The organism is Parabacteroides sp. AM17-47 (assembly GCF_003434625.1).
GTDB classification, from domain to species: domain Bacteria; phylum Bacteroidota; class Bacteroidia; order Bacteroidales; family Tannerellaceae; genus Parabacteroides; species Parabacteroides distasonis.
On sequence record NZ_QTLI01000008.1, the window covers coordinates 147902 to 205572 of the forward strand.

At 42.4% G+C, this 57671-nt stretch carries 46 protein-coding genes and 1 pseudogene (1 of these 47 cut by a window edge); 7 read left to right on the forward strand and 40 right to left on the reverse strand.

The features are described from left to right. From DW205_RS22495 to DW205_RS08295, 17 genes and pseudogenes are all read right to left on the reverse strand, one after another. A pseudogene (locus DW205_RS22495) lies at positions 1 to 304 on the reverse strand (sugar phosphate nucleotidyltransferase); the annotation flags it as partial. Between the two features lie 108 nt (positions 305 to 412). Then, a complete protein-coding gene (locus DW205_RS08215; RefSeq protein WP_005865236.1) occupies positions 413 to 1276 on the reverse strand; it encodes an ATP-grasp fold amidoligase family protein in 864 nt (287 codons plus the stop codon). A 107-nt stretch (positions 1277 to 1383) separates the two neighbouring features. After that, entirely contained in the window at positions 1384 to 2874 is a 1491-nt protein-coding gene (locus tag DW205_RS08220) for a flippase (protein WP_227793695.1), read from the reverse strand. After that, positions 2849 to 4126 carry an O-antigen polymerase gene (locus DW205_RS08225; protein WP_005865232.1) on the reverse strand — a complete coding sequence of 426 codons (1278 nt, stop codon included), beginning with the start codon at positions 4124 to 4126 and terminating at the stop codon, positions 2849 to 2851. The genes DW205_RS08220 and DW205_RS08225 overlap by 26 nt, the downstream gene beginning before the upstream one ends. 14 nt (positions 4127 to 4140) lie before the next feature. Further along, positions 4141 to 5112 (reverse strand): hypothetical protein, encoded by a 972-nt coding sequence (locus tag DW205_RS08230; RefSeq protein ID WP_005865230.1) that lies wholly within the window; start codon positions 5110 to 5112, stop codon positions 4141 to 4143. Positions 5113 to 5121: 9 nt separating this feature from the next. Beyond that, complete coding sequence (locus tag DW205_RS08235) at positions 5122 to 6018, reverse strand: glycosyltransferase family 2 protein (protein WP_005865228.1); 897 nt, start codon at positions 6016 to 6018, stop codon at positions 5122 to 5124. A 20-nt stretch (positions 6019 to 6038) separates the two neighbouring features. Next, on the reverse strand, positions 6039 to 6626 hold the full coding sequence (locus tag DW205_RS08240; RefSeq protein ID WP_005865226.1) for a sugar transferase: 588 nt from the start codon (positions 6624 to 6626) through the stop codon (positions 6039 to 6041). Continuing rightward, on the reverse strand, positions 6627 to 7508 hold the full coding sequence (locus tag DW205_RS08245) for an NAD(P)-dependent oxidoreductase (RefSeq protein WP_005865224.1): 882 nt from the start codon (positions 7506 to 7508) through the stop codon (positions 6627 to 6629). A gap of 14 nt (positions 7509 to 7522) precedes the next feature. After that, complete coding sequence (locus tag DW205_RS08250; protein WP_008778521.1) at positions 7523 to 8632, reverse strand: acetyl-CoA carboxylase biotin carboxylase subunit family protein; 1110 nt, start codon at positions 8630 to 8632, stop codon at positions 7523 to 7525. Positions 8633 to 8647: 15 nt separating this feature from the next. Then, positions 8648 to 9847: a DegT/DnrJ/EryC1/StrS aminotransferase family protein gene (locus DW205_RS08255; RefSeq protein ID WP_005865220.1), complete on the reverse strand. Its 1200-nt coding sequence runs from the start codon at positions 9845 to 9847 to the stop codon at positions 8648 to 8650. Between the two features lie 21 nt (positions 9848 to 9868). Beyond that, a complete protein-coding gene (locus DW205_RS08260; RefSeq protein ID WP_005865218.1) occupies positions 9869 to 12316 on the reverse strand; it encodes a polysaccharide biosynthesis tyrosine autokinase in 2448 nt (815 codons plus the stop codon). Between the two features lie 30 nt (positions 12317 to 12346). Then, complete coding sequence (locus tag DW205_RS08265; protein WP_005855491.1) at positions 12347 to 13144, reverse strand: polysaccharide biosynthesis/export family protein; 798 nt, start codon at positions 13142 to 13144, stop codon at positions 12347 to 12349. 50 nt (positions 13145 to 13194) lie between these two features. After that, the gene (locus DW205_RS08270; RefSeq protein ID WP_005865215.1) at positions 13195 to 13623 is read right to left on the reverse strand and encodes a BT0820 family HAD-type phosphatase; all 429 of its coding nucleotides are present in this window, start codon (positions 13621 to 13623) and stop codon (positions 13195 to 13197) included. Positions 13624 to 13657: 34 nt separating this feature from the next. Continuing rightward, entirely contained in the window at positions 13658 to 15607 is a 1950-nt protein-coding gene (locus DW205_RS08275; RefSeq protein WP_005865213.1) for a nucleoside-diphosphate sugar epimerase/dehydratase, read from the reverse strand. Between the two features lie 238 nt (positions 15608 to 15845). Continuing rightward, a complete protein-coding gene (locus DW205_RS08280; RefSeq protein WP_005855475.1) occupies positions 15846 to 16283 on the reverse strand; it encodes a hypothetical protein in 438 nt (145 codons plus the stop codon). A 9-nt stretch (positions 16284 to 16292) separates the two neighbouring features. After that, positions 16293 to 16955, reverse strand: coding sequence for a transcription termination/antitermination NusG family protein (locus DW205_RS08285; RefSeq protein WP_005865210.1), 663 nt, complete (start codon positions 16953 to 16955; stop codon positions 16293 to 16295). Positions 16956 to 17374: 419 nt separating this feature from the next. Then, positions 17375 to 18307, reverse strand: a complete 933-nt coding sequence (locus DW205_RS08295) for a site-specific integrase (RefSeq protein WP_005865208.1) — start codon at positions 18305 to 18307, stop codon at positions 17375 to 17377. A gap of 905 nt (positions 18308 to 19212) precedes the next feature. Here DW205_RS08295 and DW205_RS08305 point away from each other — a divergent pair. Genes DW205_RS08305 through DW205_RS08315 form a run of 3 tightly spaced genes read left to right on the forward strand, consistent with a single transcriptional unit; the run spans position 19213 to position 25523 of the window. Further along, entirely contained in the window at positions 19213 to 22407 is a 3195-nt protein-coding gene (locus DW205_RS08305; protein WP_005865204.1) for a TonB-dependent receptor, read from the forward strand. Between the two features lie 13 nt (positions 22408 to 22420). After that, positions 22421 to 23932, forward strand: a complete 1512-nt coding sequence (locus DW205_RS08310; RefSeq protein WP_005865202.1) for a RagB/SusD family nutrient uptake outer membrane protein — start codon at positions 22421 to 22423, stop codon at positions 23930 to 23932. A 34-nt stretch (positions 23933 to 23966) separates the two neighbouring features. Then, complete coding sequence (locus tag DW205_RS08315) at positions 23967 to 25523, forward strand: M81 family metallopeptidase (protein WP_005865200.1); 1557 nt, start codon at positions 23967 to 23969, stop codon at positions 25521 to 25523. 119 nt (positions 25524 to 25642) lie between these two features. Here DW205_RS08315 and metH read toward each other — a convergent pair whose 3' ends face one another. From metH to DW205_RS08415, 19 genes are all read right to left on the reverse strand, one after another. Further along, a complete protein-coding gene (gene metH, locus DW205_RS08320; protein WP_005865197.1) occupies positions 25643 to 29335 on the reverse strand; it encodes a methionine synthase in 3693 nt (1230 codons plus the stop codon). Continuing rightward, positions 29328 to 30287, reverse strand: coding sequence for a nucleoside recognition domain-containing protein (locus tag DW205_RS08325; RefSeq protein ID WP_005865195.1), 960 nt, complete (start codon positions 30285 to 30287; stop codon positions 29328 to 29330). Before DW205_RS08325 ends, metH begins: the two co-directional genes overlap by 8 nt. A gap of 6 nt (positions 30288 to 30293) precedes the next feature. Beyond that, a complete protein-coding gene (gene smpB / locus DW205_RS08330) occupies positions 30294 to 30755 on the reverse strand; it encodes an SsrA-binding protein SmpB (RefSeq protein ID WP_005855460.1) in 462 nt (153 codons plus the stop codon). A gap of 14 nt (positions 30756 to 30769) precedes the next feature. After that, positions 30770 to 31336, reverse strand: a complete 567-nt coding sequence (locus DW205_RS08335) for a YIP1 family protein (protein ID WP_005865193.1) — start codon at positions 31334 to 31336, stop codon at positions 30770 to 30772. Positions 31337 to 31369: 33 nt separating this feature from the next. Further along, positions 31370 to 32119, reverse strand: a complete 750-nt coding sequence (locus DW205_RS08340; protein WP_008778525.1) for a hypothetical protein — start codon at positions 32117 to 32119, stop codon at positions 31370 to 31372. Positions 32120 to 32124: 5 nt separating this feature from the next. Then, positions 32125 to 32886, reverse strand: a complete 762-nt coding sequence (locus DW205_RS08345; protein WP_005865189.1) for a hypothetical protein — start codon at positions 32884 to 32886, stop codon at positions 32125 to 32127. A gap of 128 nt (positions 32887 to 33014) precedes the next feature. Then, positions 33015 to 33788: a hypothetical protein gene (locus tag DW205_RS08350; RefSeq protein ID WP_005865187.1), complete on the reverse strand. Its 774-nt coding sequence runs from the start codon at positions 33786 to 33788 to the stop codon at positions 33015 to 33017. A 55-nt stretch (positions 33789 to 33843) separates the two neighbouring features. Then, entirely contained in the window at positions 33844 to 35112 is a 1269-nt protein-coding gene (locus DW205_RS08355) for a porin family protein (protein ID WP_005865185.1), read from the reverse strand. Positions 35113 to 35118: 6 nt separating this feature from the next. After that, positions 35119 to 35646: an RNA polymerase sigma factor gene (locus DW205_RS08360; protein ID WP_005865183.1), complete on the reverse strand. Its 528-nt coding sequence runs from the start codon at positions 35644 to 35646 to the stop codon at positions 35119 to 35121. A gap of 168 nt (positions 35647 to 35814) precedes the next feature. Next, positions 35815 to 36165, reverse strand: a complete 351-nt coding sequence (locus tag DW205_RS08365) for a cation transporter (protein ID WP_005865181.1) — start codon at positions 36163 to 36165, stop codon at positions 35815 to 35817. Between the two features lie 140 nt (positions 36166 to 36305). Then, positions 36306 to 38543 carry a TonB-dependent siderophore receptor gene (locus DW205_RS08370; RefSeq protein WP_005865179.1) on the reverse strand — a complete coding sequence of 746 codons (2238 nt, stop codon included), beginning with the start codon at positions 38541 to 38543 and terminating at the stop codon, positions 36306 to 36308. 112 nt (positions 38544 to 38655) lie between these two features. After that, entirely contained in the window at positions 38656 to 39084 is a 429-nt protein-coding gene (locus tag DW205_RS08375) for a hypothetical protein (protein WP_005865177.1), read from the reverse strand. Positions 39085 to 39129: 45 nt separating this feature from the next. After that, on the reverse strand, positions 39130 to 40617 hold the full coding sequence (locus DW205_RS08380) for a glycoside hydrolase family 10 protein (RefSeq protein ID WP_005865175.1): 1488 nt from the start codon (positions 40615 to 40617) through the stop codon (positions 39130 to 39132). A 12-nt stretch (positions 40618 to 40629) separates the two neighbouring features. Next, positions 40630 to 41406 (reverse strand): glycerophosphodiester phosphodiesterase family protein, encoded by a 777-nt coding sequence (locus tag DW205_RS08385; RefSeq protein ID WP_005865173.1) that lies wholly within the window; start codon positions 41404 to 41406, stop codon positions 40630 to 40632. Positions 41407 to 41517: 111 nt separating this feature from the next. Then, positions 41518 to 42471, reverse strand: a complete 954-nt coding sequence (gene trxB, locus DW205_RS08395) for a thioredoxin-disulfide reductase (protein WP_005865171.1) — start codon at positions 42469 to 42471, stop codon at positions 41518 to 41520. Between the two features lie 37 nt (positions 42472 to 42508). Then, positions 42509 to 43183, reverse strand: coding sequence for a LolA-like putative outer membrane lipoprotein chaperone (locus DW205_RS08400; protein ID WP_005865168.1), 675 nt, complete (start codon positions 43181 to 43183; stop codon positions 42509 to 42511). Between the two features lie 2 nt (positions 43184 to 43185). After that, positions 43186 to 45705: a DNA translocase FtsK gene (locus DW205_RS08405; protein WP_005865166.1), complete on the reverse strand. Its 2520-nt coding sequence runs from the start codon at positions 45703 to 45705 to the stop codon at positions 43186 to 43188. Between the two features lie 156 nt (positions 45706 to 45861). Next, a complete protein-coding gene (locus DW205_RS08410) occupies positions 45862 to 47382 on the reverse strand; it encodes a 4Fe-4S binding protein (protein ID WP_005865161.1) in 1521 nt (506 codons plus the stop codon). A gap of 21 nt (positions 47383 to 47403) precedes the next feature. After that, positions 47404 to 48789, reverse strand: coding sequence for an aldo/keto reductase (locus DW205_RS08415; protein WP_005865158.1), 1386 nt, complete (start codon positions 48787 to 48789; stop codon positions 47404 to 47406). Positions 48790 to 49000: 211 nt separating this feature from the next. Between DW205_RS08415 and DW205_RS08420 the strand changes: the two genes are divergently transcribed. Genes DW205_RS08420 through DW205_RS08430 form a run of 3 tightly spaced genes read left to right on the forward strand, consistent with a single transcriptional unit; the run spans position 49001 to position 51312 of the window. Continuing rightward, positions 49001 to 49549, forward strand: a complete 549-nt coding sequence (locus DW205_RS08420) for a DUF5063 domain-containing protein (RefSeq protein ID WP_005865156.1) — start codon at positions 49001 to 49003, stop codon at positions 49547 to 49549. Beyond that, entirely contained in the window at positions 49546 to 50127 is a 582-nt protein-coding gene (locus DW205_RS08425; protein ID WP_005855416.1) for a 3'-5' exonuclease, read from the forward strand. Before DW205_RS08420 ends, DW205_RS08425 begins: the two co-directional genes overlap by 4 nt. Next, positions 50128 to 51312, forward strand: coding sequence for a class I SAM-dependent rRNA methyltransferase (locus DW205_RS08430; RefSeq protein ID WP_005865154.1), 1185 nt, complete (start codon positions 50128 to 50130; stop codon positions 51310 to 51312). It begins immediately after the preceding gene. Between the two features lie 41 nt (positions 51313 to 51353). On the opposite strand, the gene DW205_RS08435 is transcribed toward DW205_RS08430, so the two are convergent. The 4 genes from DW205_RS08435 to DW205_RS08450 form a co-directional block, all read right to left on the reverse strand. Then, positions 51354 to 51734 carry a DUF86 domain-containing protein gene (locus tag DW205_RS08435; protein ID WP_005865152.1) on the reverse strand — a complete coding sequence of 127 codons (381 nt, stop codon included), beginning with the start codon at positions 51732 to 51734 and terminating at the stop codon, positions 51354 to 51356. Further along, positions 51727 to 52020 (reverse strand): nucleotidyltransferase family protein, encoded by a 294-nt coding sequence (locus tag DW205_RS08440; protein ID WP_005865150.1) that lies wholly within the window; start codon positions 52018 to 52020, stop codon positions 51727 to 51729. The genes DW205_RS08435 and DW205_RS08440 overlap by 8 nt, the downstream gene beginning before the upstream one ends. 89 nt (positions 52021 to 52109) lie before the next feature. Next, positions 52110 to 53735, reverse strand: a complete 1626-nt coding sequence (locus DW205_RS08445; protein ID WP_005865148.1) for a RagB/SusD family nutrient uptake outer membrane protein — start codon at positions 53733 to 53735, stop codon at positions 52110 to 52112. Between the two features lie 12 nt (positions 53736 to 53747). After that, the gene (locus tag DW205_RS08450; protein WP_005865146.1) at positions 53748 to 56525 is read right to left on the reverse strand and encodes a SusC/RagA family TonB-linked outer membrane protein; all 2778 of its coding nucleotides are present in this window, start codon (positions 56523 to 56525) and stop codon (positions 53748 to 53750) included. Positions 56526 to 56797: 272 nt separating this feature from the next. On the opposite strand from DW205_RS08450, the gene mdh reads away from it, so the two are divergent. Beyond that, positions 56798 to 57671, forward strand: partial view of a malate dehydrogenase gene (gene mdh, locus DW205_RS08455; protein ID WP_005855409.1) — the 5' portion only. It continues 68 nt past the right edge of the window; 874 of the gene's 942 nt are visible here — the first part of the coding sequence; it begins with the start codon at positions 56798 to 56800; its stop codon lies off the right edge, out of view.

Here is a 57671-nt window from a genome sequence, read left to right on the forward strand (position 1 = left end):
TGCTGTCATCACCGATGAATTCTGCTCCAATGGTAAATGCCTGTGCCAATCCATCCGGAGAGGGCTGTTCTGCATACTCGAAACGCACCCCATAATCAGAGCCATCCCCAAGCAGACGCTTGAATCCCGGCAAATCATAGGGCGTTGATATAATCAAGATATCCCGGATGCCCGCCAGCATTAACACACTGATAGGATAATACACCATCGGCTTATCAAAAATAGGGAGCAACTGCTTGCTCACTCCCTTAGTGATTGGGTAGAATCGGGTACCCGAGCCACCGGCTAAAACAATTCCTTTCATAATTATGAATTTTCAATTATTAGTATTTAACTCAGAATACCTCACAAATAAAGATCCGGTAAAACAGGACAAATACATTTACAAAGAAAAATCATTCCAACACTTTCCCTAAAAGTCCAATTCCTTTATTTTCCATAAATCCCCCAACATCAAATCAGCTTCAATAGGGGAAATCTCCTCAAATCCACTACCATTAGTAAATGTCATTTCACCAAAATAAATTTTCCCATCAACATTATATAGATCTACTCGAACATGAGAAAAGCCTCGAGATAATTTTTTTACTATTTCAATCATTATATCGAAATTTTTCGGCTTATCTACTACACCTTTAAAATTACCATATGATCGTTGATTCCACGCTTGAATATTCCATTTCAAATCATAAACATTTCTAGTATGATTTGTAAATCTATCCATATCAACCCAACAATAGTAAGGCACTCCATCAAAACATAAAAACTTATAGTCAACCAAATCAGAGCCTCTAGAATCTATAAATTCTTCTGCGATAATTTTAGGCGAAATATCCTTATAATGCATTTCACAGTACCTACAACTATAATCCGTCTCTAAAGAGAATTTCAATTTCCTTTTCAACTCTATTTTTTTAGCAAGTGTTATCGCTTTTTTATTGCGAATAATCACCGCATCTCCAGAACCATGATTAGTTTTAAGAACAAATTGATTAGGTAATATATCGAGATTTACATCGTCATATTTATCCCATACCGCTAGTAATGGGACCAAATACTCACTTCCAACTTTATCTGCGACCCAATCTCTCACTTTATACTTATCTGAACACAATGTTTTTCGAGGATCTTTATCGAATAATTTCGCCCACTGCATTTTTTCAGTATAAGTTTTTAGGTTTTCCCAATCCAGTTCTTTACCTTGCCTATTTTTATAAAGACACGCATCATAAGCTTTAAGTTCCTCATCAGACATTCTCGAAACAGCCAAAGACATTTTTTGTTTCTTAAAAAATCTTTATAATATTTAATATAAGCAATCGATTGGTATATCAAAGGCAATTTAGCTTGAATAAAATGTTTCATAATATATATAATAAGCGACTAATATCTTACTACAAATTTTCTCAACAAAACCATCAACCGTGTTCTACTTTTTAACATAAGTAAAAACACACCAACAGCATAAATAAACATACCTACCAGAAGTTGAAGTATTAATGTAACAATATTTATATTCATTACATTTCCTATTTGAAAAACAAAAACAAACATTACTATCCCAATTAGTATAGGCGGAATCGTATTTAACAAATATTTTTTAATGAAAATTTTTTTTCTAACAAAATACGATTGATATATACAAACAATAATTTCAGCAAAAATAGTTCCTATAACAGCTCCTCTTGCAGCCATATATGGTATCAAAATTATATTCACAATCAAATTAACAGCAGCACCTAAAAACAAGGAAACAACAAATATTTTATCCTCTTTATAAGGTATTAAATATTGAGTTCTTATCACATTGGCAAAAGCCATAAACGGGACTGTCACAGCCAATCCCATTATAAGAATTCCACATTCTTCAAATTCATAACCAAAAAAGATGGGGGCTAACACAAATGAAATACCTGCCAATCCAAAAGAGATAGCTATTGCTAATAACATAACAGCTTCCATCGACATGTCAATTAACTTAAAAACCTCTCCTTTATCCTTACTCGTCACCATATTTGCAATTCGAGGCATAAGAACTACACCAAATGCCATTATCAAACTCATTGGCACATTAATTATTTTTTCAGCATTTTCATAAAACCCGACTTGAACATTCGAAGAAATGGATCCTAGCATAATTTTATCCATATACTTATAAAGACTCAATGCCAATATCGGCAAAAACAATACAAATAGGGGTCGAATATGTTGTTTCATATTAGCCCAAGAAGGCCTCCTCCATGAGACATATTGCTTTAAAGCAAACCAAACTACTGACTGCCCGACAAAAACAGAAAGGGCTAATATTAGCGCATAAATCCAAAGATCAGTTTGTGTCTTAACAAAAACTAAAACTAAAAATACAGACAAAATTTTCACAAGAGTATTTCTTCCTACTGTCAGCTTAAACTTCTCTATTCCAAAGAAAAACCAATTAATATCAAAGACTGCAGCAAAAACATAAATGCTCTGAATAAGAAATATGACCAGATTATCCTCTACAAAAAAAAACAAAAGCACTAAATAAACAAATATTACAATTATTGAAAAAATAATGTGAATTGATAGAATTTCAGAAAAGTTCCTATTCAATTCTTCTTTATTATTTCGAACCATAGCAATCGTTCGACTTCCATAATTTTTAATTCCAAGATTTGCAAACAAAACAAAATAGTTAGCAACTGCATATGTATAAGAGAAAAGTCCTATATTCTCAGCACCTAAAACTCTTGATACATAGGGGATCGTAAATAGAGGAATGAAAACTATCAACAATTCATACAAGAACTGATATACTATATTTCTCCTTAAACTTGGCAAATTTTTACAATTTATATTTTTAAACACCTCACAATCTAATTCTTTTATAAACAAAAAAAGCCATTAAAAAGCTTATGCCTTGAACGGGCTGTGTAAAATAGAATCTAACAAATGAGAAAATCAACTTTTGCAACAATAATAAATAAATTAGCGTATATTTATCATCTGTACCATTTTTCGCTTTTTTATAAAAATGCATAACAAAAAAACCAAACAATACCCCCCCAACAAAAACACCAAACATCCCACCATCTAAGTAAAATTGAAAAAAAGTAGTTACAAATGCATTCATTCTAGCACTCCCAAGTAACACCACATTTTCTAAGTTCATAAATGAAAGATCACGTATAGTAGTTAACCATATTGGATATTTCCAACCCGCAAGCGTTAAAATAAACATAAAAGGATAAAAAACACCATAAAACGAAGCCATACCATACCCATAAACATTAAAAAAAGAAGCATTCAATTCATTTATTCTATATTCTAAATGAGCAATTGGAACAACGAAATATTGATACATTTGAAAGAAAAAATCAACATTTTCACCTTTCCTTGATATCGTTGTAAAAATCAATGATATAATACAAGACAAAACAACCAGTACAATTTTTCTCCTATTTTCTTTTTTCAATTTTATCTTTACACCCTTCCACTTATATAAATATATAACATAAATAGCCATCCATAGAATAACAGATCGACCTCCAGAAGTAAGAACCCAAGCAATAATCATCAGAATAGTTGAAACAATAAAAATCTTATTTCTATTACCTTTAAACCATTCTATTGGGAGTATCGCTATAGCTAAATAGACAGTAGGTGTCGCTATAAAATTTTGTATAGCAACCATATAATTTGATTGTCTCAACAAATTTAGATCTGAAGAAGTAAACAACTCTCGAATTGCAGATAGGGTTAGGCCTGATTGCAATAATCCAATAACAATAACCGCTTGATAAGCTAAATATACAAATGTTATAGAGTATAGAACAATTACAATTTTAAAATTCAATACATATGAATATTTTACATCGCTTTCAAATTTTCTAAAAAAAATATTTTTTCTCCCAAACCATTTCTTTAAATCAACAGATACAAACCCAACAAAAAAAGAGAATAATCCTATAAATAACAACAAATACGTATCACTATTTGGTACAGGAACGCCAAACAACCCTAATCTTGAAAAAGCCAGCAACAGCATCCAAATCAAAAAAAATACAGTACTAGGATTATATAATTTACCATAAACAAACTTACTAAAACAAGCAGCAAAAACACACAACAAAAACGGTGCTATCATAAAACAAATATAAATTAAATTTTATTCAAATAACGATCTAATTTATCCACAAATAACACAGGCGAATATCTCCCATCATACCCATAATCCACCTTATCTACACATTTTAAAAAATCACTTAATAAAACAGATCCACAACTTAGCAAATAAATATTTTGTTCTCTATAAAATGGAGAACAAAGTATTTTCTCATTATCTGTTACTAATTTCCTATTATAACAAATTGCCTCTAAAGTACGCAACGTAATTCCTGCATTATTTTTATCCATTATTTCCACAATAAACTCAGAACTTAAAATCTCTTTCAACACTGATTTATATGGCAGCCAAGTATTATAAACAATTCCCTTCCTTCTTTTTTGCTTTTTCCTAGGTACTCCTGATATATAAAAAATTGGATTACATCCACAAAGTTCCAATTTATCATAAATACGGATCAATTTTTCCAGCCGATCTTTTGCAACCCCCACAAAAAAACATTTACGCTTTATCATTTCAACATCACCCACATCTACCATTGAATAAACAGTAGGATAATAAGAAAATCCAAATAACTTTGCCTCCTTTTCATCATATGTGTATATCAAATCAAAATTCTTCAACATAGGCTCAATAATACGTCTCATTCTATAAAATGAATTTATTAAGACAAGAACCATAGTCACATTAGATTTCCTCTTCAACTTCTCAAGAAAATTATTTCTATAATTACACAATGAAGGATCTGTAAACAGAATCACATATTCATTCGATTGATCAAAATCATAATGATCTAAAGAATAATATTTCTCCCAAAATCGTTTTAATGGCAATTCTATTTTCATATTCAATTTAAAGCTAAAATGAATACGAAAAAGCAGATCAATCAACACATTATTAACAAACAATGGTTTATTAATAAAATCCACATTATCGAGTTTTTCTAAATCTCTCCACATCAATCTACCATAATCCCGATTTGGATATACCAACAAATATTTTCGCATTACTCTTATTTATCTAAAAAGATGATTTTTCTGATAATCCAATAACTTGCTTATAGTTGATTTCATTCTCAGTGAGCTCAAGACAAAAAACACCAAGGCTTCCTTTGATTTCTTTATATAAAAACTATTTCTATAATATTCCATAGCCACTTTTTGATTAAAAAGAACCACTTCGTTTCCTAATCTAAACAAATATTTAGCATAAGTAGTCGGATTTTTTTGTATATCCTTTTTATATTTATTATATAATGATTCCCATGCATTTTTATTGGCCAAACTACTTTTTGATATACTATCTTTTTGTACAAAAGAGTCCACTAAACTTTCCCTCAAGTAACCTATGGAATAAATTCGAGCAGCTTGTAACGCAAAATCCCAGTCTTGAAAACGCTTTAATGTAACATCAAAACGTATTTTTTCAAAACATTCTCGCTTACATATAATCGTTTGAGTACCAACTCTATTTAAATAAAGAAGTTGATCAAAATAATCTTTATTATCATCCATATCTACATTTGGATAATAATATTTCCTATTGGGATCCTCCAACATAATCCGAGTCATGCCACAAAAGGAGAAATCCAAATTTCTATCAATCATAAATTGGTATTGCTTCTCCAATTTATCAAGATGCCATTTATCATCACTATCTTGAAAGGAGATAAACTCTCCTCTTGCAGATAATGCTCCTATATTTCTCGCATTACAGGCCCCAGATCTTTGCTCTAATCGCAAATAACGAATTCTATCATCTGCGATCTGAGTAACAACATCTTGGGTTCCATCCGTAGAAGCATCATCAACAATAATCAACTCAATATCTCGATATGTCTGGTTTAATACACTATCCACTGCCATACGTATTGTCTGAGCACGATTATATGTAGGTATAACAACTGATATCATTCCACTTATGTTTAAAATATTCAATTTTTGTACACATTTTCCCTACGAAGAACAGATTTTAATGTCATAATAATAATTCTACAATCTAAAAGAAATGAAACATGTTCCGCATAGTAAACATCATTTCTATACCGTTCCTCTAGTGTAGCACTGTTCCGTTTTAAGGCTTGATTATATCCAGTAATACCCGGTCTAACACCAAATTTTTTTCTTATAAAATCCGTATAAGTATTTTCATTACCCATCGGGCTAGGTCTTGGACCAACAAAACTCATATCTCCCAAAAGTACGTTAAATATTTGAGGAAGTTCATCGATACTTGTTTTTCTCAAAAATCCACCGATCTTGGTTAATCGAACATCTTTTTCAGAATTAAAAGTAGTACCATCAGCATTCCTTACATCAGGAGCATTCATTTTCATACTCCTAAACTTAAACATTTTAAATTTTTTCATATTACATCCATAGCGTTCTGCATTATAAAAAACATCACCATGATCTTCTAATTTTATAAACAAAGCCACCGGGATTATTAATATCAAAATAAAAGGAATCAACATCAAAGATATTATAATATCTATAAGACGCTTAATTACATTTTTATACATCTAATCTATTCGATTTTTCAATTCATACAAAGCTTCTTTCATTGTTTTAGGTTTAAAGCCTAAAAAACTAACATAGCGATGAGTATCCATAAAAGAGGAGTCAATATTTTCATCTATATCCTCTTGATAATCTATTGAATTAGTATTTTCAAATACTGAATTTACCGTATTTGCAATTGACAAATTTGTATAAGCCTCTTGCATACCAACATTCAAAATGATTGATTCCTCTTTCTGCTTGATTGCACACAAAACAAAAGTCTCAGCCAAATCATCAACATAAATAAATTGACGTTTAGCTACACTCTTACCTTTCACTATCAATTGTTTTCCTTGATATGCAAATTCGATGAAATTATTCATCATGCCTTTACGCTTTTCCTCTAATCCCAAAACTTGAGCAATTCTCAAAATAGTATATCGGAATTTAAACTTACGGGTATAAAAAGCACAGAGATATTCACAAGATGCCTTTGATATCCCATAAAGAGTTTTAGGAGAAAGACTGATATCCTCTTGCCACGGTATTTTTGTTGTATCTGAATAAACTGCAATAGAAGAAGCAAAAACCAGATGCTTAATATTCAATTCATTCATTGCCAATAAAATATTTTCAGTAACAATCTCATTCACATGATAATCGGAAATCAAGCCTTGTGTACCTCTTGTAGCCGCTAAATGAATAATCACATCTACATTCTTCAATACTTTATTTAATGAATCTACTGAATAATCGGTCTTTACCCATCTTACTTTATTATAGAGTGTTCTATCATTTTGAACTCTTGACAACGCAAGAATATCTATCTCATCATAATCAGCAAGTTTTTCCAATACTTTTGAGCCTATAAATCCACCTGCTCCCGTAATAGCAATTCTCATTACCAAAAACTCCTTTATAGACTATGGATAAAATACCCCACCTTGTCAAAACGTCCATTTACCGGACGTATATTATCACCTGTCGCATAATAGAAAAAACTGTCCTCCGAATCTTTGGGTATCAAGAAAGCAGATTGATCCATTATTGTTTTTGGCTTTTGGCAAAAGAAAACCAACTCCATCGGTTTAATATCCGAATTCAAACATTTTAGTTCTGAAATATCATCATATAGCAGATGCTCAAATACTAACTTCATCAAATTAACCCCTGTAGATCTAGCCAATAAATTCCACATATGACATCCATCCAAACGTGGTGTCATTTCTATGATGTACGGATGACCGTTCATTACTTTCATCTGGAAATAAACCGGACCATTCAATATTCCAATCCGATTACAAGCATCTTCTACGATTCTTTTTATTTTAGAATTAGCTGTATTACAAACGGCTTTACTTGGAACAATATGTTTATGTATCAACCCGGTATATTCCGGCCAAGTATCCCGATCCGAAACAATTAAGAATCGCATTACTCCGTTGACCATATAACCGTTAACTGAAACCTCTGGCCCTTCGATGTACTTTTCAACAATAACTTTTCCCTCTCTAGAATATTTAACCACATCTTGAAAATGAGACTCAAATTCAGATTGTGAACGAATTAAAAAAATACCTCTTTGCCCTTGCGCATCTGATGGTTTTAAAATAGCAGGATATTGAATTGCTATTTTATCTATAGAATCTAACACTTGAAAAGGTATATTTCCTTCACATTCCAATGTTAGTCTCTCACGCATCAAGTTCTTATGATTACAAACATTCGCTGCATAAGAAGAAACAAAATGAGGTAATCCAAGTCTCTCACTCAATCGACATGCTACAGGCATCGCTAAGTCTGATCCTGTTGAATAGACCACATCAATTTTATTATCAACTATAAAAGTTGCTAATTTCTCCTCATCTAATATATTAATCAAATTAAAATGATCTGATAAATCCGCAGCAGGTCCATCTTTAGCCATTGCACATGTGAATGTCTCACATCCCATTTTTTTTAATTGGCTAACTGCATCCATTTGTACTGCCGCAACTCCCAATATTAGAACTTTCTTTCCCATCATTTTTATTAGTAGATCTCATTTTAAACATTCCTTCACACACTCAATCACATAATCCACATCTTCATCAGACAAGCAGGTATGAAGCGGCAATGTCACAACATTTTTAAATTGCTTATAAGCATTTGGATAGTCCTCTATCTTGAACCCCAATTTCTTATAGCCTGTGTGCATAGGAAGCGGTTTATAATGTACATTGGTCGCAACTCCTAATCCGGCCATTTTCTCTATAAATTTGTTCCGTTGTTCGGCATCTTTGTCATTCAGATTTATAATATATAAATGTCCAGAAGAGACAATATCTGAAGTATAATGCGTTACCACCGTAATAGGTAGCCCCTTCAATCCTTTATTATAACGGTCTATAATTTCTTTTCGACGGGACAAAATCTCATCATACCTTTTTATTTGTCCTAGACCTATGCCCGCACAGACATCTGTCATATTACATTTATACCATGGCCCAATAATATCATACTCCCACGCTCCCAACTTCGTTTTTGCCAAAGCGTCTTTACTCTGACCATGAAGACTCAATAACATATATTGGTGATATAACTCATCATTATCTATCCCTTCAATATCTCTCCAAACAACCGCACCGCCTTCCGCTGTTGTTAGGTTTTTCACCGCATGAAATGAGAAATTCGTAAAATCGGCGACAGAACCTATTGGGAATTTTTTATATGAGGCTCCAAAAGAATGAGCACCATCAGCCATAACAATCACTCGATTCAAGGCTTTTTGAATCGGGTTATCATTTGGATGGAATAAATTCTTTTTCCGTTCTACTATATCGAAAATCGTATCATAGCCACAAGGAATACCAAACAAATCCACCGGGATTATAGCTTTTGTTCTCTCGGTTATCGCCGCTTCTAATTTCTCATAATCCATCGTGAACTTTCCATGCTCACAATCTATCATGACCAATCTTGCCCCCACATGCTCTACCACACTTGCGGTAGCTGTATAAGTATAGGCTGGAACAATAACCTCATCACCGATTCCTATACCTAATATACGCAAAGTTATCTCAGCACATGCCGTATTTGAATTCAAACAAACAGCTTTTGAGGTATGACAACGTTCTGCTACCAGCTGTTCTAATTTTTTAGTTTTAGGTCCGGTAGTTATCCAACCGGACTTCAAAGCATCAACAACTTCACTGATCTCTGCCTCTGTTATATCAGGGGGACTAAATAATACGTGTCTCATGACTCTTTATAAATTTCCTTATTATTTCTTTTTCTTATTCTCTGCCTCAAAACCATACCCATAGCCGTATCCATAACCATAATGTTTACCATAGCCATAACCATATTTCTTACCATAACCGTAACCATAGGTGTTCTTACGTTTGCTCAGGTCGATTCCATTGATCACTACCGCCAACTTGTCAAATTTATGCTCGTCCCTAAGAACATTAATGTAGCAGAAAGCGGCTTTCGGGGTCACGTCCGCACGGCTGACATAAACACACATGTCGGCCACACGGCTTATTATGGCCGTATCAGTTACCATACCGATCGGGGCTGTATCCAGCAACACGTAGTCATAACGGGATTTCAATTGCTCTATCGCCTTCTCCAAGGTATCACGGGCTACCAGTTCCGTCGGGTTCGGGGGAATCGTTCCTCCTAAAAGGATATCCAGGTTCGGACTGATGCCGGAAGGCTGCACAAGATCAAAAAGATCCTTATCCTCCGGATCCATCAGATAATTTGATATTCCTTCCTGCCTTTTCGATAAATCGAAGACCTTATTCAAGCCCGGCTTACGGATATCCATACCAACCACTACCACCTTCTTTCCCAAATAAGCCAAGCTGACAGCGAGATTTCCAGTCACGAAAGACTTACCTTCTCCGGGCTGCGTAGAAGAGAAAAGTATGACCTTTTGATCTTTCCGGAGCATAAAGAGCAGATTGGTCCGCAAACCTCGGAAGGTCTCCTCCATCATGTCGTTCTTATTCTCGCGCACCACGATCGCTCCCTTATCGGAGGATTTATGACCACACAAGGGCAATTCGCCCAAAATCGGAACATTCGTCAATTGCTCCACATCGCCACGATTCTCGATCTTATATTTCAATAATTCCACGACAAAGATAATTCCCACCGGAATAAACAGGCCCACCACAAACGCAGCCAATAAAAACACGAGCTTCTTGGGAGCCACAGGATCCTTCCCGGGTAATGGTTCCTCTACAATACGACCATTATTAGCCGTGGCTGCCAATGTGATCGCATTTTCCTCCCGCTTCTGCAACAGCATGATATATAAAGTCGCCTTGATTTCTTGCTGGCGAGAAATAGTCATGAACTCTTTCTCTTGCTTTGGAGCATCACTAATCCGGCTCTCAAATTTACTAGCCTGACGCTCAATATCTTTCTGGGCGATTTGTAGTCCTCGCAAGACACTATTCACGGTTGTCTCGACATTGCGTCTCATCGCCTCAACGCCGGTGTTCATGTTTATCACCGCCGGGTTATTTTCCGAAGAGGTACGTAATAAACGTTTACGCTCGATGATCATCGTGTTATATTGTTCAATCACCCTAGTGAGGTTTTGATCCTGTAACCCTACGTTTGCAGGAATTACCTCTTCCTTGTTGACCGGATCGTTGATATAGGTACGCAGAAATTGAACCAAGCTGATCTGTGTAGCGTTCTCCGTACGTTGCTGCTCATACTTGGAACTCTCTTGTAAGGCTAGACGGGCATCACTTGTCAAATCCGTCAGACCGGATCGTTGCTTGAAGTCCGCCAACTCGCTCTCCGCCGTACCCAACTCATGGTTAATTATACCGATACGCTCCTCTATGAACTCAGCGGTTTTCTGAGCTACCTCATTCTTCTCATCGTTTGCGTCTTGATTATAGAACGCAACCAAACGATTCACGAAATCCACGCCTCGCTCCTTTACTGTATTGTTCACGCTGATCTTCGCTATCGTCGTGGTCTGGGAAGAGGCGGTCACGCTCAAGTCTTTCATATAATCCTCGGCGGTCTCCGTCGGCGTATTTATGGTAACACGTAAAGCGATTTCCTCTTCTTCCATATACAAGGTATCGCCTCGCGTAAAGCTTAAAACACCCACAGGTGTTGGTAACACCGCCGGCAATTGATCAAATGCCTGTTCTATCTCTTGCTCTTCCTTATCTTGCACATATTCAGCCTTAACAGACAATTTTCCTGTTTTTGTAAATGTAAGATCCAGCTTAATCGGCTCCTCCAATTTATCGGCCTCTTCCGGTGTCATATAAATCCGCACCGGACTATTCTTATAAAGAGGCATCGCATAACCGAACGCTCGCTTTTCCGCTACACGAACATATAAATTCAGGTCGTTCACGACTTTTTTTATCAATGTACGGGATTTCAATATCTCCACCTCGTTATCAAAATTATTTGTCATGGAAAACATTCCCAAATCTTGAATGGCCGCCAACGGATTGTTGCCCGAACCGCTTCGCTTATCCTCCTCCTTTATCAACACGGAACTGGAAATGTTATATACAGGCGTTTGATAACGAAGAAACAGGTAAGTAGCGATGCAACATATCAATATACTAGCAACAAACCAACGCCAATAAAAAAGGTATTTGAATAAAAGAGCTACCAAATCAATCTCTTGTTCCTCGTTCTCTATCCCAGTGTTATTATTTATCCGTTCGTCTATCATCTCTCTTAATTTTCAATTCTCAATTTTCAATTACTTAAGTATGTTTACCAACAGGCCGGCAATAGATACCAGAATCGAGAGTGAGCTTACCCAAAGGGTCGTGCTGTTACCGATATCGGAGTTCTTAGCCTTCGTCTTGTTCGGGGTCACGTAAATAATATCGTTTTGCTTCAGGTAATAATACGGGGAAGTCACGACTTCGGCATTATTCAAATTCAAGTTAATGATCTCACGCTTACCGTTCACGTCCTCACGGATCAGCTTGACGTTATCACGGACACCGTAAATCGTCATATCGCCTGCCATCGCCAAAGCCTCCAGAACGTTCACCTTCTCGTTGCCGATCGTGAAGCTACCCGGACGGGCCACCTCACCCAACACGGAGATCTTGTAATTAGCCATACGGACCGTAACGATCGGGGATTCCTTCAAATAAGGTTTCAAACGCTCACGAATCAAGTCCTCCGCCTCGTTCTTGGTGAGACCACCCACTTCCAAGCGACCGATAACAGGGAAATCGATCTCTCCTTTATTATTCACCAAGTATTGCTGCATGGTCGGTTGCGTGGTCGTACTGATATTTGTCAAAGCCGCATTGATTGGAGTCTGTACCGTCAAGTTGAATGGGGTCGCAGCCTTCGGGTCTGTCGTATTGACCGTGATGCTCAACAAGTCTTTTGGCATGATCTTTGCGTCATACAATGGAAGGGTCTCCTCAAAATCGTTCACTGCCTCTGGGTTTTGGAGGTATGGTACGTTCTTGTAAGAAGTACAACTCGCTACCAATAGAGGTAAAGCTAATAAAAGTAGTAATCTTTTGATTTTCATATTATTTTGTTATCTTTTTTTTATTTCATTGAACACAGAATGATATGGATTTAGCGAAACAAACGAGAGAAAAGGCCTTTCGGTTTCTCCGGTTCGTATTCCGACTCGTATTTCCGCATTAAATCCTCATAGGAAAGTCTTTTACTCACCATCTCATAAATCATACCCCAGTCCGGGAGACCACCAAGATTACGGTCATCAATAAAAATGTCGGCCTTCAGCTTACGGGAGAAATGGTTATTCAGGCTTTTCTCTTCCTCCGGGTAATCTCGGTTCACGGCGTAAAACTCCAAGCCCCGCTCTCGGCAAAAGGTGACAGCCTCATCCAAAAGCTTACCCTCTCGCACACTCCATAAGATCAGCTTGTGGTGTTCTATTTGTAACTTTCTCAATGTCTCGAAAGCGAAAGGGATCTCCTTCCCTATCGCCGGATATTTATGCTCAACGATTGTTCCGTCAAAATCTACTGCGATAATCATTTATAATTCAGATTTATAACTACCGACTAAATTGCTAATTCACTCCGTCCAATCTCGTGAATTGAGAGTTTTGGCTCTTGAACTCGGGGACGAAGGATTTCATCTCTCTCACCATAGGAAGAATATGTACATGAAGGGATAATTCAGCTAATAGATCAATGTGCTCTACCACATCCTTGTAGGCGTACTCCCGGACTGCTGCCACACGAATCTTCTCATGAGGGGTTTCCTTCGTATTCTCCTTGTTGCTCAATAGTTCCTCATATAATTTCTCACCGGGACGAAGACCTGTGTATTTAATCTCTATGTCTTTATCCACCTGCAAACCAGAAAGCTCGATCATACGCTTCGCTAAGTCAGCGATCTTGACCGGCTCACCCATATCAAAGATGAATATCTCGCCGCCCTTGCCCATCGTACCGGCTTCCAACACCAAACGGCAGGCTTCGGGAATTGTCATGAAGTAGCGGATGATATCGGGATGGGTTACCGTAACTGGGCCTCCTTTGGCGATCTGATCGCGAAAACGAGGTATCACGGAACCATTACTTCCTAATACATTACCGAAACGGGTCGTGATAAATTTAGTGTTTCCCGCTAGAGCCCCCTTACTGATCGCCACACTCAAGCTCTGCACATATATCTCAGCGAGGCGCTTGCTACATCCCATGATATTCGTTGGATTAACGGCCTTATCCGTACTGATCATCACGAATTTCTCTACACCATAGCTTACGGCGGCATCCGCTATCACTCGGGTACCAAACACGTTGGTACGAACAGCCTCGCAAGGGTTCTCTTCCATCAAGGGGACGTGCTTATAAGCTGCCGCATGGAATACTACCTGGGGATGCCAATTGCGAAATACGTAATCTACACGGTCCGGATTCCGGACATCGCCTATGATAGGTACAAAATCCAGTTCCTTATACTTCTCCTCCAATTCCAGGCGTAAGTCATGCATCGGAGTCTCGGCGGCATCAAGGCAGATCAGTTTCTTGATCGGGAAATGCGCCAGCTGGCGGCAGATCTCGCTACCAATGCTACCGGCCGCTCCCGTAACAAGGATCGTCTTATCTTTCAATAAGAGACCGATCTCGCCCAGATTTATACTGATCTCCTCACGACCCAGCAAGTCCTCAATACGGATCTCACGGACTGAACGCTTCATTCCGCCCTCATGGACCTCCTCCATATCAGGAACCACGAGAGGCTTCAAGGAGGCCTGCTCGCAATAATGAATCAAACGATCACGTTCTCGTCGGACGGTCTTTATATTCGGGAAAAGGATACCATCCAAGTTATTTCTGGGGATCAGACGCAACAAGTCATCAATGTCCTCGATCTGGTAAACGGGAAGTTCCGCTATGCGAAGGTTCTTTTTAGCGCTACCAAACGTCAAGAAGCCGATGATGCTATAATTTTGCATGAATACTTGCCGGTTGGGTGATGTGGCTATCATCACGCTATCCTCATCCATACCGAACACCAGTACACGCTTGCGCTTTTTTCCAAGTTGGGACAACACGCTATTATATACATTAATCACGAATACACGTAAGGTGATCAGCAGAACAATCGTCAACATACAATCGGTTATCCCTCCCACCCAATATATAGAGGAATTGAAATCCGCCTTCAAAAGATGAAGCAGTATGAACATGAGGATGGATTTTGTGATGGCGACACCACCAATCCTCCATAGTCCACGTAGCGTGGAATGACGGATCACCCCGTGATAAACCTTGAACGTAAGAAAAGAAAGGATACTGGCCACAAAGGAAGCTATTCCTACCTTTAATACACTAATCCCGCTTATGTATACATGCATGATGGACAATAATCCCAGCACTCCTATCAAAGATACACATAGGGAAATGAAAAGATCCGCACAAAAAATGATCCAGCGGTTGATATACCGCAAATTTACCAGACGCCCCAGCGCTAAACGCCAGCGATTATAACGATATTTCACCTTTTCCATATTTGTTTTATTCATATCTATCTAACTATAATAATAAGCGACCGAACCTCTCAAGTGGTTGGAGTGGTATAAGCTAAAGCAAGAGTCTAGTCTATCGGTTAAAGAAAAAGGGACTCTCCTCGCTACTAGAGATAGCTGACCTCTTGATCGATATCGGCCGCCTAATTCTCATTTTCTAATTGCGACCTAGCGATAATATATTCTTGATTAGAGGCCCTCTTGAACCTCAGAAGTATCTTTAATCAATCTCCATGTCACGATCCATGGACGTGGTTTTTACTTCCGGCATCGGAAAATACCTCACCTCTTCCTTATGCCACTCCTTGTAACCGTCAAGCGTACGAGTAGGGACGGATAACCGACCGTAGTCATTGCCTTCGCAATGGAAAAGATGGTTACGTGTATAGGAACGTAACTCGCCATCTGTCCAAGAGACCATCACGATTGGAAACGGGTACGTGGTGAGGCTTAACGGGGTCACTAAGGTACGGGAAGATATTTGGCGTAACAGGTAAGCTGATTTCTCGAACGCCACCCAATACGGACCCGTACAGTAAAGATGGATGAAGGCACGATTATCCGACTCTCGCTTAAGAATCTCTTTCAAATGGTTTCCTAACAACGAGATAAGGCGTACTCCGGATCTATCCTCTTTTTTACCGTAGTGCGTATCCATCTATGTGTATCATAATAGCTCTAGCAGGTCACGGGTGATATTTACTTTGGCACATCCCAGTAGATCTACACGGATCACAAAGTTAAGATTGCCATCCTCCACTTCCAGCACGTTACCTTCTAGACCATGCAACTTACCGCCGTTAATACGTACCCTCGCTCCAAGAGGCAGCGGACGGGGATCGATAATGACAGGCTCTTCGGAATCGTCCAGCATCCTACGGAGTTTCACCATCTGCTCATCCGGAATGAAGGCTACGGGGCGTATGCCTCCAGATCGTTCGCCAGCTATGTTTACCATGAAACGTTTGATATAAGGAAGATGCACGATCTCCTTCCTACGCAAGACATCGGTGCAACGGATGAATACAATGGAACGGAAGACGATCCGGTCTACTTGCTTACGCTTGCCGCTTGGCAGAAGACACATCTCTTTTTGGGAGGCTATATAAACCTCATAGTCCTTCTCGCCTTCCGGCTGACTGGCTATGCGCTTTTCCAGCTTGTCACGGCATAGTTTCTCGGACTTGTTGTTGACGATAGCGATGTACCAATGTTTCTGATCAGATTTTCGCCGTAACGGGTTTTCAGGAATGGTTCTTTCAACGCCTACGGCGTCGATACCCTCATGAGGTACCGAATTTACAACCGTTTTTACAACATTCGCTCGCATTTCGTTGATTGCTTAAAAGAGATAGTTTGATATATGCACCATAACCCTTTTTCGCCATGTGAGAAATTAGGCTACTTAGTGAGTAGCGCAAAAGGTGGGAGAATGGTTATTACTCAGTTGTAGAGACGGAGCATGCTCCGTCTCCCACCGTCTGACAGTAATTTAAAACATCTTTTAGAGGGGATGAGACGAGGTATACCCATCTCTACAAGAATGTATGTTCGATTTTAGGGGGGGACGTGATGATTTCGGAAATACGAGGCCATTTCGTCTCTATTGCCATGTCTATACATCAGAAATAAGAACGAAGATTTAACGAGAATCCAACTGGAAACACAAACAAACCCTAATGATTGCTTGTTTTTTGTTATTTTTTACTACATTTGCGGCGTGAAACAAACGCTACTCACTAAGTAGCCTCATCCCACTTTCGACACATAATTATAGACACAACCAAAGCAAGTGCTATTCACCTCTGTCATTTTTTCTAAAGAGAAACTTCTCAGATAAATCTGGGTGGTCTTGATAGACTTATGCCCCAATAATTCACTGATCATTTCTATAGGGACATTTTGCTCTTTCAATGCCATGGCAAAGGAATGGCGGATCGTATAAGAAGTAACATCCGATGCTATTCCAGCGGCCTTTTTCAACGCCTTCAAATTTCGATTGAATCGGGATAGGGCCGCATTGTATTCGAGATATGCCTCATAGCCCGTCTTCGTTCCACTCAAAAAAGGGAATAAATAGCCTGAGGCCGGCTTCTTGTCACCCATTAATTCCTTGCGCATCAATTCTGCCGTATCCAAGATTTCCAGTCTCATCGGTGTGCCTGTCTTCTGCCGATTATAGTCCAATATCCCGTTTTTGATATTCCTTTCTTTTAGGTGGGCGAAGTCCACGAACGACATTCCTGCATACTGAAACAACAAACAAACGACCAGTTGTGTCTCCCTTAGCACCTCACTCTCTACCTTCACCGTCATCAACTTATGTTGGTTCTCTAAGGATAGGGATTTCTTGCGCTTACTCTCCACTCCCGTAAAAACTCCTTGGAACAAACCGGGGATATATTCCGCATCACCATTCTCCACCGCCTTGTTATAAATACAACGCAAACGGCGGATATACGTGGAGACCGTATTACGCATGCAATCGTTTTCCAACAAATAAGCCTCATATCGGTGAAGATTGGCCTTATTGATATCCGAATAGGAAATGTTCTCTGTTCCACTATACTTTATAAAGGAGTTCAACGCATCCTGATAACTTTTGGCGGAGGAATAACGCTTTTCCTCTCGTAACTGGGACATATACCTTCTCACCCCTTCCACGAATCCTTTCTCATCCATATCTCTCTGTTTTTTAATAATATTTGAAATGAATAGACAAATGTAACCATACTATCTGAATGCAAAAAGAATTACCGAAACACTATCATAATGTTAACTTCTTAAACATATTTCAAACACAGACTTTTTCAAAACAGTTACTTTTAAACCGATTATTATGGAATTTAGTACCCAAAACAGCACATTTTTTAGGATATATCCTAAACTTGTATGTATTTAGTCGGCTTATAATTTCTATTTCCCGTCAGATAACCGACATCTACCCGGCATCTAGTTCGGATTATCCGGCACTTGCTCTAATTTAGCTGGGATCTACTCCTAATCTCAATCTTTTGTACACTGAAAAACGAGACTATATAGAGCCTTTGCGCTCTAGAACGGCAAAAAAGTCGACTGATTTTCAAATATCATTCAGGAGGCATTTATTAGTTTTCTGAAACAAGAGATATAATAATTCGGCGGATATTGATAAAAAGAAGGCAAACTGCAAGTATTTTCCTTCATACACATTCTATTCGTCAGGGCTTAACTACCAGAGAATCGCATATAATAAACACACACCCTATCCTATCTCAAATACAAGAAGCAGAAGGAGAGAGAAATGACAAATTGACATAATTAAGCCGTATTAATGACTTCTATCGATTGAATACACAATATTAAATTAGCAGAGACTTGCTTGCAGGTGTCGTTTTTTTTCACGAATATTGCAAACCAAACAACCAAATAAACATATTCAGTTTACTAAAGTTAATCTTAAAGAAAGGAGAGCCTATGAAACAGGAGCCATCATGAACCATATCTAGCAAGGAAACTGGCTGGAAGATATGGCTATATAATCCAGCCAAACAAGTTTCTAAACGCCTTTAAATCAATTAATACTAACACTAAAACATTACAAATGTATGAATGAAATTTGTAAGGGGAATCCTAACCCCCGATTAAACACAAAAACTAAATTGGGCAGAGTCATGAAGTTAACCTCAATCCCGCTATTTATTTTTACCACAGGTGTATACGCTTCCGTACACTCCCCAAACATGCGCATTAAAAGCGACATCAAGATTATAGAGAAACCATCAATCGTATCCACCCCGCAACAAAACACCCGTCAGATCACCGGAACCGTGATTGATGCTACCGGTATGCCGATAATTGGCGCCAATGTGATGGTAAAAGGGACAACAAACGGGACAATAACGGATATAGATGGAAAATTCACGTTGGAAGTAGCCAAAGACGCTATTTTGCAAGTGTCCTATATCGGTTATATGAACCAGGAGATTCCGGTAGGCAATAAATCGGTTTTAAGCATCTCCTTGCAAGAGGACACACAAAAGTTGGATGAGGTGGTAGTGATTGGCTACGGTACGATGAAGAAAAGTGATATCACGGGGGCTATCTCGTCCGTGAGCGAGGAGAAAATCGCTCGCCAAGCAGTGGCCAATGTTTCTACCGCATTACAAGGTTTGGCTACCGGTGTATCCGTCACTTCCAGTTCCGGATCTCCGGGTTCCGCCGCCACGATCCGTATCAGAGGTGTCGGTACGGTAAACGACGCAGAACCATTGTTCGTCGTGGATGGGATGCCCGTGACGGATATAAACTACCTGAACACATCGGATATACAGTCTATGGAGGTGCTTAAAGACGCTTCCGCTTCCGCTATCTACGGTTCCCGTGGCGCGAACGGCGTAATCCTTATCACTACGAAAAAAGGCGCCGCTGGAAAAACCACCGTTACGCTCGACGCGTATTGGGGTATGAACAAAATATTGAATAATCTCGATTTGATGTCAGGTCCGGAATGGTACGACTATCAGGAGCAGTTGAACACAGTGAGGAGCGTTCCCATCAATTTGGCCCTTGTCAATCGTAATGTTTCCACCAATTGGATGGACGAGATTACGCATACGGCCTTTATGCATAATTACAGTGTCGGCATAAGCGGTGGTAAAGAGAACGACTATAAATTCAATCTGGGCTTGAACTATATAAACCAAGATGGAACGATCAAGAAATCCAACTACGAACGGTTCAGTGTCCGTCAAAGCACGGAAAAAACGGTGCTCAAAGATCATTTGGTAGTGGGTACCAACGCGTCGATCGCAAGATCTACCGACGCAAGTATTAGCGAGCGCAACAGTAGTAATGTGTACGACTCCGACTATGGTGTCGTAAGTAACGCAATCCGTTTGGATCCGGTAACTCCCGCCCAAAACGCAGACGGTTCATATGGTTACTCTCCTTATATTGACTACTATAACCCATTGGCAAGTATCATGTATCGGGATAATCAACGGGAGAAACTTGCTTTCATCGGCAATATGTATGGGGAATGGCAGATTATAAAAGGATTGAAGTTCAAGAGTAGCTTCGGAGCGGAAATCAGAAGGGTAGACAATAAAACCTTCTCGCCTGTCTATGAGGTATCCTCAAGCCAAAGAAATTTAGAGAGTAGTTTATCGAAGTCGCAGACCAAAGGGCATTACTATACGTTCGAGAATACCCTTTCGTATGAGAAAACGTTTGCCGAGAAGCACTCCATATCCGCTCTCGTAGGTTATACCAATGAATGGGGTAAGCAGGAAACCTTGAGCGTAAATGCGAGAGATCTTATCGGAGAGTCGGATAACCTGCATTATATAGACGCTACGCTGGACAAGAACAAGACCACGGCCAGCAATAGCGCTACGGAATATGGTTTGATGTCTTATCTGGGCCGCCTACACTACGATTACAATAACAAATACCTTATTACAGCCACTTTCCGGCGAGACGGCTCCTCTAAATTCTCTTCCAAGAATCGCTGGGGTAACTTCCCCTCGTTCGCTCTAGGTTGGAGAATCGACAACGAACCGTTCTTCCAGAAATTGAACGCCGAATGGGTTTCCTCCTTGAAACTCCGCGGGGGTTGGGGACAGATCGGAAATCAGAATATCACCAATTATGTGGATCGTAGTTTGCTGTCATTGAGTACGCAATACGGTGCTTTATTCGGAGCGAGAGAGAATGAGACCTTGTATCAAGGTATTGCCGTGAGCAGATTGGGCAATCCGGATATTAAATGGGAGACCACGGAATCTCTGAATATCGGTCTTGACGCAAGCTTCTTTAACACCCGCATGGTCTTCAGCTTCGAGTATTATTACAAGACAACGAAGGACATGCTGCTGGCCGCTCCTATGCCTATCTATATGGGATATGCCAGCAACACCTACACCAATATCGGCGAGGCGAACAACCGCGGTATCGAGATGAATCTCGAGTGGAGAGACAAGACCGAAAGCGGTTTCGAATACAACGTGGGAGTAAATATGTCGACCATCCGTAACCGCATGACGAAATTGAATGGTGGCACACCAATCTCCGATGGACCATTCCGAAACGGAAGCATGTACCTCACCTATACGAATGAAGGTATGCCTATCGGCGCGTTCTGGGGCTATAAGACAGACGGGCTTATCCAAACACAGGAACAGTTGAATGCCGTTAAGCGGGCGGATTTCCAACCTAATGCCGAATTGGGCGATGTATTGTTCGTAGATACGAATGGCGATGGCAAGTTAGACTCAAGTGATAGATGCATGATCGGTAATCCTATTCCGGATATCATATACGGTATCAACATGGGTATGGCGTGGAAAGGCTTCGACCTCAATTTGCAGTTTGGTGGAACAATCGGTAATCAGATATTCAACGCGATGCGTTATTACACCTACTTCCCGAACGATATAACGAACAAGGATAGAGCGTTAATGAACTATTGGACGCCAAATAATACAAATACGGACATCCCTCGCCTGACGGCTACGGACGTAAACGACAATGACCGCTTCTCGGACATGTACGTAGAAAACGGGACTTATTTCCGCTTGAGAAACGCCCAGCTAGGTTATACCCTGCCCGCTTCTCTCACGCAGAGGATAAAACTACAAAAAGTACGTTTTTATGTAAGCGGCCAGAACTTGTTTACGATATCCAGTTACTCGGGTATGGATCCGGAAGTGGGTCAGTCCAGCTCTTTGTCTAGAGGCATAGATTACGGTATCTATCCTCAGAACATTTCATTCACCGGAGGTATTAATGTTACTTTTTAAAATTTATAATGTCATGTTTAAAAACAAATATATCATAGGAATCGTACTAGCGATTTTAACAGGATTCAGCAGTTGTGCAGATTTGGATTTAGCTCCGTTAGGAAGTCCGGAGGCTGGAGAGATATCAGAGGAAAGACAAGCTTTCTTGCGTCTGACCGCTGTCTATTCCGTCATGAAGGACTTCCGTTACACATGGTCAATGCAATGTTTCGGCGACGTGTTGTCGAATGACGCGACCTACAGCGGTTCTTCGAACGACGCACAAACCTTCACGTTGCTGGAGAATTATCAGTATCAAGCGGATCATACCGAGATCTTGAACAAATATCGGTATTCTTACCAATGTATTAATAAGGCCAATTTGTTTATACGGGATATGGAAATGGCAGACGATGCCCTATTCTCGAAATATAACAGGGAACAGATGATCGGTGAGGCCAAGTTTATTCGCGCCTATACTTATTTCGAGCTTGTGAAAACCTTTGGTGGTGTTCCTTGCTATACGGGAGTCTTGGATCTCGATCATGAGAGACTCGGACGTGCGTCTGTCGAAGAGATATACTCGGTTATCGAGCAAGACCTAAACGATGCGGTTAGCGTATTACCTAAGAAAAGTGAGGTGGCTAACTACGAGTCAAGCTATGCGGGAAGGATTACCAAAGGCGCGGCCATCGCCATGCAAACACGTATTTATCTGTATGAGAAAAAATACGATGAGGTAAAAAAGGCATTCGAGAAATTCCAGAATGAGTGCGGGGGTGAGTATAGCTTGGTCGCTCCGGAGGATTACGCTTGGCAATTCTCACTGGACGGCGAGCACTGCTCTTCTTCAATCCTTGAAGTAAATATGTATACCTCCACAACCCAAAGCGGGTATGGCGTTAATAACGGCAACCGTCACGTGCTGATGTCTATGCCCCGAAACATGACGATCGGCTTCGGTTGCGCACAACCTACACAGGCCTTGGCAGACGCTTATGATGCCGAGGGGGATATCATACGAAAGAAGACCACTCTCCTTTCCACGGAAGAGGCCATAGAGATCGAGACCGCGGCCAAAGGCGATGTGGCACCCGTTACGGACGACCGAACCGGTTGGTACAATCGCAAACTATATCTCGCGCCCGGGCAAAGAGAGGAGAATCGGGGAAATAATCAACCCACGAACCTCAGGCTTATCCGCCTCGCGGAGGTATATTTGAACTATGCCGAGGCTTGCTATTTCAGCGGCGATATCGCTAATGCGCAAAAGTATCTGAATGAGGTAAGAAGCCATGTCAACTTGGCTCCTAAAAACCATACAGGAAGCCAATTGTTTGAAGACATCATGAACGAGCGTCATCTGGAGTTTGGAATGGAAGGTTTCCGGTTCTTTGACGTGGTACGTGTAGGATGGGGCGAGAAAGTATTTAACGGAACCAAGAAGGCGGAATTTGGAGCTAAGACTCCTTTCAGCGCCGGTGCGGAAGTATTGCCTATACCTCAAACCGAGATTGATATTAGTGACGGTTTAATAACTAATTAATAAGGAAATAACAATTCGCAAAAATCATAATAGTATGAATAGGAATTTAGTATTGCTCGGAATCTGTCTCTTGGCCGTATCGTTCGTTGGAGAGGTCTTTGGACAGAAGAAAAAACCTCGTATCGGTATTGCCGGTATACAGATAGAAAACAGCGTGTTCGTCCCGAATAGGCAGCCGCTCGTAGGACACCCCGTAAGAATGCCGGACTATCTCAGCCCTGACTCCGCAATGGGACAGGCGGCCACTTGGCTTCCCACGCAGATTGGCTATGGCGGTGGAAGAGGCCCCGTGACAAAAGAATCGTACGACGCATTTGTGGAAAAAACATTGGAGATGATCAAGGCCAATATGCCCTATGACGCTTTCTGGTTTTATAACCACGGAGCTTGTAGCGTGGAAGGCGTAGCCGATCCCGAGGGCGAATTCATGGAGAAGGTGCGTAGCTTGATCGGAAACGATGTCTTGACTACCACCACGATGGACCTTCACGGAAATACGTCTTGGTTGGTAGCTCTCAACTCCGATTTGATTACGACTTATCGTCAAGCACCGCATGCGGATTCTCGCGAATCACATCGGCGAGGGGTCGTCAATTTGTTGGAACGTCTTGAGTCGGGGAAAGGACGTCCGGCATACAAGGCATGGGTTGCTGTTCCTGTCCTAGTTTCCGGCGAATGGTCGAGTACCCGTGTCGAGCCTGCGAAATCGCTGTACGCATTGGTTCCCGAGGTTGAAGCCATGCCCGGAGTGATAGACGCAGGGATCTGGATCGGTTATGTTTGGGGAGACAACCCACGGAACCAAGGAACCGTGATGGTTTACGGTGACGATGAGGAACAGGTAAAAGCCGGGGCGAAGAAACTCGCCCAGAAATTCTGGGATGTCCGTAAGCAGTTCTCGCTGGAAGCTCCGGGATATTCGCTCGAGAAATGTATCGATTTGGCAATAGCAAGCAAAAAGAAGCCTTTCTTTATCAGTGATATGGGAGATAATCCCGGCGGAGGCGGCTCAGGCGAGGTCACTTGGACTTTGGCGAGACTCTTGAAGCGTCCGGAATTCCAGACTGATAAGGGAAAGAGCGTTCTTTATTGCTCCATCCCGGGAGAAGAAGTGGTTAAGCAGGCACGTAAGGTCGGCGTAGGCGGACACGTAGAAGGCATGGTAGGTGCCATGGTCGATAATTCCTACGAAGGTCCCGTGAAATTGTCGGGTACCGTGGTTTATGTCAGTCCGGAAGAAGACAAGAACGCGGAATCATGGAGACGGAAAAGAGATATCGCTATCGTAAAGACCGGAAGCGTTTATGTGGTAGTAGGCACATCGTCTCCCACTCCAAACCTAGAGGGTTCAGGAATTGACCCGAAGGAAATGGATATCGTAATGGTTAAACAGGGTTACCTTGTAACCCAATGGTACAATATACAAGCGGATTGGGTGATGGCTTTTACAAGGGGAGGCGTGGATCAGGACTTCAAGAAGCTTCCCTATAAGAATATCGTGAGACCGATGTTCCCGATCGATCCAGACATGGCTGATCCGGAATTGAACGTTATCATGGTTCCTTCCGCCAAGCATTACTATGGCAGATAGATCGTATTGATCGATTTTTTACTGCAATGCCTATGCAGTGTTACTGCAATAGGTGTTGCAGTATTGCTGCACAGGCATTGCAGCATCACTGCAACCCGGGTTGCAGTGATGCTACTAAATTATCCTATATTCCTACTCAATAACTTTCGGACTTGCTCCTCCGTTAAATTCCGGCGGCTCGCATAATCTCTCATCTGCTCCTCATCGATAGAACCGATCATGAAATATTGAGAAGAGGGATGGGCAATATAAATCCCACTAACCGAAGCCGTAGGATACATGGCACCATTCTCGGTTAACGAAACACCAATTCGCGACATATCGAGCAATCCATCCAATGTGAAATTCAATAATTGATCCGGTAGAGAAGGGTAACCGATAGCCGGACGGATTCCTTGGTATTTCACCTTGTAAAGATCCGGGATAGACAAGGATTCGTCTTTAGCATATCCCCAATATTCTTTACGTACTTTCTCATGAAGATATTCGGCTGTAGCTTCCGCTAGGCGATCGGTCAAGGTTTGCAGCAACATTGAATTATAGGTATCGCCTTCTTCCTCAAATTTATCCTTCAAACAATCAGCGCCAGCTCCAGCGGTAACGACAAACGCCCCTACATAATCAGTTCGCTCCTCGGAAACCGGTATTACATAATCGGAAAGACATTTATAAATATTTTCCTCTTTTTTTACTTGCTGACGTAATAAAGGCAGCGCTATATCACCCATTCGGATCGTATCCCCTTCACTATTCGCTGAGAAAAATCCGTAAATCGCTTTACAATATTCAACCTTCATATTGACCAGCCGATCCAATAACCTAACAGCATCCTTGTATAATTGCATCGCCTCGGTAGCCTTCGCACGATCTTTTTCCGGGAATCCGGCCAACCAAGAGGCACGACAAGAATCGCAACCATGTATCTGGGAGATTTCCGAGAAACGGCCATTCAATTTCCATGCGCTAAAAAAGAAGGTCCAGTGGATATAAGGAATCACTTCTTCCAAGGGGATATAAGGGATAACATGTACCCCCATCCGGGCCGGAACAACCGGTGTATACCCGGTCCAATCTATTTCTATCGGATGCTTACGAGCCTCTGAAAGAGAAGCCAAGGTCTCTTTCTTCTGCCCTAAAGAGGCACGCAAGGCTTCTTGTTCTTGTTCCAACTCCCTGATATAAGCGTCACGGGTATCTGGATTCAATAGTTTGGCGGCGATCAACGGATTCTGTGAGGCATCCAGCACATGAATCACCGGATAATCATAATGCGGAGCGATCTTCACCGCCGTATGCAATTTGGAGGTCGTAGCGCCACCCACCATCATAGGAATCGTAAGTCCCGCTTTCTGCATCTCGTCCGCAACATGCGCCATCTCTTCTAAAGAAGGGGTTATCAGGCCGGATAAGCAAACCAGATCCGGTTTCTCCTCGATCGCTTTCTTTATGATCACATCTGCGGGAACCATTACCCCTAAATCAATCACCTCGTAGTTATTACAAGACAATACGATAGAGACGATATTCTTACCGATATCATGTACATCCCCTTTTACCGTAGCGAAAATCACTTTACCGGCCTTCGCAGAGCCGGAAGCTTTCTTTTCAGATTCAATGGCCGGTTGTAAAATAGCCACGGCCTTTTTCATCGTACGTGCGGTCTTCACGACTTGAGGGAGAAACATCTTTCCGGCACCGAATAACTCGCCGACCTTATTCATTCCGCTCATTAACGGACCGTCAATTATATCCACGGCATGCGAATAAGTCCGCAAGGCTTCTTGTAAATCATCCTCCAAATAGTCTCCGATCCCTTTAATTAAGGCATGCTCCAAACGCTCCTTCAATGAAAGCTCACGCCAAGCCTCATGCTTCTCCGGAGTTTCTCCGGAAGCTTGAACATGTAAATTTTGAGCATAAGTAATTAATTCCTCGGCAGCTTCCGGACGGCGTGCCAAGATCACGTCTTCCAACAAGGTACGGAACTCCGGCTCTATATCCTCATAAAGTACGGAGGTAGACGGATTCACGATACCCATATCCATCCCCTTCCCAATCGCATGATATAGAAATACGGAATGCATAGCCTCGCGTACATGATTGTTCCCCCGGAAAGAGAAAGATAAATTACTTACACCACCACTCACCTTCGCACCCGGCAAGTTCTTCTTGATCCATTCAACGGCACGGATAAACGCCAGACCATAGCCATTATGTTCCTCCATACCGGTAGCGATCGCCAATACGTTCGGGTCAAAAATAATATCTTGGAGATTGAAATCGATCTTCTCGATCAATAGGCGATAGGCCCGTTCACAAATCTCAATCTTTCTTTCATAGGTATCCGCCTGCCCCTTCTCGTCGAAAGCCATCACGACCGCAGCCGCACCCAGTTGCTTAATACGGGCGGCATGTTTAAGGAAGACCTCCTCTCCTTCTTTCAAGGAGATGGAATTCACGATGCTCTTTCCTTGCACGCACATCAAGCCTTCCTCGATCACTTCCCATTTAGAAGAATCGATCATGACGGGTACACGGGCAATATCCGGTTCGGAGGCGATCAAGTTTAAGAATGTCTTCATTTCTTTCACGGCATCCAACATACCATCGTCCATATTGATATCGATCACTTGGGCGCCATCCTCCACTTGCTTACGAGCGATCGTCAACGCTTCCTCATAACTGCCTTCTTTTATCAAGCGTAAGAATTTCCGAGAACCGGCCACATTACAACGCTCTCCCACGTTCACGAAATTATTCTCCGGTTTCACCTCCAGCAGTTCCAAGCCCGACAGCCACAGGCAATCCGGTTTCAAAGCCGGGATATGCGGTTTAGCTCCTTTCACCAACTCCGGATACCGGGAGATATGCGCTGGAGTCGTTCCGCAACAGCCTCCGATAATGTTCACTAATCCCTCTTCCACAAAAGGCTTCACATGTTGGGCCATTTTATCCGGCGTCTCGTCATAGGTACCAAAACTATTCGGCAATCCGGCGTTCGGATAAGCGCTGATATAATAGGGGGCATACTTCGCCAACTCTTGTAAATAGGGCTTCATATCCGCCGCTCCGAAAGAGCAGTTTAAGCCAACCGAAACAATATGTGTATGCTGTATGGAAGCTAAGAAGGCCAATAAAGTCTGTCCGGAAAATGTTCGTCCACCTTGCGCAGACAAAGTCAAAGACAACATAATCGGCAGGTCTTTTTCTTTCTCTTTCAACACGACCTCAGCCGCTTCCAATCCCGCTTTTACGTTCAACGTATCGAAAGTAGTCTCGAAAAGGATGATATCCACCCCGCCATCAACAAGTCCCTCGACTTGCTCCTTGTAGGCATTATACAAATCTTTATAAGTTACGGCACGATAAGCGGGATCGCTTACATCCGGACTCATGGAAGCTGTCTTATTGGTAGGACCGATCGATCCGGCCACGAAGATCGTACGATCCGGATGCTCTGCCATATAGGTATCCGCCACTTCCCTCGACAATCGGCCGGCGGCCAGATTTATCTCACGTACATAGGCCTCCATCGCATAATCTGCCATGGAAATAGCATTCGCATTAAACGTATTCGTAGCGAAGATATCCGCTCCCGCATCCAAATACTGACGATGAATAGACTGGATTACATCCGGGCGGGTGATACACAATAAATCATTGTTCCCCTTCAACTGTCCCGGAAAATCGGCGAAACGTTCGCCTCGGTAATCTTGTTCGTTTAGTTTGAAACTTTGGATCATGGTACCCATACCACCATCCAAGATCAAAATGCGCTCATTCAAGAGTCGCAGAAATCGTTCCTTATTCATAAATATGTTTTACCTTTCTTGCGTACATATAACTATATCCCCGGAGGATCCATACCACAACGATGGCGAAAAACAGACGGGTAGGCACCACCCAAAGAACGGGTACCCCTATCGCGGCAAAGATGATCGTATCTTCCAACAGGGAATGGCACACGGCCAAATGATGGTTCAGCAAGTTGCCGTCACCGTAAGACAACTTCCTCTGCTCCATTTGCTCTACCATAATAGCCCCGCCATAAGCCAGTCCAACCACATTACCTACCAACCACAAAAAAGCGGCATCTTGAGGCAAGCCAAATAATCGCATCAGTGGAGAAAAGACCGAGGACAATCCTTTCATTAGATTAAACTCTTCCAATATATAATGAAGGATCATTAAAGCCGTAACAATTATCAAAATAGAAATCACCACCTTCATCGAGCTGGTAAACCAAAGTACGAATACTTCCAACCAATTATCGCATACAGCCGCGCTTTGAGCGATCCCGACCTGTCCCCATCCTTCATGGGGCATTACCCAATTCAAAGAAAAGGCGATCACGAAACTCATGATCAAACGGAGCAGCGTCATCTCCCAGAAAGAAGACCCAGTCTTTGCCTGTACGGAGGATTCTACCATTAGATTATGGGAAGTAAGGCACATCAATGCTAATATCGTAGCTTCACGGACTCCTAAAGACATCGAGGTGATCAAAGCGATCGGAGCATATAATGGGGAGAATATACTGGTTATAAAAACAATGGCTGTCTCCCCCGGCAGACCCACCAACGAGAACACGGGCACTAACCAATCCGAGATCTGACCTAATATTCCGGAATATTGCAATATACGGACCAATAAAGAAATAGGCAAAATAATCTTTAGCAGCCATAAACACGTCTTGCCTGCTTTAGGCAGAGCTTTCAGGATACATCCCCAAACCCTACCGATCACGCCTTGCCCTGTTTCCATCTCGACTTATCGTTTGAAAGCCCGATCCATCTCCCGTCGGTCGTCACGTTCCCGGATGGAGTCTCGCTTATCATATTCCTTTTTACCTCGTGCGATCGCGACGACTACTTTCGCCAATCCTTTCTCATTGATAAACAAACGAGTGGGAACGATCGTAAAACCACTAGCACGAACCGCACCCTCGATCTTTCGTAATTCCTTTTTGGTAAGAAGTAATTTCCGGTCCCGCCGTGCGTTGTGATTATTGTACGTACCGTAAAAATATTCGGCGATGTACATATTCTTCACCCACAGTTCCCCTTTTTCCACGATACAAAACGTATCTACCAAACTCGCCTTCCCTAAACGGATCGATTTAATCTCCGTTCCGGTCAGTACGATCCCGGCCGTAAAAGTGTCGAGCAACTCGTAGTCGAACGTCGCCCGCTTATTCTTTATCTGTATGTTATTACTAATCTTCTCCTTCATCTTGTGTTATTCTGTCAAAAACTCAAACCGGGCATCAGCATCGATAACAAAATCTCGATAACTGCCGGAGTCAGTAATATAATGGCGGTTGTAAATCCTACGAACTTCAAGCGGATCTTCTCCTCGACTCCCATATACGGACCAGCGCCTTCCCAAACAATATAGAATGTATAAAGGATAAATATCCGCAAGAAGAAAAACTCGGGAAGCAACATCAATACGATATTCAAAGCGAACATCAACGACGAGGAATACCCGACGAAGCGCAACCACAGTTTCAAATCCTTCTCCCGTTTAAATATACCTTGCCATATCTCGTTCATCAGATAAGCCCCGAGGTAAAAACCACCGAACGAGGACACCAATGTCCGGATAGACGACTTCAAGGCCAGCTCTAAATCAAACTCCTTCCGCGTAAACAATACGCCCAGAAAAGCCGCAACAGTAACGAAGCCGATCAAAGGATACACGAATCGGGATAAGAACTCCTCCTGCTTCTCTCCTTTTTTCGCTAACAAGACCCACGCCTTCGCTGGCTGTGAGATGATAGCGATTACCCACCTAAATATCTCCTTATACATCTCTGTTTACTTTTAAATAGCAAAAGTATATATTTAATTCGTAAAACGCAACGTAAATACGTCGGTAGCCCCCCAAACACATGCGGTTGTATCCGCATTATAGCGTTCGGCATAATTTATTTTAAAGTTTATCTCATTTTGCCCCTCCCTGCTCTCTATCGCTTTGGCTTGGTCCAAAAACTTATCGATCGTAAAAGCGGTCGTATTGATCCATTTAGTGGAATCGCCGGTACCCCCCTCTTGGGTTACCCGGAGATATAGGTTATAGATCCGTTGTCCGTCATCATCTTTTTCCACCTCCTGATCAGGGTTATAGGATAAATTGAAAATATCCTTTTGGTCTACCTGATGATTTATATGTTGGGTTTGCAAGAAGAAACGTCCTTCCAAATAAATACTTTTCTTAAAGTCCAGCGTAACCAGACGCTCCTTGTCCAATACGACCGTAGTATCAGTTAATGTCTCATGCAAAGGCCATACAGCGACCGAATCATACTTATAAATCTCAGCGTTGTAAACACCATTGCCCAATTCCTCGCTAAAATTCGTCTTGAAATCAACCACGCAACAGTCACCCTCTTTCAAATCCGTCCGGTTCTCAAACTCAGAGGAAGAGACGATAAAGATATTCCCTTGATCATCTGCCGTATAGATACATCGCATAGGATTCTCACGTATCACTCCTACCCGATGATAATTGATGGAGTTACTTCCATCCCCCATACAAGAGGTCATTAAGAAAAACAAGGATAAAAATAAGCCGTATAAAATTCGCTTTCTCATCTTTTTTAGTTTATAAGTAAAGGATCTGTTACTCCCCATGTAAACTGGGTACTATCTTTCGGATTAATTTGATCGATATAATGAATCCGAACATACATATCCGCATCACGTCCACCTTGTTCTCGCATATCTTTGATAAAGTTCCCCAGATTAAAGGCATTGATAACCGCGATAGCCTCTTCTGCCTTGTCCTCCGGCTTTCCGGTCGTAGCGGCAGCCCGTAAATATAAGGAATAAATTGATTTCCGATTTTCAACAACTGGTTGTTGAGTCGGATCATAAGTCAGTTGCCAATTTAAAGCCCGGTCTTTTGTTGTCCAACAGGCGGAAGGCAAAAACAAATAATCTTCCAATTTGACGTACAGAACAGAGTCGTTCGGATTAACCGCAAGTATCGGTTGCTCATTTGTCAATAGTTTATGCGTATCCGTAAGAGGACTCTCAGCGTTTTGCTGGTTAACGGCGGTTTCCCCTTGTATCGTCACCGTATAATACCCTTTTTGTTCCGCACCCGTATTTTCCGGCAAGCTAGGATCATAATCAAAACTCACCAACAAGCATTTACCCTCTGAGTATGAGCTCAGCTTCGTCGAATAGATCCAACCGAACCGGGTATTAGCCATCATCAACGCGCTATCTCCATGTTGACGAACCACAGCGGCGGTCGTTCCCGGATTATAGACGTTATTTATGTCTTTTAGGCAAGAGGTAAACAGACCCATGATAACCGCCACCCAGACAAAACCTATTAAATTCTTGTATCTCATTTCACAATACTCCTCTTAAAGTACGCAAAGATACGATCTTTACCCATATACATAAAAAAAACGGCAAAAAAATAGGGCGTATCGATAATCTTCTTATCGGTACGCCCTCAACTTCTATACTAATTTCTTTATGAGTTTTTCACGACTTGGAATAGAACGGTATAAGAAGCCCATTTCAAATCCGTACTATCTTTTTCATTAATCGTATTTAGATAATTGACCTTAAGATTAAAAGACTTTGAATCTTTATTAGCCTCAGCGCTATTCACAGACTCCAATACAGACTTAACATTAAACGCACGGACTTCTCCTATGGATGATGCAGCAGAACCTGTTCCGTCCGCTACTTTAGCGACACGCAAGAACAAGTCATATGTCGGGACATTATCCACCATAGTAGGCTCCTTTGAACGATCCCAATATAAAGTATAAGAATTTTTCTGATCCTTAAACATATCCATTGTTATAAAGAAGAATAAATAACCGTCTACATACACCCCATAGTCGCCATTGCTAAATAGGTTTTTTACAGGTATCTCATTCTGAAGTAAGCTGGCCGAATCTGGCACATTATAAAAGACTGGCTGTCCTTTTGTTATCTCATCTGCCACAGAGATTGTCGCTGTTAAATAACCATTTGTCGCCGCATTCGCATTCTCCGGAGAATTTAGGTCTAATTCATAGTTGATCAAGTAACAAGCTCCGTCAACTACTTGTGCCGATAAAGACGGAGAGTATAATGCTCCCATATTTGTATTCAGTACCGTTTTATATGTCTTTTCAGAAAGACCTGCGACACCAAAGCCGGCACGAGTCACCGTATTATTCGATTCTCCAAGACAAGAGGTCAACAACAATAATGACGCAGCCGCCGCTGCTCCAATTAATTTAAATGCTTTCATAATTCAATTTTTCTATTTTTAAGTATTTGTATTTACACTGTTAATCTATCGAGTATTAAAAACCAAAACGAAATCCAAACTGAAGGCTCATGTTAAACGGCTTCTCCGAATGGATGGTTTCGATCTCGCTGCCATTATCAAAATAATAGCTGGCTCCCACCTCAGCGAAAGCGCTTACAAAACGGATAATCGGATAACTTACACCCGCACGGGCATTTACAGACCATAGCCATTCTTTCATTCGAATATGTTCACTTTGCTTTGCGATCTCTACCTCATCCGAGAATAATTTCATTCTACGTTTGCCAGCGACATTCACTTCCGCCATACCTCCGGCTGAGGCGTAAAACATAAAACGATTCCATTCCGCGATCTTATAAGTCAATGATAATGGAATTCCTATAAAATGCAATCGCTGATCATTCTCTATATGATACGTATTATTCGTACTCCACTCCGATCTTAAGTAAGAATAAGTTAATCCAGTCTGCAAAGAAAAACGATTATTCAAATAACGACTAATTGAGATCCCCACCCCAATAGGCGTCTTATGATGAATATCCGTCTTAGCAGGATCTTTCTTCTCCGCATCGAACGAATTTAAGCTCATCAGATTCTCACTCTTAAGCACGCTGCTATTCGTCACATACTGAGGGACCAGATTATCAGCGCCCATAGAAAGACCTCCACCTCCCATACCGAACCCCCATTTCCGGGACGCAGTCTTCTCCGGCTTCTTTTTAGCAACAGGAGTAGCATCCGCGACAAGTACATCATTCTTGAGAACAACTATCTCATCATTATTCCTTTCAACCTCCGGCTCAACGGTATCTTTCTCATTCGCCGGTATATCAGCAGACATTACCTCCGACTCAGAAATAGGCCGATCCTCTGCGCTCTCTACATTTTGCCGGAACGCTGCCATCCTAGCCTTAGCTCCCACTTTAACCGCTCCAGATGCCGCTTTTGCCTTCACGACCGCAGCAGCAGGAATAGTCGCTAATACGGGTGCTTGCTCCATCGTTTTCTCTACCGGAACAACCGGGGTATCCACGGATGTCGACTCTTGTGAAGACTGTATTTCTTGGGCTATAGGTAGATCTTCCATCTCCCTGTCATATAAATAGATACCACCCGATACGACCAATAAGGAGATCACGGCGGCGGCAACCCAGTAGCGAAGCGTACGACGCAAAGGAACCGGAGCCTTTCCGGGCAATCGATCGGCTATAGCCTCCCAGTCGCCGGGTAGCGTATCCATCTCGAAATCCTCTAGCTTCGATCGGATCGCGTCATCCCATATATCTCTTTCCTTTTTACTCATCTTATCTCAATACAATGCGTTAATTCTACGTTGTAATAACTGCTTGGCACGGGTATATTGGGAACGGGAAGTACTCTCTGTTATGTTCAACATCTCACTGATCTCCTTATGAGAATATCCCTCTATCGCGAACATATTGAATACGGTACGGAAGCCAACCGGCAACTCCTTCACTAGATTCATCAACTCAGCCGCCGACATGTCCGAGATAGCCGAACTATCGGGTTGAATCAGTTCCGCCGTATTGTCAAGATCGGTCGCTTCACGCAACACATCCGACTTTCGCAGATATTCCAACGCACAATTAACAAAGATCTTCCGCATCCACCCCTCAAATGAACCACTCCCTGTATAGGAATCCATACTGGTAAAGATTTTCACGAAGCCATCCTGCAACAAATCACGAGCCGTTTCCCTGTCGTTCACATAACGAAGGCAAACTCCCATCATTTTTCGGGAATACGCATCATAAAGCTCTTTTTGAGCTCGTCTCTCCCCCTTCCGACAACCCTCTATCAGTTGTAGCTCATTCATTCAGTCGTGCCTTGAACGTCTCCCTTCTGGAGACTGTACAATATTAGGATGTAAATAATTAAACAAACGCTGCATTCCGTAGAAAAATTATTTCATAAACAGGGCGGACACTCCGGCCCGCCCTCACGGAACATCTGCAAAGATAAGATGTTCTTATGAATTTCCATGTTAATGAGCGTGAGTATGCTCACTTTTTTTCGCCGGAGGTACCGGACAGCCGGCGCCATTATCTACCGGAACCGCTTCCATACCGATCTTTTTGAAGGCCGCGGCCAAGCGAGTCTTCGAAGTCTTATCCGTCTTGTAAGTCACAATGGCCGTACGGGTGCTCAGATCACATTTCAAGTCGGTCACTCCTTTCTCGAAAGCGATATTTTTCTCGATCTTCTTGATACAGTGATCACAATCCATCGCTTCGATAAAGAATGTCACAGAGTCCTTCTTCTTTTTCGCGTCTTGGGCGAATGTCATCGATACCGTACATACAGCACAAAACAATAACATAATTAATCGTCTCATAATCAATCGTTTTTAATATTAATAGTTCTAATTATCCATTCATATCTACCAAAAGAAAAGTACCACTATAGGCATCGGGCTACACGTATATAGGCGTAGAGGCACACCAGTATACGCATAGGCCTACACGTATATACGTGTCAATCCCTGCTTATATTAAAGCGGATACCCGCATAAATTTTCCGTCCATGCACCGGTCCCCACACCATAGATCCATCGAAGTTATCCCCTCTGGGATTGCTGGCATCGATAATCGGATTCGGTTGTTTGTAATTAAACAGGTTCTCCGCTCCCACGTAAATAGACCATTGACGGAAATATTTCGTAATCTGCGCATTCACTACCGTATAAGCCTTAAAATTCGGCTCCCATAACGGATTAGACGCATCCGGTGTCGGCATACGACCGCCTCCATTAAACTGGCCGGTCAAATCAAACTGCCATTTTTTCAACGGGGTTTGATAAGAAGCGGTCAATAAACCTTTATAATCACTAACCAACGGCTTTTTCAATCGATGCGCTACACCCTCCTCATTCCGGTAATCGGTCTTCGCGTCCGTATAACGATAAGCGGCCGTTAACGTAAATCCCCGGAAAAAAGGATAGGAAGCCTCCACTTGGAAGCTATTCGAATAGGAACGCCCATCCAGATTGTAGAAACGAACCGCATGAGGATCACTATCCATATCCACCACGATTTGCTTCAAGAAATCGGTATAATACCATTCCCCGCTCAAGCTCAGTTCCTTCCCGAACAAAGGTATATAAAATGACAGATTCACACCGGTATTCCACGCTTCTTCTTGATCCAGATTGTCGGCGATATACATTTTTCGACTACTGGATAACAAAAAGTTGTTCTCTGCCAGCACATTCGCTGTCCGAAATCCTTTACCTGCCGAAGCCCGGATATGGAACCAGTCAAAAGGATTATATTTAATATGTACACGAGGGGTTACAAAGAAATCATACAACGTACTATAATCCGCACGTACACCCGCCAATAAGATCAGTTTATCATTCAGATTGAACGTATATTGGGCATAAGCTCCCGGCACGACTTCCGTACGGTCATAGGCATGACGGACCGACTCTCCTCCCGCATATTGAACCAGATTCTCGTCGAAACCATCATAGTTCATACTTAATCCGGTACTCAAGCTATGCATCGGCGTAAACTCCTTTTCATACAGCAAACTGGCATATACATTATTCTGATATACATTATAGGGCGTACGGTCATATCTTGATTTTTGCTCATGATAAGAACCGGAAAGTATCAATGCCACGCTCTCTACCTTTTCCTTATCGATAATATAGGCCTGCTTCGTAAATAATTCGGCCCGGTTCGTATTTAAATGAATCCGATACGGGTCGGTGAAATCATGGTGTTTCGTATCCTGCCCACCGGTACGGCTCTCATGCAGATAGCGAACTCCGTATTGAGCCACGTATTTATCCAATTTATGATACCAACGATTCATTACGTTCACCTGTTCCCTTAGCGGCGTATCGAGAAAACCATCGTCATTACCGTCATGTTGCATTTTATCATTCGAGTAGTGTACCAATAAACCGGTAGAGAGCTTGTCGTTGATATGCCAAGAAGCATCCGCATTCCCTTCATAACGTCCGGCATCACTAGCGAACACATTAGCAGAGAAAATATCCGCCGTAGGGGGCTTCTTGAATTCCACGTTGATTTGTCCGGCCAACGCCTCATACCCATTCTTAACCGAAGAGGTTCCTTTAGACACCTGAATACTTTCCATCCAAGCTCCCGGAACATAATCCAGCCCATATAAGGAAGCGGCCCCCCGGAAATTCGGGTAATTCTCGGTCAACATTTGTACGTAGGTTCCCGCCAATCCCAACAGTTTAATTTGCCGGGCACCTGTAGCCGCATCCGAGTACGATACATCGACAGACGGATTTGTCTCAAAGCTCTCCGCCAGATTACAGCAGGCCGCACGGCAAATCTCATCGTACGTAATTTTCTGAGTTTGCAATACGCTCGTACGGGAAGCGATGGTTCCCATCTTGCGCTCACTAACCACGACCTCATCCAAGGCGATCTCACCTTTTAAGATAATCTGCATAGCATCGTCCTTCTCATCCACAGGGGTGACCTCAGTCATATAACCGATATAGCTAACCACCAGATTCTTGGAGTCACCTTTTCGTTCTAACTCGAAATTTCCATCCACATCGGACGTGGTTCCATTTTGGGTTCCTTCCCAATATACATTTGCACCGATAATAGGTTGTTTGTTTTCATCACATACACGTCCTTTCACTTTCTTGCCGGAATCCTCGGCCCAAGTCAAAGTAAAAGTCAAACAGGACAGTAAAAATATCAGATATAATTGTCTTAACATGATAGTTGTTATTTGATTGAATCGTTAAATACAGTTTCCGCAGGGATAGAGTATCCCCTACCTTAAAAACCAAAGGGTATTCAGCGAGCAGCTTCCACCCTCACGAATACAATCAAATCAAAAGCGTAGTCAATAAAGAAAGGTACACACGAGGACAGGCTACAGGAGGACCTGTCACCCTAATCTCATAGGAATCAGCAAATAAGGAAGCGATTTGTAAACTCTCGAAAATAGAGGAGAAGAGCAAATCATGTACGACTGGTTGCAGATCCGGTACTTGTATATTTACAGAATTCCAATCAAAATCAACCCGTTCAATGCCACAGCCGTTCATGCCACAACACTCCACCGTATTATTCGCAAGCTTATCACGACTATGATCATGTCCATGAATCTCACAGCACTTAGCTGCCAATAAAGCCTCCACTCCCTCTTTCTCGCAAACGCCACAACAATAAGATACGAAATTAACCCCCGCTCCCCCATAAAAGATCAAGGAAGCAAGAATTACAAGAAACAAGGATGTGGCAAATCGTCTCATATGCCGCAAAAATAAGCAAAAAAACTCGAAATCAAAATACCCCCTTTACTTGATAAATTTAGACAGGTAATAATAGGTATCCGGAGAAGGTTCACTCTCCATCCGGTAACGGGTGGAAGCCGTTACAGAAAATGTATACCCACGTTCAGACTCTACATCGATAGGAAGAAAAAGCTCGTTGCCATAAATATTCGTAGCTAATATGGATTTTGCCGAAGCCGTGTCGATCGAATCCGTCAATGAATAATAAACGGTATAAGTTAAATCCTGCTTTTCCGACACAGGTTTCTGCCAAGTTAAATGCAACTCATCATCTAAACGTTCCACTTTGATGCCCTCCGGAGCGGCAGGTACCGAATCATTCAGCCAAGTCAACGGAGGCAATTGGGCCGGATACTTATAGTAATTGTCTCTCAACTCTTTATAGAGTCCCTTATCATTATACAGGACATTTCCACAACGAAAGAACGCACAGCCGGCTCCTCCGTAATAACGGCTATAATCGATCTGGTCCGTTATATCATTCACGGCCCAGTCCGCCTCACTCTTGTCCATCCGATAAGCTCCCAAGCCGGGTACGACCAAACGCCCGTTACAATTATCCACCCAATTATCCACGAAAGGAAAGAAATTCTTATGCAGGTAATACATCATCGGAACAATCATATCTTGTTTACCTTGTTGCATCCATATCTTCGGGTCTTGGAAGACACTTTCGTAAGCGGTCCAACCCGCGTTAGGTACCCGTTCAATACGATTATATTTCCCGAGTGGCGAACTGCTCACCTGTACCCAAGGTTTCGTTTGCTTTACCCAATCGTAAATACGGTAAACCATCCGGTTGATATTCTCCCTACGCCAGTCTGCCAGAGACTTTTTCTTACCGGATCTATTATACAGCGCTTTATCCGGGAATGTTTTCGCCTCTTCGGGATAGCGGATATAATCGAAATGGATACCATCTATATCATAGCCATTCACGATCTCCTTGACTAAGGATAAGATATAATCAGCGGTCTCCGGTACGCCGGGGTCCAAATACCACTCTCCATTATGCCGTTTGCAAAGTTTTGGTTTCTTTTTAACCACGGAAAGCTTTCCTTGCTCCTTCACGCTTTTTTCCGTTCCTAACGGGAAAGTCACGAACCACGCATGGCATTCCATTCCCCGCTTATGGCATTCATCAACGACAAAAGCGAGTGGATCATATCCCGGTAATTCTCCATACTTACCGGAGAATGTCTTACTGACTGGTTCGATAGCCGAACGATACATCACGTCTCCCCTCAAGCGAGCCTGAATGAAGACCATATTAAAATTCGCTTCTTGAAGCCGGTCCAAGATATCAAGCAATGCCTGTTGCTGGGCTTTTCGTCCCGCCTCGGTAGTAGCCGGTTTATGAGGCCAATCCAGACCATAAACCGTAGTCAACCAAACCGCACGAATTTCCTTTTTGGGAGGCTCTACCGCTTGTAACAGACAAAAAACGGGTAAAGCCAGCGACAGGATAAGCAACAGACAAAACTTTCTCATCTTTATAATGCCTTATTGAGCCCGCGAATGTAGTATTTTTTGAGTCTCTTCCGGTAAATCAGTCGTAATAAAATCGACTCCCAGATCGATCATCTCTTCCATTAATTTAGGGTCATCTACGGTCCAGACATTCGAAGTCATGCCTAGGACTTTACAATCCTTCACCCAATCCGGATGAGATTGCAAGACTTTATAATGGTAGTCTAATCCTGTAAAACCAAACTCTTTCAATTCCATCGGGGATAATTCTCCATTCAGATAAGAAACCTCAGATTTCGGACATAGACGGATAAATTCTTTACAAGCATCCATATTAAAAGATATGTAATCCGTACGTTTCGCTAATTTCATACGCTTCACCATATCTACAACAGCTTTAGCAGCCTCACGGTTGCGTTCCGGGGTCTCATGAGCTTTCAGTTCTAAAATTAACCGGACATTCTTCAATTTCTTCGCACGTTTCAAATATTGCTCTAAAGTAGGGAGCTTTTCGCCGTTGCTCAATTGCAAATCTTTCAATTCATCATAAGTACAGGATTGAATATGTTTTCCTTGGATATCATTATCATGGAATATTACCAGCACATTGTCCGCCGTAAGATGTACGTCGAATTCCGAGCCATAGGCACCAATCTCGCTGGCACGTTCCAAAGAACGGATAGAGTTCTGAGCAGAGCCCTCCGTTTTCCAATACCCCCGATGGGCGATCACTTTCGTGTTATCCTTTGCCGCTACCATTCCTGCCATCATCAGGCAAAGTAGCAAAAGAAGAGTAGATTTTAAATTCATGGAAATTAAATTAGTTGACAAATGACAAGTGACAGTTGATAGTTGACAATTGATAGTTGACAGTTAAATACCGCTTGTCGCAACTGTCAACTATCAATTGTCAACTGTCAACTATTTTCCGATCTCTGATAAATAACGTTCAGCCTCGATAGCAGCCTTACAACCACTTCCCGCAGCGGTAATAGCTTGACGATAATGGGGATCAGCGACATCTCCAGCGGCAAACACACCCGGAACTTTCGTTCGGGGAGTTCCCGGAACTGTCTCGATATAACCGATCTCGTCCGTATCTATCCATGGCTTGAAGATATCCGAATTAGGTTTATGGCCAATCGCCAAGAAGAAACCATCGATAGCGATATCCACTTTCTCCTCATCCGGCTCTCCCATACGTTTTACCAAATGAGCACCTTCCACGCCATTCTCTCCAAATAAACCCAGGGTGTTATGTTCGAAAAGCACCGTGATATTCGGAGTCTTGAAGACACGTTCTTGCATTACTTTTGAAGCACGCAAATAGGGTTTACGCACGATCAAGTAAACCTGCTTCGCCAAACCTGCCAAGTAAATCGCTTCCTCACAGGCCGTATCCCCACCACCTACTACCGCTACCGTCTTTTTACGATAGAAGAAACCATCGCAAGTAGCGCAAGCGGATACACCCATACCCGCATACTTATGTTCATCCGGAAGACCCAGATACTTCGCGGAAGCACCCGTAGCGATAATCAAAGTCTCCGTCTCGATCACTTTCTCACCATCAATCGTAATTTTATAAGGAGCCTCGCCCAAATCAGCGGCTGTAGCGATACCGAAACGGATATCCGCACCAAAACGGACGGCTTGTTTTTTTAAATCTTCCATTAACTCAGGGCCGGTTATACCGTCCGGATATCCCGGGAAATTCTCCACCTCTGTAGTTGTTGTTAATTGTCCCCCCGGCTGTATTCCTTCATAAAGCACCGGAGATAAATTCGCACGGGAAGCATAAATCGCTGCCGTATAACCTGCTGGACCCGAGCCTATAATAAGGCAACGTACTTTCTCATTCACTGAATCGCTCATAGTATCTAAGTATTAATTATCAATTTTCAATTCTCTATTATCGAAGGTCTATCACCTCTACGTCCGGATAATCCCCTTCGTTAAAAACAAAAAAACGATCCGGTTGGTTTATACCTGTTTTCAATTGGCTGATCTGGATCGTACTGCTAACGCCGTTTTTAGAAGTAACCGTGATACGAGCCGGGAAATTTGAATATTTCTCGATTTGCAACTCCACTTTCACGATATCCCCTTTTTTCTTCGGTGTCAATTCCACATCGTAAGCGGCTTTTCCGTTCGGTGCCGTACTCTCGCCTTTATAAGCCGCCGTGAATCCCTTCTTATAACTATTTAATAAAAGAGCGGGATTTGTAAATTGCAACTCTTCTCCCGTAGGATTCGTCACGTTCACCTCATCGTTCCGTTCCACATACGTCCATTGCGTCGTACCATTAAACCAAGTAAGCGCATCCGGCGTGACTAATGTAAACTTATCACCTTTCATCTGGATGGTTCCCTCAAAACTCTCTCCCGCATTCTGACCGGCAGAACGGGTAAACATCGTAAAAGAAGCGCTTATCCCGTTCGAATTCTCATAAGCAGCGGCCGCCTTCCCCAAGATATCATTCGCATTCTGGGCATGCGCCCCCACTCCTAGTCCCAACAGGAAACACAAGAATAATCCGACAAACGCGATACACCGCCACACTCTTATTTTATGTTCTCTTCTCATATTTATTTCAAAGCATTTAATACTTGCTCCAACGAATACTCATCTTGCACCAATACTTGACGGGCCTTACTTCCCTCAAACGGGCCAACAATACCGGCAGCCTCCAATTGATCCATCAAACGTCCGGCACGATTATAACCGATAGCGAATTTACGCTGGATCAAAGAAGTAGAACCTTGTTGCTGAATCACGATCAAACGAGCCGCCTCGTCAAATAAGGGATCTCGATCTGATAAATCGACTGCTCCCGAAGCTGATGCCTCCCCACCTTCCGGCACATAGTCCGGAAGCAAATAAGCGGTTTGGAAACCAGTCTGCTCACCGATATAATCCACGATATCCTCCACCTCGGGCGTATCTACGAAAGCGCACTGCACACGAACCGGCTCTTGTCCCGCCACGACAATCAACATATCGCCCCGTCCGATCAAACGGTTAGCGCCCGGAGCATCCAGAATCGTACGTGAATCGATCATAGAAGCAACCTTAAAGGCAATACGGCTCGGAAAGTTACTCTTGATCGTACCGGTAATCACCTTTGTATCCGGGCGTTGCGTAGCCAAGATCATATGGATACCTACCGCACGGGCCTTCGCCGCAATACGAGAGATAGGCAACTCGATCTCACGTCCGGCCACTGCGATCAAGTCGGCAAACTCATCCACTACCGCCACGATATAGGGTAAGAAGCGATGTCCCTTCTGCGGGTTCAACCGCCGTTCGATAAACTTAGCGTTGTATTCCTTTATATTACGAACATTCGCGTTCACCAGTAAACGGTACCGGTCTTCCATCTCGATCACCAACGAGTTCAATGTAGCGACAGCGTCAGCTGGCTCCGTAACGATCGGCTTCTCCGCATTCGGAAGTTTCGCCAGATAATGACGTTCTATCTTGGAATAGATACTAAACTCAACCATTTTCGGGTCTACCATCACGAATTTCAACTCCGATGGATGCTTCTTATATAATAAGGAAGTGATGATCGCATTTAGACCGACAGACTTACCTTGTCCCGTAGCACCGGCTACCAATAGATGCGGTGTCTTACAAAGATCGAACATGAACACCTCGTTCGTAATCGTCTTACCCATCGCCACAGGCAACTCATACTTACCCTCAATGAATCGGCGTGAAGCGATAACAGATTGCATCGATACCGTCTGAGGATTCTTATTCGGCACCTCGATACCGATCGTTCCCTTTCCGGGCATCGGGGCGATAATACGGATCTGCAAAGCGGATAAACTCAAGGCGATATCATCCTCCAAGTTCTTGATCTTAGAAATACGGACACCCGCCTCGGGTACAATCTCATAAAGCGTAACCGTAGGTCCGACTGTCGCTTTGATCGAAGCGATCTTTATATTGAAATCTTCCAAGGCTTGCTTGATCAAGCGTTGGTTTTCCGCCAATTCGTCCCGATTGATCTCCATGCTCCCACTATCATACGCTTTCAGCAAGTCCAAGGTAGGGAATACATAACGGGAAAGATCCAAACGGGGATCATACGTACCCAAGGCCGAGGCATCGTAGGTCTCATCATTACCGGCGGCAACTTCCACCGTAAATCCGGCATCCTCCTCATTCTCTGACTCCGGGGTATTTATCTCATCTGTTTTTTCGTTTATCGGATCGTCGTCACCTTGAGCGATCGTAACTACTAAATCATCAGCAACAGCGACCTCTTCGTTCTTATATTCCGGTACTGTTTTACGGTTTTCTTTCCCTTCGGCTTTCAACAATTCAGCCTCCGTATCGAACTCCTCATACTCATCCATTTCCGGTTGTTCATCCGGTTGCTCTACGACAGGCTTAGAGCGAGGAATTACATTATCCTCCTTTTCCGTCTGATCGACATCTACCTCGCCTTCACGTTTCAAACGATCTTTCACCCAACCTAAAGAAAATACGCGCTGTAAGAACGGGATTGTCTTCTTACTGGTAAAAATAGCGATGATTAAGAATGAGCCTAATAAAAGCAAGATCGTACCGGGGATTCCGATATTGGTAATAAACATCTCCGAGATGTAATATCCGTGTTGACCGCCTAGATAAATAAACGTATCCTCATATCCCTTGATAAATATAAAAGCAAAAAACACAGATCCCCAGATCAACGCCGAAGCGCTAAACAAAAAACGCCTCAACAAGGATACTTTATTTAAGTTCATGAGTTTCGCCCCAACCGATCCCAAGAAAAAGAGGATCATAAAAGAAGAGATACCGAACCAACGATTCATCAACAGATCAGACAAATACGCCCCGCGTACGCCCGTCCAATTCTCTACCGATCCTCGATTGGTCAACAAATCCCCTAAAGGAACATTCTCTATTTTACTTTGATCGGCGGCTCCTGTAAAGAAAAACGAAATCAAGGCAAGCCCTACGTAAATGGTTAGTATAGAGATAATCAAACCTGTAATGAAACGGGTCCGTTCATTTGTAAAAAAAGTCTTCAAGGCTGCGAACCAGCTCGGCTCTGTATGATTTTGCTTCGTTGTTGTTGTCTTCTTTGCCATAAATAGTTTCTCAATAATTCTTTTATAACACGCAAATGTACATAGAAAAATCGAGTCTGACGAACCTTTGAAAAAAAGACGTACGTGTTTTCTGAAAAACATGTACATGTTTTCGCGGAAACACGTACATGTTTTTGGGGATAGATTTTAACGGCATTAAATAGATCTGTGCATCTCATGTCCTTCTACATAGATCGCACTATAAGGACGAGATGGACAAAGGTACTCGCAAGCACCACAACCAATACAAGTTTCCGTATTGATCACCGGGATCTTTAACGACTTTGGATCTGCCGGATCTTTCGCCACCATCTGGATCGATTTTGTCGGGCAATGGCGTTCACAATTACCACAACTCATACCGTCCGTATTGACAATACAAAGATCTCTTACCCATACGGCATGACCGATCTGTATAGCAGATTTATCTTCTTTCGTAATAGGTTTGATCGCTCCCGTCGGGCAAACCTCCGAACATTTCACACATTCCGGACGGCAATACCCTCTATCGAATGCCATCTTCGGCTGCATCAGTTTCATCAGATCCGTAGACGGGCGCAGGACATGATTCTCGCAGACAGATACACAAAGCTGACACCCCGTGCAATGTTGCGCCAGATTCCCGATACTCAAAGCTCCGGGAGGAACCAATGGCGCCAAACGATTCGGCTCTTTACGTTCTTTAATCGGCGCAAAGCCTCCGTCTTTCTTCATCTCCACATAATCCTCCAGTTTTTTCTGCTGGGCATGTAAAACGGAAGACATGGCTACCAATGCCGTAGCCGACAAGGCTCGACGGCGGGAAACATCCGTAGTGTCCTTCGTTAAGGATTCTTTTACCGAAGTAACTTTATCAGCCTTGCGTGCCCTCGTATACGAAATCGCACCTTGACGGCAATTATCCAAACAATCCATACAAGTCACGCAACGGCTATAATCGACCGCATGATTCTTAGAATCGATACAGGAAGCCTTGCATTTACGTGCGCATAATCCGCAACCATTACATTTATCGGTATCAATGCGAGGTTTAAGTAAAGCATACTTCGACAAAAAACCGAGAACCGTACCCACCGGACAGATCGTATTACAATACGTACGTCCATTTCTCCAAGCTAAAATCGCCAATATGACAAAGCTCAGAATAGCGATTCCCATCGTAGCCAGACTACGCACCCATACGTCCACCGAATAGAATGCGTAACTATCCATACGTTCCGCGAAATAGGCCAATAGATTGTTGCCCTCTTGATAGATTGGCGCAAATAAATTAGAAGCGATACGCCCATAAGCGCTATAAGGCGAAATCAACGCTACCAAGGAACCGATACCAGCGATACAAGCCAATATAAAAATAACCAAGGTTCCATAACGCACCCACTTCAATGCGGGAGAATAGGAAAAGCGGTATTTCTTCCGTTTACTAGCAAACCACGAAATGATATCTTGCAATACCCCTAAAGGGCAGATAACGGAGCAATATACACGCCCCAATAAAAGAGTCAAGATTATCAACCCTACCACAACACCGACATTCAAAGCCAACAACGCAGGCCAAAACTGTATCTTTGCCAACCATCCGAACCAAGCGTGAATCGTACCCGTGAAATCAAGAAATAACAGGGTTATCAGCACAAAGCAAAAGGTGGCGGCGAATATTCTTATTTTTCGTAACATAATTTTCCGTTTGTTTAAAGGTTAACCATTCACTTTCAACTCTTCCACGAATTTATCGATACGCTGCATCTCTTTGGGGATATCGATACCCTGCGGACAATGAGGATTACATTGCTCACACCCTGTACAATGGTTCGCTTGACGCAACTTTGGGACACTCCGGTCATAACCGACTAAGAAGGCACGACGAGCTTTCGCGTAATTTTCGTCTTGCGCGCTTTTCGGAACATTTCCTTCGTTCACACATTTATTATAATGTAAAAGAATGCCCGGAATATCCAACGCATATGGACAAGGCATACAATATTTGCAATCATTGCAAGGTATTGTCGGATATTTCATCATAAGCTGGGCCGTCTCTTCCAAAAAGTCTTTCTCCTCGTCCGTTACCGGAATAAGCGGGGAATAGGTACGGATATTATCTTGCAAATGCTCCATATACGTCATGCCGCTTAACACCGTCAAGACCCCATCCGGAGAGCCGGCGAAACGAAAAGCCCATGAAGCCACGCTATTCTCAGGCCGTTGCTGTTTCAAACGAGCAACGATATGATCCGGAACATTCGATAAGCGACCTCCTAATAGCGGTTCCATGATAACCGCCGGAATACCTCGCTTCTCTAATTCGCCATACAGATAATCAGCGTTTACGTTACGCCCCGAGGCATGTTTCCAGTCCAGATAATTCAGCTGGATCTGAACGAAATCCCATTTCACGCCCATATCCAACACATAATCAAACACTTTTACATCCCCATGAAAAGACCAACCTAGGTTACGGATACGTCCCGCTTCCCGTTCTTTCACCAAGAAATCAAGCATTCCATTATTTATATAGCGGTCATTGAAAAGCTCGATACCATTCCCCCCACCGATAGAGTGAAGCAAATAATAATCCAGATAATCGGTTTGCAAATCACGGAACGACTGCCGATACATCGCCAACGAGTTTTCTCTCGTATAGTTCTGGAAGTTTGACAGTTTAGTGGCCAAATAATAGGAGTTCCTAGGATGGCGTGCCAATGCGATACCGGTCGCTTTCTCGGACATACCTTGTACATAAACAGGAGAAGTATCAAAGTAATTCACCCCATGTTCTATCGCATAATCCACTAAACGATTCACGGCTTCTTGATCAATCTGGTCTTTACCGTCCGATCCTTGTTTCAAGGGCCAACGCATACAACCATATCCTAAAATAGAAACCTTATCGCCATTCGTAGGATGTTGGCGATAGGTCATTTTATCGGTAGGAACCTCACCTAACGCCACAGCCGCCCCCGGCTCATTCTTGGGAGCGCAACCGTAAAGCGCCGCCGAAGAGGCGACAGCCCCACCCCCAAATACCTTCAAGAATTTACGGCGATTCATCTCTTGAGGGTTCTCATTCTTTCCACATGAACTCATAACTCGATCGGTTTTTTTATCCTAATTAGTATATCCAACATTAGTCTATCATTAACATTCCTTCTATTAATTGCACAAAAATAATAAAACAGGAAATATATAGGAGAGCAATCCCCGACTAAAAAGAATATTCGGGACTTTATCACGAAAAAAACGGATTTTTGTTGTATTTTTGCGAATTGTTATCAAGAATGATTAGACGAACAGGCACATGGAAAAAGAAGAAAATCCGATATACGAGCGCAACACGCTAGAATTTGTTACGGTAGCACTGGAATATTGTACCTTTGTTGAGACCGCCGGAAATACCGGGCTTTTCGACTTCGTAGATAAGGCGACAAAACTTTTGCCTCTTTTATACTTAAAGGCCAGCCTGTTGCCCGAAGTGGAATCTGAAGAGGAAACCGAACTCGAGCTTTCCGTTTCAGAAGACATGTACGAGTCGGTTCGTTCACGGATAGCCGGTTTGCTTGGCGAACGAGATTCCTATCTGGAAACATTTCATGCGGATATGCGGTATAGCGATACTCCTATCGCAGCGTTTATTTCCGAGAACTTGGCTGATGTCTATCAAGATACAGGAAATTTCGTATCTTTATTCCGTCAAGGAAACGAGGAAGTTATGCAAGAGGCTATCGCTTTGTGCCGCACGAACTTCCAAGAATACTGGGGACAGCAATTATTGAATGCCTTGAAAGCGTTGCACGCTGTGCGTTACAGTGGTGATGAGGATTTGGAAAAGAATGAAGAGGAAGAATGATACAACAATTTATACATACAATTGCTAAAGAGGAAATAGCGAAACTTACCGTAGAGGAATTCAAGGGACGTATCATTACGATCCTTAGTAAAGAGGAGGCAGACAAGGCCGTAGAGTACTTGCTGCGTTTTCCGATCGTTGGTTTTGACACGGAGACCCGTCCCAGCTTTAAGAAGGGACAGCGTTACAAGATCTCATTGATGCAGATATCAACGGATGATACTTGTTTCTTGTTCCGCTTGAATCATATCGGTATACCGGAATCTCTGGAGAAATTCCTAAAAAGCAGTTCGACCTTAAAGATCGGGTTATCTTTACGGGATGATTTCGGGGCGATACGGAAGCGTTCGGATATAGAACCCGCTAATTTCCTTGATTTACAGAATTACGTAGGCCAGTTCGGCATCGAGGATGCCAGCCTGCAAAAGATATATGCGATACTTTTCCAAAAAAAGATATCAAAAGGACAACGCCTCACGAATTGGGAGGCGGATGTATTGACAGACTCACAAAAGAAATATGCGGCCCTCGATGCTTGGGCCTGCCTAAGAATATATAATTTATTGAATCAAGCATAAATGGAGTATTGTAAAGTTTTTCTCAAGCCTAAGAAAGAAGAATCGCTATTGCGTTTCCATCCATGGGTATTTTCCGGAGCGATCCAATCTGTTGAAGGCGATCCGGAAGAGGGTGACTTGGTAGAGGTATACGGAGCGAACCAGCGTTTTTTGGCGATCGGCCATTACCAAATCGGCAGTATCGCCGTACGTGTGTTATCTTTCACCCCAATCGCCATCGACGATGCTTTTTGGGTTGAACGTATCCGTATCGCTTACGAACTCAGAAAGACCTTGCGGCTGGCTGGGGTAGAAAATAATAATACGTTCCGCCTGATTCACGGCGAAGGCGATAACTTACCGGGATTGGTGATCGATATGTATGCGCATACGGCGGTTATGCAAGCACATTCGGTAGGAATGCATTATGCCCGTCATCAGATCGCGGAGGCTTTGAAAGCGGTATTGGGCGATACTTTACAAAACATCTACTATAAATCGGAAGCGACTTTACCTTATAAAGCGAATTTAGGTAGCGAAGATGGTTACTTATTCGGAGGCGAAGTGGAAGATATCGCTATAGAAAACGGACTGAAATTCTGTGTAGACTGGCAGAAAGGCCAAAAGACAGGTTTCTTCGTGGATCAACGGGAGAATCGCTCTTTGTTGGAGTATTACGCAAAAGATCGCTCCGTATTGAATATGTTCTGTTATACGGGCGGTTTCTCTTTCTATGCGATGAGAGGAGGCGCTAAGGTGGTTCATTCCGTAGATAGTTCGGCGAAAGCGATTTCTTTGACGAAAAAGAATGTCGAGTTGAATTTCCCGGGAGATCCCCGTCATGAGGCATATGCGGAAGACGCGTTTAAGTATTTGGAAAAAATGGGAAGTAATTATGATTTAATCATATTGGACCCTCCTGCGTTCGCTAAACATAAGAATGTACTACGTAACGCCTTACAAGGGTATCGCAAATTAAACGCGATCGCTTTCGAGAAGATCAAGCCGGGAGGAATCTTGTTTACCTTCTCCTGCTCACAGGTTGTCAGCAAGGAAAACTTCCGTTTAGCTGTATTTAGCGCCGCCGCCCAATCCGGCCGTAGCGTTCGTATCTTGCATCAATTAACCCAACCCGCAGACCATCCGGTGAATATCTACCATCCGGAAGGTGAATATTTAAAGGGATTGGTATTGTATATAGAGTAAAATAGATATTAAGGGTGAGAAATTGAATATTATTTTCACCCTTAATTTATTGTCTCTAAATCCATTTTCATTTGCTGAATTATTTTCAAAAGAGAAATTAAGTCTTTATTCACAACCGCAAAGATCTCTTCCTCATCAATACGATGATACTCATGAGCTATAATATCCCTTAATCCCATAATAGCAGTCCAAGGTATATCTGTATATTTTATTAAATAACTATGATTAGTTTTATTATCAATAGTCTTGACACTTTCTCCAATAAAAACCAACTGCATACAGATGCCACTTAAAATGAACATACCATCTTGACTCAAAAGGAAATCATCCGGACAATTTATCTCCCCCGATTTACTCTGTATTAAGAGAATCGAATTTTCTATTCGATCTAACAATGAGCCAATCCGTACCTTATCAAACATAAATCAAATCATTTTCGACATTTTGTCCAAATACACTATCAACAAGTTGTTTGCGAAGACGAATGATATCGACTCTACATCCAAACAAAGACTCTAACTCTTGTTTCATTCGGCTACGTAATAATAGATTAGCTTCCCCTTCGTAAGCAATATCTACGTCACTCTCCTCTGTTTGTTCATTTCGCACGACTGAACCAAAAAGGGCCATACGAACAATGCCATAATCTTTAGCCTTATTTTGAAAATAGCCACGTAGCAATTCTATACACTCTTTTTGCGATCTCATAGACAAACGTTTTACTTTTTACACAAAGAAAAATAAAATCTTCCTATATTCCAAATTATTACATAATTGATAAATACAATCCAAATCTACTAATATCCCGGATTCTGTATCAAATTAGGATTCAAGGAACGGACTTTATCGGGAATTGGGAAAACGGTGGTATAGCCATTCGATTCATGGGGCAATTGAGGGCGATCCGTATAAGGGCGGGTAAACTTTCCAAAACGTACCAAATCCTGCCTCCTCCAGCCTTCCCAAGCCAATTCCAGTTGACGCTCAGCCAAAATATTTTCTAATGTCGCCTTACGAGGTAACATTCCCACACGGAAACGAACGGCATTCAACTCTTCATCCCCATTCTCTCCATTACGAACTTTCGCTTCCGATCTCATTAACAAGACATCCGCATAACGGAATAATACGATATCATTATCCGATAGCTTTCCATCTTTCGTCCCCATCTTATCGATCTCGTATTTCTTCATGCGGGCACCCGCCGTTTTCTCGGCAGGCAACCTAGACAAATCCAACCTAACCTCTAGAGGTAAATATACCAAAGGAGTCCCATTATCTAACCGAATCGTATCACCATTGAGGTCAAACATCGTATCGGCGTAATAATTCTCATAAAACCGGGTATCGACCGAGTCCGTCCCATACGCAAATACCCGAAGGGCCTCTATCGTAGCGCAAGAGCCGTTCTCTCCCCCCAATCCATATGCTTTGGCATGATTATAGTGACGGGAGCGGAAAAGATATTGCATTTGGCTCGTATATAAGTTCTTATCCATCGGAATCGTGAAAATATTCTCTCCGGACGATTCATTAAATACAGAAAAATTATCCGCATAGTTCGGAGATAAGCTATAGTTTAAGTCCGTTATTGAATCACAGTACGCCACAACCGTTTGCCAAGCGTTCAACTTCCTCTCGCCTACCCTAAAATAGATTTCCCGTCCATTCGGACGCAGACCATCCGTCCAGTCGTTATCCGTAAACACTTCTGCGTTTAAGGCCAACTTCGCCAATAAAAAATAAACAACCGGTCTCGTAATCCTTCCATAATAATCGCCGGGCGAATTACTATGCGCCGTACTCAATAACAAAAGGGATTCTTGTAATTCTTTTACAACAAAATCAAAGACCTCTTTCCGGTCACTCTGCCGCACGTCTTTCACCGGAATGGAAGAAGAAACGATAAGAGGGACACGGCCAAACATATCGACTAAATAATAATAATACATCGCACGCAAGGCACGAACCTCCGCCTCATACCGATCTAAATCGTTATAATCCGTTTTTTGCCGCAACTCGCCTAATATCTCTAAAGATTGATTGCTTAATACGATTACTTTATACAGATATTCCCAAGTAGCTTGGATAGCGTCACTATTCGTTCCCCACTTATGCAAGAAGAGACCTTGCCAGAAACCACCGTCATACCAGTCGCCGCCACGAGTCGGGAGCATGGCCTCGTCAGTCGTAAAGGTATTCAAGTCGTAGACACCCCGGTACGTTCCTTGCAATCCTTGGCTATCGCTATAACCTCCGATATAATTATATAAGGAAGCAACCGTATTCAGATAGACATTCTGAGGGGTATCGTACGCATCCTCCGGATAAAGCTGATCACGAGGGTCCTCTTTCAGATAGCCATCGCACGACGATAACATCAAACCCGCAAATATATAGGATAAAATAGAAAGCTTTCTCATACGAACACCTTTTTAAAAATTAAAACTCAACCCCATCGTATAGGAACGAACCACCGGATAAGATCGCTTATCGTCTATACCTAACGTATTATTTACGATAGAGCTATTTATCATCGGAGTCAATCCCGAATAACCTGTAATTGTCGCCAAATTATTTACGGAAACCGAAAGCCGTACGTTTCTTACATATTTCCTTAAATTACCCAGAGGCACGTTCCAACCCAACGTCAAATAATCAAAATTGATATAATCCCCTTTCTCCAACCAATAATCCGTAGCCGTCTGATCTTGAATATTCAGGGATGGAGCTTCTCGCAACACGTTATAATCCGGGAATATATCCATATTCATATAAGTTAGCGATGTTCCATTATAAATCTTATGCCCAAAGGCTCCGTTAATCTGTACTGATAGATCGAATTGTTTATACCGGAAACTGATATTAGAGCCTAAAAGTGTTTTCGGCATGGCTTGTCCCGCAATATAACGATCCTCACCATCCTCCAAACTCACCCCGTTTCCATTCAAGTCCTCAATCTCATACTTATAGCCGCCATTCCCATCGGAAACCAAACCTGTACATTTCGGTAAATAAAAAACACCCAAAGGCTGTCCGACCATTTGATAAACGATATGATTATACCCTCCATGGAAACCAGCCCCATTTAAATCCGAGATGCTAGTATATTCCGGGGCGGACATATATTCCCCTTTATAGTAACCGCTCAAGGAGAGCAATTTATTCCGTTGGAAAGTTACGTTTACGTTTATATTCAATTCCATATCTTTCGTACGCAAGGGCGTGACGCCAATACCCAATTCCACGCCACTATTTCGCATCGATCCCAGATTCGCCAACATTTTATTATAAGCGAAAGGCGGAACGCTTACATCGTATAAATACAACATATCATCCGTCTTGGAATTATAATAATCTACGGCAAGAATAAAACGATTGTCGAAAAACCCGGCATCGATACCGGCATTGAACGTACGTTTTACCTCCCATTTCAAGTCCGGATTCGCATTACGGATCGTACCCAAGGTAACGGTGGGCGCACCATTTACGGAAACAACCCCATTAGGCTTCATCAATCGCAAAGAATTGTAAGAATCGATCGCGTCTTGATTACCGGAAAGGCCATATCCCAAACGAATCTTTAAATTCCTTACCCACGAGATACCTTCCATAAACTCCTCTTCGGTCAACACCCAAGCGACAGAAGCCGAAGGGAAAAATCCCCATTTATTATTGGCCCCCACTTTCGAGGAGGCATCCGCTCGAGCATTCACGGTAGCGATATACTTTCCATCATAAATATAATTCACACGTCCAAGGAAAGATGCTAGATGAGGAGCCTCATAGTAAGAACCGGTCCCCTCCCATAAACGTACCGCACCTGCCTGTAAATTATCATAACCAAAACGATCGGTACTGAAATTCGTCGCAGTCGTATAAAAACCTCTCGTTATCATTTTCTGAGCTTCCGCCAATCCCAATACATTTAGTTGATGCAAACCAAAGTCTTTTTTATAGGCCAACATGAAATCTCCCAATAAAGATTCTGTTTTCCGCTCCCCCCGATAAGCCTGCCCATGCGCCCAAACCGAAGTAGGGAGGTATTGGGCGTTATCTATTACATTATAAGTATACGAACCGAAAGCCGTAAACATTAAATGCTTACTCAAGTTAAAAACCAGTTTTAAGTGCGTATTTATATGAGCATTCGAATCATCATCCTTCACCTCCAACCAAGCCAAAGGATTCGTGATCTGGCTAGCGTTGGTTATTTGATCCCAGCTACCCGTCTCCATATTCTTATGATTCGGAAATGTCGGGTTGAAAGTAGCGGCGGAATAGAACATCTTCTGTACATCATTTAAATAAGCATTTTTCAGCAAGGAACCAAATATGCCTAAATCAAAGACCAGAAGATCATTGAACGCATGCTGCGTAATATTCAACTTGGTCGTAAAATTACGTGAGTTCGTATTTCGGATAACCCCTTCCCTTTCCACAAATCCCAAGGAGGCACGATAACTGGAAGTCTCCGAACCACCCCCAAAAGCGATATGATGATTCTGCACCAACCCTAACCGGGTGATCTCATCCTGAAAGTCCGTATTATTCCCTAAATCTAAAATACCGATATTACGTTCCTCCGCCAGTTTCCGGAAACCATTCGCCGATAACATATCCAAACTTTTATAAGCCGCCTCCACACCGAAACTCCCATCATAACTGATACTAAAAGCTCCCTGCCGCCCTTTCTTAGTCGTTACCTCGATAACACCGGAAGCACCACGAGAACCATATTGAGCAGTCTCAGAGGCATCTTTCAAGATCGTGAAGTTCTCGATATCCGCCGGATAGATCGAGCTAAGCAAATTAAGATCGGCAAAAACCCCATCAATAATCACCAACGGATCATTACCTCCCGTTAAGGAAGTTGTACCCCGGACCCGGACGGCAGCCAAGGCAGCGGCGCTATTTCCTCCAACCGGGATACTAACGCCGGACACCCTTCCCCGAAGAGCGTCCAAGGGTGTAGAGATCAATCCCTCATTCATTCCCCCTTCATTCACCCGGTTTACAGAACCGGATAAAGTACTGCGATTGCCCGTAGCATATCCGACAGTGATCAACTCATCTATCAAATTGGAGTCCGACAAGAGAGGCTTGATCGTATCCGGCAGAAGCGGCAGCTCCTGACCGTAGCCGTAAGAGAAAGACAAGGCCCCGCACAGAAACAAAAACAGGACTTTTCGGATATATATAAGAACTTTCATAAGTACGTTGGATTTAAGATTAATAACCCATGTAAATAAAACTTCCCTCGGTTAAGTTTTGTTCGCACCCAAGATACAACATTTCCTCAAGATCTTAAAAATAAAAGCGTACCAAGTTGTCAAGAAGCCTCGACAAGGCTTTAGCGATATTTAATAATGTCCCTCAAAAATATATACGGAAATATTTCTTTATTCCGTAATAGATTGTACCTTTGCCATCGTTAAAAAACATAGCGTATTATTAAGTAATAACATACTAAAACTTATTTATTATGTCAAAAGTAACAGTTGTTGGTGCCGGAAATGTAGGCGCTACTTGCGCAAATGTTCTTGCCTTCAATGAAGTGGCAGACGAAGTTGTAATGCTAGACGTAAAGGAAGGCGTATCCGAAGGTAAAGCGATGGATATGATGCAGACCGCTCAATTGCTAGGTTTCGATACTAAGGTTGTAGGTTGCACAAACGATTATGAGAAGACAGCTAACTCTGACGTTGTAGTTATCACTTCTGGTATTCCTCGTAAACCGGGTATGACTCGCGAAGAACTGATCGGTGTTAACGCTGGTATCGTTAAGAGCGTAGCTCAAAACATCTTGAAATACTCTCCGAATGCAATCTTGGTAGTTATCTCTAACCCGATGGATACAATGACTTATTTGTCATTGAAGTCTTTAGGCTTGCCGAAGAACCGTATCATCGGTATGGGTGGTGCTTTGGATAGCTCTCGTTTCAAATATTTCTTATCTCAGGCTCTAGGCTGTAACGCTAACGAGGTTGAGGGTATGGTAATCGGTGGTCACGGTGACACTACAATGATTCCGTTGGCTCGCTTGGCTACTTACAAAGGTATCCCTGTTAGCAAATTGTTAAGCGCAGAGAAATTGCAAGAGGTTGTTGCTTCCACAATGGTTGGTGGCGCTACATTAACTAAATTGTTAGGTACTTCTGCTTGGTATGCACCGGGTGCTGCTGGAGCATTTGTTGTTGAGTCTATCATTCACAACCAAGGTAAGATGGTTCCTTGCTCTGTTTACTTGGAAGGTGAGTACGGTGAATCTGATCTTTGCATCGGTGTTCCTGTTATCCTTGGCAAGAACGGTATCGAGAAGATCGTTGAGTTGGAATTGACAGCTGAAGAGAAAGAGT

What these genes read in the sequence shown, in the direction of transcription:
- DW205_RS08295 (WP_005865208.1), bottom strand. Translation starts at nt 18,307, where the DNA reads ATGGATGAGAAAGGATTCGTGGAAGGGGTGAGAAGGTATATGTCCCAG.
- DW205_RS08215 (WP_005865236.1), bottom strand. Translation starts at nt 1,276, where the DNA reads ATGTCTTTGGCTGTTTCGAGAATGTCTGATGAGGAACTTAAAGCTTAT.
- DW205_RS08415 (WP_005865158.1), bottom strand. Translation starts at nt 48,789, where the DNA reads ATGAGTTCATGTGGAAAGAATGAGAACCCTCAAGAGATGAATCGCCGT.
- DW205_RS08435 (WP_005865152.1), bottom strand. Translation starts at nt 51,734, where the DNA reads ATGTTTGATAAGGTACGGATTGGCTCATTGTTAGATCGAATAGAAAAT.
- DW205_RS08385 (WP_005865173.1), bottom strand. Translation starts at nt 41,406, where the DNA reads ATGAATTTAAAATCTACTCTTCTTTTGCTACTTTGCCTGATGATGGCA.
- DW205_RS08410 (WP_005865161.1), bottom strand. Translation starts at nt 47,382, where the DNA reads ATGTTACGAAAAATAAGAATATTCGCCGCCACCTTTTGCTTTGTGCTG.
- DW205_RS08375 (WP_005865177.1), bottom strand. Translation starts at nt 39,084, where the DNA reads ATGAGACGATTTGCCACATCCTTGTTTCTTGTAATTCTTGCTTCCTTG.
- DW205_RS08430 (WP_005865154.1), top strand. Translation starts at nt 50,128, where the DNA reads ATGGAGTATTGTAAAGTTTTTCTCAAGCCTAAGAAAGAAGAATCGCTA.
- DW205_RS08440 (WP_005865150.1), bottom strand. Translation starts at nt 52,020, where the DNA reads ATGAGATCGCAAAAAGAGTGTATAGAATTGCTACGTGGCTATTTTCAA.
- DW205_RS08400 (WP_005865168.1), bottom strand. Translation starts at nt 43,183, where the DNA reads ATGAGAAGAGAACATAAAATAAGAGTGTGGCGGTGTATCGCGTTTGTC.
- DW205_RS08275 (WP_005865213.1), bottom strand. Translation starts at nt 15,607, where the DNA reads ATGGAAAAGGTGAAATATCGTTATAATCGCTGGCGTTTAGCGCTGGGG.
- DW205_RS08250 (WP_008778521.1), bottom strand. Translation starts at nt 8,632, where the DNA reads ATGATGGGAAAGAAAGTTCTAATATTGGGAGTTGCGGCAGTACAAATG.
- DW205_RS08240 (WP_005865226.1), bottom strand. Translation starts at nt 6,626, where the DNA reads ATGTATAAAAATGTAATTAAGCGTCTTATAGATATTATAATATCTTTG.
- DW205_RS08370 (WP_005865179.1), bottom strand. Translation starts at nt 38,543, where the DNA reads ATGTTAAGACAATTATATCTGATATTTTTACTGTCCTGTTTGACTTTT.
- DW205_RS08285 (WP_005865210.1), bottom strand. Translation starts at nt 16,955, where the DNA reads ATGCGAGCGAATGTTGTAAAAACGGTTGTAAATTCGGTACCTCATGAG.
- DW205_RS08325 (WP_005865195.1), bottom strand. Translation starts at nt 30,287, where the DNA reads ATGGAAACAGGGCAAGGCGTGATCGGTAGGGTTTGGGGATGTATCCTG.
- smpB (WP_005855460.1), bottom strand. Translation starts at nt 30,755, where the DNA reads ATGAAGGAGAAGATTAGTAATAACATACAGATAAAGAATAAGCGGGCG.
- DW205_RS08280 (WP_005855475.1), bottom strand. Translation starts at nt 16,283, where the DNA reads ATGGATACGCACTACGGTAAAAAAGAGGATAGATCCGGAGTACGCCTT.
- DW205_RS08230 (WP_005865230.1), bottom strand. Translation starts at nt 5,112, where the DNA reads ATGCGAAAATATTTGTTGGTATATCCAAATCGGGATTATGGTAGATTG.
- DW205_RS08425 (WP_005855416.1), top strand. Translation starts at nt 49,546, where the DNA reads ATGATACAACAATTTATACATACAATTGCTAAAGAGGAAATAGCGAAA.
- DW205_RS08335 (WP_005865193.1), bottom strand. Translation starts at nt 31,336, where the DNA reads ATGTATAAGGAGATATTTAGGTGGGTAATCGCTATCATCTCACAGCCA.
- metH (WP_005865197.1), bottom strand. Translation starts at nt 29,335, where the DNA reads ATGAATAAGGAACGATTTCTGCGACTCTTGAATGAGCGCATTTTGATC.
- trxB (WP_005865171.1), bottom strand. Translation starts at nt 42,471, where the DNA reads ATGAGCGATTCAGTGAATGAGAAAGTACGTTGCCTTATTATAGGCTCG.
- DW205_RS08255 (WP_005865220.1), bottom strand. Translation starts at nt 9,847, where the DNA reads ATGAGACACGTATTATTTAGTCCCCCTGATATAACAGAGGCAGAGATC.
- DW205_RS08355 (WP_005865185.1), bottom strand. Translation starts at nt 35,112, where the DNA reads ATGAGTAAAAAGGAAAGAGATATATGGGATGACGCGATCCGATCGAAG.
- DW205_RS08225 (WP_005865232.1), bottom strand. Translation starts at nt 4,126, where the DNA reads ATGATAGCACCGTTTTTGTTGTGTGTTTTTGCTGCTTGTTTTAGTAAG.
- DW205_RS08260 (WP_005865218.1), bottom strand. Translation starts at nt 12,316, where the DNA reads ATGATAGACGAACGGATAAATAATAACACTGGGATAGAGAACGAGGAA.
- DW205_RS08345 (WP_005865189.1), bottom strand. Translation starts at nt 32,886, where the DNA reads ATGAGATACAAGAATTTAATAGGTTTTGTCTGGGTGGCGGTTATCATG.
- DW205_RS08450 (WP_005865146.1), bottom strand. Translation starts at nt 56,525, where the DNA reads ATGAAAGTTCTTATATATATCCGAAAAGTCCTGTTTTTGTTTCTGTGC.
- DW205_RS08380 (WP_005865175.1), bottom strand. Translation starts at nt 40,617, where the DNA reads ATGAGAAAGTTTTGTCTGTTGCTTATCCTGTCGCTGGCTTTACCCGTT.
- DW205_RS08305 (WP_005865204.1), top strand. Translation starts at nt 19,213, where the DNA reads ATGAATGAAATTTGTAAGGGGAATCCTAACCCCCGATTAAACACAAAA.
- DW205_RS08235 (WP_005865228.1), bottom strand. Translation starts at nt 6,018, where the DNA reads ATGATATCAGTTGTTATACCTACATATAATCGTGCTCAGACAATACGT.
- DW205_RS08265 (WP_005855491.1), bottom strand. Translation starts at nt 13,144, where the DNA reads ATGAAAATCAAAAGATTACTACTTTTATTAGCTTTACCTCTATTGGTA.
- DW205_RS08365 (WP_005865181.1), bottom strand. Translation starts at nt 36,165, where the DNA reads ATGAGACGATTAATTATGTTATTGTTTTGTGCTGTATGTACGGTATCG.
- DW205_RS08315 (WP_005865200.1), top strand. Translation starts at nt 23,967, where the DNA reads ATGAATAGGAATTTAGTATTGCTCGGAATCTGTCTCTTGGCCGTATCG.
- DW205_RS08445 (WP_005865148.1), bottom strand. Translation starts at nt 53,735, where the DNA reads ATGAGAAAGCTTTCTATTTTATCCTATATATTTGCGGGTTTGATGTTA.
- DW205_RS08360 (WP_005865183.1), bottom strand. Translation starts at nt 35,646, where the DNA reads ATGAATGAGCTACAACTGATAGAGGGTTGTCGGAAGGGGGAGAGACGA.
- DW205_RS08350 (WP_005865187.1), bottom strand. Translation starts at nt 33,788, where the DNA reads ATGAAAGCATTTAAATTAATTGGAGCAGCGGCGGCTGCGTCATTATTG.
- DW205_RS08245 (WP_005865224.1), bottom strand. Translation starts at nt 7,508, where the DNA reads ATGAGAATTGCTATTACGGGAGCAGGTGGATTTATAGGCTCAAAAGTA.
- DW205_RS08270 (WP_005865215.1), bottom strand. Translation starts at nt 13,623, where the DNA reads ATGATTATCGCAGTAGATTTTGACGGAACAATCGTTGAGCATAAATAT.
- DW205_RS08310 (WP_005865202.1), top strand. Translation starts at nt 22,421, where the DNA reads ATGTTTAAAAACAAATATATCATAGGAATCGTACTAGCGATTTTAACA.
- DW205_RS08420 (WP_005865156.1), top strand. Translation starts at nt 49,001, where the DNA reads ATGGAAAAAGAAGAAAATCCGATATACGAGCGCAACACGCTAGAATTT.
- DW205_RS08405 (WP_005865166.1), bottom strand. Translation starts at nt 45,705, where the DNA reads ATGGCAAAGAAGACAACAACAACGAAGCAAAATCATACAGAGCCGAGC.
- DW205_RS08340 (WP_008778525.1), bottom strand. Translation starts at nt 32,119, where the DNA reads ATGAGAAAGCGAATTTTATACGGCTTATTTTTATCCTTGTTTTTCTTA.